The 52111-nt window shown below is 67.3% G+C and carries 36 protein-coding genes; 21 read left to right on the top strand and 15 right to left on the bottom strand.

Annotation, left to right across the window (positions count from 1 at the left end):
• The 3 genes from hutG to hutI form a co-directional block, all read right to left on the bottom strand.
• Nucleotides 1-767: N-formylglutamate deformylase (gene hutG, locus AAHM44_RS14850; RefSeq protein WP_342250469.1), on the bottom strand; the 767-nt coding region annotated here is incomplete at its 3' end.
• A complete protein-coding gene (gene hutH, locus AAHM44_RS14845) occupies nt 764-2293 on the bottom strand; it encodes a histidine ammonia-lyase (protein WP_342250468.1) in 1530 nt (509 codons plus the stop codon). The genes hutH and hutG, both read right to left, overlap by 4 nt.
• Nucleotides 2290-3483, bottom strand: a complete 1194-nt coding sequence (gene hutI / locus AAHM44_RS14840) for an imidazolonepropionase (protein WP_342250467.1) — start codon at nt 3481-3483, stop codon at nt 2290-2292. The genes hutH and hutI overlap by 4 nt, the downstream gene beginning before the upstream one ends.
• A gap of 59 nt (nt 3484-3542) precedes the next feature.
• On the opposite strand from hutI, the gene AAHM44_RS14835 reads away from it, so the two are divergent.
• From AAHM44_RS14835 to AAHM44_RS14805, 7 genes are all read left to right on the top strand, one after another.
• Entirely contained in the window at nt 3543-4883 is a 1341-nt protein-coding gene (locus AAHM44_RS14835; RefSeq protein ID WP_342250466.1) for a formimidoylglutamate deiminase, read from the top strand.
• Complete coding sequence (locus tag AAHM44_RS14830; RefSeq protein ID WP_269576199.1) at nt 4880-5572, top strand: UTRA domain-containing protein; 693 nt, start codon at nt 4880-4882, stop codon at nt 5570-5572. Before AAHM44_RS14835 ends, AAHM44_RS14830 begins: the two co-directional genes overlap by 4 nt.
• A gap of 70 nt (nt 5573-5642) precedes the next feature.
• The gene (locus AAHM44_RS14825) at nt 5643-6524 is read left to right on the top strand and encodes a LysR family transcriptional regulator (protein WP_269576198.1); all 882 of its coding nucleotides are present in this window, start codon (nt 5643-5645) and stop codon (nt 6522-6524) included.
• 94 nt (nt 6525-6618) lie between these two features.
• Nucleotides 6619-7653: an N-acetyltransferase DgcN gene (dgcN, locus tag AAHM44_RS14820; protein WP_342250465.1), complete on the top strand. Its 1035-nt coding sequence runs from the start codon at nt 6619-6621 to the stop codon at nt 7651-7653.
• A complete protein-coding gene (gene dgcA / locus AAHM44_RS14815; protein WP_342250464.1) occupies nt 7611-8600 on the top strand; it encodes an N-acetyl-D-Glu racemase DgcA in 990 nt (329 codons plus the stop codon). Before dgcN ends, dgcA begins: the two co-directional genes overlap by 43 nt.
• On the top strand, nt 8597-10162 hold the full coding sequence (locus AAHM44_RS14810; protein ID WP_342250463.1) for an N-acyl-D-amino-acid deacylase family protein: 1566 nt from the start codon (nt 8597-8599) through the stop codon (nt 10160-10162). The genes dgcA and AAHM44_RS14810 overlap by 4 nt, the downstream gene beginning before the upstream one ends.
• Complete coding sequence (locus tag AAHM44_RS14805) at nt 10162-11403, top strand: dicarboxylate/amino acid:cation symporter (protein ID WP_342250462.1); 1242 nt, start codon at nt 10162-10164, stop codon at nt 11401-11403. Before AAHM44_RS14810 ends, AAHM44_RS14805 begins: the two co-directional genes overlap by 1 nt.
• Nucleotides 11404-11690: 287 nt before the next feature.
• Here the strand turns inward: AAHM44_RS14805 and AAHM44_RS14800 are convergent, their stop codons facing one another.
• Nucleotides 11691-12968, bottom strand: coding sequence for an amidohydrolase family protein (locus AAHM44_RS14800; protein WP_342250461.1), 1278 nt, complete (start codon nt 12966-12968; stop codon nt 11691-11693).
• Complete coding sequence (locus tag AAHM44_RS14795; protein ID WP_342250460.1) at nt 12965-14980, bottom strand: S9 family peptidase; 2016 nt, start codon at nt 14978-14980, stop codon at nt 12965-12967. Before AAHM44_RS14795 ends, AAHM44_RS14800 begins: the two co-directional genes overlap by 4 nt.
• Nucleotides 14981-15102: 122 nt before the next feature.
• Between AAHM44_RS14795 and dacB the strand changes: the two genes are divergently transcribed.
• Nucleotides 15103-16554 (top strand): D-alanyl-D-alanine carboxypeptidase/D-alanyl-D-alanine endopeptidase, encoded by a 1452-nt coding sequence (gene dacB / locus AAHM44_RS14790; RefSeq protein WP_342250459.1) that lies wholly within the window; start codon nt 15103-15105, stop codon nt 16552-16554.
• A 42-nt stretch (nt 16555-16596) separates the two neighbouring features.
• Here dacB and AAHM44_RS14785 read toward each other — a convergent pair whose 3' ends face one another.
• Genes AAHM44_RS14785 through AAHM44_RS14775 form a run of 3 tightly spaced genes read right to left on the bottom strand, consistent with a single transcriptional unit; the run spans nt 16597 to nt 20332 of the window.
• Complete coding sequence (locus tag AAHM44_RS14785; RefSeq protein ID WP_269576191.1) at nt 16597-17784, bottom strand: dipeptidase; 1188 nt, start codon at nt 17782-17784, stop codon at nt 16597-16599.
• Nucleotides 17781-18785, bottom strand: a complete 1005-nt coding sequence (locus AAHM44_RS14780) for a serine hydrolase domain-containing protein (RefSeq protein WP_269576190.1) — start codon at nt 18783-18785, stop codon at nt 17781-17783. Before AAHM44_RS14780 ends, AAHM44_RS14785 begins: the two co-directional genes overlap by 4 nt.
• Entirely contained in the window at nt 18782-20332 is a 1551-nt protein-coding gene (locus tag AAHM44_RS14775) for a permease (RefSeq protein ID WP_342250458.1), read from the bottom strand. The genes AAHM44_RS14780 and AAHM44_RS14775 overlap by 4 nt, the downstream gene beginning before the upstream one ends.
• A 314-nt stretch (nt 20333-20646) precedes the next feature.
• Between AAHM44_RS14775 and AAHM44_RS14770 the strand changes: the two genes are divergently transcribed.
• The 4 genes from AAHM44_RS14770 to AAHM44_RS14755 all read left to right on the top strand — a co-directional run bounded on the left by AAHM44_RS14770 (nt 20647) and on the right by AAHM44_RS14755 (nt 29342).
• Nucleotides 20647-23655, top strand: a complete 3009-nt coding sequence (locus AAHM44_RS14770) for a TonB-dependent receptor domain-containing protein (RefSeq protein WP_269576188.1) — start codon at nt 20647-20649, stop codon at nt 23653-23655.
• Nucleotides 23656-23886: 231 nt separating this feature from the next.
• On the top strand, nt 23887-26892 hold the full coding sequence (locus tag AAHM44_RS14765) for a TonB-dependent receptor plug domain-containing protein (RefSeq protein ID WP_269576187.1): 3006 nt from the start codon (nt 23887-23889) through the stop codon (nt 26890-26892).
• A 37-nt stretch (nt 26893-26929) separates the two neighbouring features.
• Nucleotides 26930-28096, top strand: a complete 1167-nt coding sequence (locus AAHM44_RS14760) for a serine hydrolase domain-containing protein (protein ID WP_342250457.1) — start codon at nt 26930-26932, stop codon at nt 28094-28096.
• A gap of 4 nt (nt 28097-28100) precedes the next feature.
• Entirely contained in the window at nt 28101-29342 is a 1242-nt protein-coding gene (locus AAHM44_RS14755) for a threonine synthase (protein ID WP_342250456.1), read from the top strand.
• Between the two features lie 43 nt (nt 29343-29385).
• Here AAHM44_RS14755 and AAHM44_RS14750 read toward each other — a convergent pair whose 3' ends face one another.
• Entirely contained in the window at nt 29386-29964 is a 579-nt protein-coding gene (locus AAHM44_RS14750) for an alpha-ketoglutarate-dependent dioxygenase AlkB (RefSeq protein ID WP_342250455.1), read from the bottom strand.
• Between the two features lie 129 nt (nt 29965-30093).
• On the opposite strand from AAHM44_RS14750, the gene AAHM44_RS14745 reads away from it, so the two are divergent.
• Entirely contained in the window at nt 30094-30420 is a 327-nt protein-coding gene (locus AAHM44_RS14745; protein WP_269576184.1) for an ArsR/SmtB family transcription factor, read from the top strand.
• Here AAHM44_RS14745 and AAHM44_RS14740 read toward each other — a convergent pair.
• The 4 genes from AAHM44_RS14740 to manD all read right to left on the bottom strand — a co-directional run bounded on the left by AAHM44_RS14740 (nt 30393) and on the right by manD (nt 34768).
• A complete protein-coding gene (locus AAHM44_RS14740; RefSeq protein ID WP_342250454.1) occupies nt 30393-31322 on the bottom strand; it encodes a 1-phosphofructokinase family hexose kinase in 930 nt (309 codons plus the stop codon). The two genes, AAHM44_RS14745 and AAHM44_RS14740, sit on opposite strands and share 28 nt — an antisense overlap.
• A gap of 3 nt (nt 31323-31325) precedes the next feature.
• On the bottom strand, nt 31326-32327 hold the full coding sequence (locus tag AAHM44_RS14735) for an AAA family ATPase (protein WP_269576182.1): 1002 nt from the start codon (nt 32325-32327) through the stop codon (nt 31326-31328).
• Nucleotides 32328-32399: 72 nt separating this feature from the next.
• Nucleotides 32400-33539, bottom strand: coding sequence for an endo-1,4-beta-xylanase (locus AAHM44_RS14730; protein WP_342250453.1), 1140 nt, complete (start codon nt 33537-33539; stop codon nt 32400-32402).
• Between the two features lie 17 nt (nt 33540-33556).
• Nucleotides 33557-34768 carry a D-mannonate dehydratase ManD gene (gene manD, locus AAHM44_RS14725; protein ID WP_342250470.1) on the bottom strand — a complete coding sequence of 404 codons (1212 nt, stop codon included), beginning with the start codon at nt 34766-34768 and terminating at the stop codon, nt 33557-33559.
• Nucleotides 34769-34900: 132 nt separating this feature from the next.
• Here manD and AAHM44_RS14720 point away from each other — a divergent pair, with 132 nt between their 5' ends.
• Nucleotides 34901-37051: an alpha-glucuronidase family glycosyl hydrolase gene (locus AAHM44_RS14720; RefSeq protein WP_342250452.1), complete on the top strand. Its 2151-nt coding sequence runs from the start codon at nt 34901-34903 to the stop codon at nt 37049-37051.
• Between the two features lie 48 nt (nt 37052-37099).
• Here AAHM44_RS14720 and AAHM44_RS14715 read toward each other — a convergent pair whose 3' ends face one another.
• Nucleotides 37100-38107 (bottom strand): cupin-like domain-containing protein, encoded by a 1008-nt coding sequence (locus AAHM44_RS14715; RefSeq protein ID WP_342250451.1) that lies wholly within the window; start codon nt 38105-38107, stop codon nt 37100-37102.
• 39 nt (nt 38108-38146) lie between these two features.
• Here AAHM44_RS14715 and AAHM44_RS14710 point away from each other — a divergent pair, with 39 nt between their 5' ends.
• Nucleotides 38147-38875 (top strand): DUF6445 family protein, encoded by a 729-nt coding sequence (locus tag AAHM44_RS14710; RefSeq protein WP_342250450.1) that lies wholly within the window; start codon nt 38147-38149, stop codon nt 38873-38875.
• Between the two features lie 58 nt (nt 38876-38933).
• On the opposite strand, the gene AAHM44_RS14705 is transcribed toward AAHM44_RS14710, so the two are convergent.
• Nucleotides 38934-42260, bottom strand: a complete 3327-nt coding sequence (locus tag AAHM44_RS14705; RefSeq protein ID WP_342250449.1) for a TonB-dependent receptor — start codon at nt 42258-42260, stop codon at nt 38934-38936.
• Nucleotides 42261-42533: 273 nt separating this feature from the next.
• On the opposite strand from AAHM44_RS14705, the gene AAHM44_RS14700 reads away from it, so the two are divergent.
• The 6 genes from AAHM44_RS14700 to AAHM44_RS14675 all read left to right on the top strand — a co-directional run bounded on the left by AAHM44_RS14700 (nt 42534) and on the right by AAHM44_RS14675 (nt 51993).
• On the top strand, nt 42534-43985 hold the full coding sequence (locus AAHM44_RS14700) for a tryptophan halogenase family protein (protein ID WP_342250448.1): 1452 nt from the start codon (nt 42534-42536) through the stop codon (nt 43983-43985).
• Nucleotides 43982-45382: a tryptophan halogenase family protein gene (locus AAHM44_RS14695; RefSeq protein WP_342250447.1), complete on the top strand. Its 1401-nt coding sequence runs from the start codon at nt 43982-43984 to the stop codon at nt 45380-45382. The genes AAHM44_RS14700 and AAHM44_RS14695 overlap by 4 nt, the downstream gene beginning before the upstream one ends.
• Complete coding sequence (locus AAHM44_RS14690) at nt 45379-46896, top strand: tryptophan halogenase family protein (RefSeq protein WP_342250446.1); 1518 nt, start codon at nt 45379-45381, stop codon at nt 46894-46896. The genes AAHM44_RS14695 and AAHM44_RS14690 overlap by 4 nt, the downstream gene beginning before the upstream one ends.
• Nucleotides 46893-48410 carry a tryptophan halogenase family protein gene (locus tag AAHM44_RS14685; RefSeq protein WP_342250445.1) on the top strand — a complete coding sequence of 506 codons (1518 nt, stop codon included), beginning with the start codon at nt 46893-46895 and terminating at the stop codon, nt 48408-48410. Before AAHM44_RS14690 ends, AAHM44_RS14685 begins: the two co-directional genes overlap by 4 nt.
• Nucleotides 48407-50071 (top strand): glycoside hydrolase family 43 protein, encoded by a 1665-nt coding sequence (locus AAHM44_RS14680; RefSeq protein ID WP_342250444.1) that lies wholly within the window; start codon nt 48407-48409, stop codon nt 50069-50071. The genes AAHM44_RS14685 and AAHM44_RS14680 overlap by 4 nt, the downstream gene beginning before the upstream one ends.
• Nucleotides 50072-50154: 83 nt before the next feature.
• Nucleotides 50155-51993, top strand: coding sequence for a glycoside hydrolase family 9 protein (locus AAHM44_RS14675; RefSeq protein WP_342250443.1), 1839 nt, complete (start codon nt 50155-50157; stop codon nt 51991-51993).
• Nucleotides 51994-52111 lie beyond the last annotated feature (118 nt).

Below are 52111 nucleotides of genomic sequence, written 5' to 3'. Positions count from 1 at the left end.
GCCCGCCGCCCCCCCCCCCCCGCCCCCCCCCGGGACTGGTCATAGGGCGTCGGCCAGTGCGATTCGTCGAAGCGGGCGGGCTCGTCGATATAGCCGCGGCAGGCCAGCTCCATCTGGATCGCGTGGACCCCCTGTTCGGGCCGGCCATAGTGGCGGGTGGTCCAGCCCCCGCGGAAGCGGCCGTCGGTCACCTGGCTCCACGGTGTTGCTGCGCACGCGGCTTCAACGGCTTCGCGCAGAGCCGGCGCGCAGGTGGTGCCGCCATTGGTGCCGATGTTGAACTGGGGCAGCTCGCCGTCGAACAGGCGCGGGACATGGCTGCGGATCGAATGGGCGTCGTAGAGGACGATCCCGGGGTGGGTTGCGCGTAGGCGAGCGATCTCCGCTTCGATCGCGGCATGATAGGGATCGAAATACGCAGCGCGGCGCCGGGCAATCTCGTCCGTACCGGGATTGCCGTCCCGATAGAGCGGTTCGTTGTCGAAGGTCGTGGTGGGGCAAAGCTCGGTCGTCGCCATGCCCGGATAGAGCGAGGCGCCCGAGGGATCACGGTTCACGTCGATCACGCTGCGGGAGAGCGTGGTGCGGATTGTCGTCGCACCCAGTCCGGCGGCGAAGTCATAGAGCTGGTCGATCCACCAATCCGCGTCCTTGCGCGCCAGCCAGGGCGAGACGAACTGCGCCTCGACATCGGCAAGGTCGGTGCCGGTGTGCGGAAAGGCGACGATCAGCGGCGCCTCGCCGCGACGGACTTGCAGCCAACTCATGCGACCCCCGGCAGCGCGATCGCCGCTGCCTTGGCGACCGCGCCGGCGCGGACCAGTGCGGTGGCGGCTTCGATGTCGGGGTGGAAATGCCGGTCATGGTCGAGCGTTGGCACCTCGCTGCGCAGCCGGGCGCGGACGCGTTCCAGCGCTTCCGAGGAGGTGAGGCCGGCATGGAAGTCGCAGCCCTGCGCGGCAGCGAGCAGCTCGATGCCGATCACCCCGGCACAGTTCGCCGCCATGTCGAGCAGGCGCCGGGCACCGTGCGCGGCCATCGAGACATGGTCTTCCTGATTGGCCGAGGTCGGGATCGAATCGACGCTCGCCGGCGTGGCGCGCTGCTTGTTCTCGGAGACGAGAGCGGCAGCGGTCACCTGGGGGATCATGAAGCCCGAGTTGAGCCCGGGCTGGGGAGTCAGGAAGGCGGGCAGGTTGGAGAGCGCGGGGTCGACCAGCATCGCGATGCGGCGCTCGGCGATCGAGCCGATCTCGCAGATCGCCAGCGCGATCATGTCCGCGGCGAAGGCGACGGGCTCGGCGTGGAAATTGCCGCCGGACAGCGCTTCGTCGGTCTCGGGGAAGATCAGCGGATTGTCGCTGACGCCGTTCGCCTCGGTCTCGAGCGTGGTGCCGGCTTGGCGGAGCAGGTCGAGCACCGCGCCCATCACCTGCGGCTGGCAGCGCAGGCAATAGGGATCCTGCACGCGCGGATCGTCGTCGCGGTGCGAGGCGCGGATCGCGGAGCCGGCCATCAGCGTGCGCAGCGTCTCGCCCACGGCGATCTGGCCGGGATGGCGGCGCAGCTGGTGGATGCGTGGATCGAAGGGCGCATCGGTGCCCTTGGCCGCCTCAGTCGAGAGCGCGCCGGTGACCAGCGCCGCCTGGAACAGCGTCTCGGTCTCGAACAGGCCGGCAAGCGCATTGGCGGTGGAGAATTGGGTGCCGTTGAGAAGGGCCAGGCCCTCCTTGGGGCCGAGCGTCACCGGGGCGAGGCCTGCTTCGGCCAGCGCCTGCTCGGCGGTGAGCACGCGGCCATCGATTTCGATCGAGCCGACGCCGATCATCGTCGCGGCCATGTGCGAAAGCGGGGCGAGGTCGCCGCTGGCGCCGACCGATCCCTGGCTCGGCACCACAGGGGTGAGGCCCTTGGCGAGCATCGCCTCGAGCAGCGCGACGGTGGGGGGCTGCACGCCCGAGGCACCCTGGGCGAGGCTGGCGAGCTTGAGTGCCATCATCAGCCGCACGATCGGGGCGGGGGAGGGCGCGCCGATGCCGGCGGCGTGGCTCAGCACGATATTGCGCTGGAGCGTGGCGAGGTCCTCGGCTTCGATCTTGACGCTGGCGAGCTTTCCGAAGCCGGTGTTGATCCCATAGACCGGCGCGCCATGCGCGAGGATGCGGGCGACCGCGGCCGCGCTCTCGGCGATGCGCGGCGCGCTGGCGGGGTCGAGCCTCGGCACCGCGCCGCGCCAGATCGCGCGCCACTCGGCCAGCTGCACGTCGCCGGGGATCAGCAGGATTTCGGTCATACACCCTTCCAGATACCTTTGAAGACTCGGGCATGGAGCGGGTTCAGCCCCATGCGATAGACAAGCTCGGCCGGCCGCTCGATGTCCCAGATCGCGAGGTCACAGAACTTGCCGGGTTCGATCGTGCCGATTTCGGTTTGCAGCCCCAGCGCCCGTGCCGCCTCGCGGGTGACACCGGCCAGGCATTCCTCGACAGTGAGGCGGAACAGCGTCGCGCCCATGTTCATGACGAGCAGCAGGCTGGTGAGCGGCGAGGTGCCCGGATTGCAGTCGGTCGCCAGTGCAATCGTCACGCCGGCGTCGCGCAGCGCCTGGATCGGCGGCAGCTTTGTCTCGCGGACGAAGTAATAGGCGCCGGGAAGCAATGTCGCGACCGTGCCGGACTTCGCCATCGCCGCGATACCGGCCTCATCGAGATATTCGAGATGATCGGCCGAAAGCGCGCTGTATGAAGCCGCCAGCGCCGCGCCATGCTGGTTGGAGAGCTGCTCGGCGTGGAGCTTCACGCGCAGGCCGTGCGCCTTTGCGGTCTCGAACACGCGCCGGGTTTCGTCGGGGGTGAAGCCGATCCCCTCGCAGAACGCGTCCACCGCATCGGCCAGACTGCCCAGTGCCGGGATCATCTCTTCGCAGATGAGATCGATATAGCCGGCGCGGTCGTCGGCATATTCGGGCGGCAGGGCATGCGCGCCGAGGAAGGTCGTCGCGATCCGCACCGGGCGTTCGCGACCCAGTGCCTGGGCAGCGCGCAGCATCTTCAGCTCGTCGTCCAGCGACAGGCCATAGCCCGACTTCACCTCGACCGTGGTTGCGCCCTCGGCGATCAGCGCGTCGAGCCGTGGCAGGGCGCTGGCGACGAGTTCGGCCTCGCCGGCTTTGCGGGTGGCGCGCATCGTCGAGACGATCCCGCCGCCGGCGCGGGCGATCTCCTCATAGCTGGCGCCCTGCAGGCGCAGTTCGAACTCGTGCGCGCGGTCGCCGCCATGGATGAGGTGGGTGTGGCAATCGACCAGGCCCGGGGTGATCCAGCGGCCCTCGCAGTCGATCGTCTCGGCCGCGGCCGGCGCCTCGCCCACGGGGCCGACCCAGGCGATCCGCCCGCCCCGGGCCGCGACCGCGCCATGCTCGATCATGCCGAGGCCAGGCCCCGCCATCGTCGCGATCCGTGCGTTGGTCCAGAGTCGATCCATGCGCGCATCCTTGCCTGTGGCTTGAGTTATGTCTAGACATAATGCGCAGGAGGCCCTGGATGAATCTCTGGTTCGAAACCGCGTTGCTCCCCACCGGCTGGGCCGAGCGGGTCACGCTGCGCATCGCCGAAGGGCGGATCGCCGACGTCCTTGCCGGCAGCGATCCCGCGCCCGATGCCGAGCGCCACCGCGTCGCGATTCCCGGCCTCGGCAATGTCCACAGCCACGGCTTCCAGCGCGGTATGGCCGGGCTGAGCGAGCGTCGCGGCCGGCCCGACGATGATTTCTGGAGCTGGCGGGAGATCATGTACCGGTTCCTCGACCGGCTCACGCCCGACGACATCGCCGCGATCACGGCCCAGGCCTATGTCGAGATGCTCGAGACCGGCTATACTCGTGTCGGCGAGTTCCATTATCTCCACAACGACGTGGACGGTGGCCGCTATGCCGACCCGGCCGAGACGGCAGCGGCAATCATTAGCGCCGCCGAGCAGACCGGCATCGGCCTGACCCTGCTTCCCGTCTTCTACGCGCACAGCGATTTCGGCGGCCGCCTGCCCAAGCCCGGCCAGCGCCGCTTCCTCTCGGATATCGACAGCTTCGCCCGGCTGGTCGAGGCGAGCCGCGCAAAGCTCCCCGCCGATGCCGTGCTCGGCGTCGCACCGCATTCGCTGCGCGCGGTCACGCCCGAGGAACTGGCCGCGGTCACCGCGCTGACCGACGGCCCGATCCACATCCACGCCGCCGAGCAGGTCAAGGAAGTCGAGGCGTGCGAGCAGTGGAGCGGCGCGCGCCCCGTCGAGTGGCTGCTCCACAATGCCGGGGTCGATTCGCGCTGGACGCTGATCCACGCCACGCACCTCAATGACTCCGAGACCGATCGCCTCGCCGGCTCCGGCGCGGTCGCCGGCCTGTGCCCGGTCACCGAAGCCAACCTCGGCGACGGCATCTTCCCGGCCGAGCGCTATCTGGCCGCCGGCGGGCGCATCGCCACCGGCACCGATTCCAACATCCAGATCGACGCCGCGTACGAACTCCGCTCAATCGAATATTCGCAGCGCCTTTCACTGCGCCGCCGCGCGATCCTCTCGCCCGAAGGCGCTTCGGTCGGCGAAACCCTGTTCAACGCGGCGCTTACCGGCGCCGGCCAGGCGCTGGGCGTCGCAACCGGGATTGCGCACGGCGCGCCTGCCGATATCCTGAGCCTGAACATGGACCATCCGAGCTTCGCCGGCGCCACCGCCAGCACCTTCCTCGATCGCTGGATCTTCGCCGGCCGCGCCGGCGCGATCGACTGCGTCTGGCGTGCCGGCCAGCTGCAAGTCGTTCGCGGCAGGCATCGCGCGAGCGAGGTTATTGCTAATCATTATTATAAAACCCTGGAGCGCCTGCTCGGGTGACGCTCCAGGAACGCATCCGCTCGGACATCGAGGATCGCATCCGCTCGGGCGAGCTGCGTCCCGGCGATCGCATCCCGTTCGAGCATGAACTGGTCGCCCATTATGGCTGTGCCCGCGCCACGGTGAGCAAGGCGCTGGAGCGGCTCGCCCATGCCGGGCTGATCGAGCGCCGCCGCAAGGTCGGCTCGTTCGTCGCCCAGCCCAAGGTCCATGCCGCGGTGCTCGAGGTGCCCGATCTCGCCCAGCTGATCGAAGCGCGCGGCGAAGCCTATGGCTGGGAGCTTGACACCTGCCGTGTGGTCAATCGCGATCCCGACATCGAAGTCTCCGGCATCCCGGCGCCGGCCCTGCTGATCGAGGGCGTGCATTTCGCCGGTGGCCAGCCCTTCGCGCTCGAACGCCGGCTGATCGCGCTCGACACGGTGCCGGTGCCGCGCGCCGATACCTTCGAAACCGAGGCGCCGGGCTCCTGGCTGCTCCACCACGTACCCTGGACCGACGCGCGCCACCGCATCCGCGCCGTCTCCGCGGGCGGCGCGCTGGCAAAGCGGCTCAAGCTCGATACGCATAGCGCCTGCCTGCAGGTGGAGCGCTGGACCTGGCGCACGGGCAGAGCGGTGACCTTCGTTCGCCAGACCTTCCCGGGCGATCGCTACGACCTGGTCGCGGAGTTCACGCCGGGGGGCTGAAATTCACCCTTCCAGGGAGGGGAGGCAGCGGGGCCTTTCCCTTTTCCCAAACCACTATAGTTTGCGCGCAATGAACTTGCGCCACATCGAGATCTTTCACGCGGTATATGTCAACGGCTCGGTGAGCGGGGCGGCGCGCGCGCTCAACGTCTCGCAGCCTTCGGTGTCGAAGATGCTGCGGCATGCCGAGAGTCTGCTCGGCTTCCAGCTCTTCCACCGCACCAATGGCCGGCTCGTCCCCACCGAGGACGCGCACACGCTGTTCACCGAAGTCTCGGAGATCCAGGACCGCGTCTATGCGCTGCGTGAAGCGGGGCGGAACCTGAAGCGTGGTGCGGGCGGCATGCTCAAGGTCTCGGCGCTGCCCAGCCTGGCGCTCAACGCGCTGCCCACCGCGGTGTCGCGCTTCATGCGCAACCATGAGGGCGTGCGCTTCGACCTGCAGACCGTCCATCACGACGACCTTCTCCGCAAGCTCTACGAGCGCGAGACCGATGTCGCGATCGCGTATGAAGTGCCGCACGCCGCGCCGATCGGCCATCGCTGGCTGGGCGAGGGTGAACTGGTGGTGCTCTACCGCGAGGAGGACATGCCCGACGCGCCGCCGCGCATCGAGCTGGAGCGGCTCCGTGGCCGCCCGTTCATCAGCCTCGCCAATTCGGGCCCGATCGGCCAGCTGTTCAGCCAGGAATGCGCGCGGCTCGAGCTTGATCTCGACGAGGTGATCTCGGCGCGAACCTTCTACATCGCCACCGCGCTGGTCGCGCAGGGTGTGGGCATGACGGTGGTCGACAGCTTCACCGCCCAGGCCTCGCTCGTCCCCGGCCTGTCGATGCGGCCGCTCAAGCCCCAGCTCACTTTCGACGTCCATGCGATGTTCCTGCTCAACCGCCCGCCGACGGCGCTGGCCACCGATTTCCTCAAGACGCTGGCCAAGGTGATCGACGCCTAAGGGCAAGCCCTTAGGCTGCCATAACGGCTGGCTATGCCGAGGCGCCGACTCGCTATGCGCGGTGCCGGATGCGGAGCGATAGCGTTATCACCCAATGATACCGGCACCTTACCTCCTTTACCTCGGTCACAGCACCGACTTCGTAGGCATCAAGACCTCGCGCGGCCTCGCCGAATTCCGGCGGCCGGATTGCGTGGGTGAGTTCCGCCACGACGATTCCACCCTCACGCTCGGCCTGCCGCGCATGACCATCGAAGAAGGCGCTGCGGCGGGGGCGAAGACGCTCGTGCTCGGCATCGCCAATTCGGGCGGCGTCATGGGCGGTGACCTGGTCGGTGATGCGATGGCCGCGCTCAATGCGGGCATGAACATCGCCGCCGGTCTCCACCAGCGGCTGCGCGACGTGTCCGAGCTGGCCGCGCTGGCCCGGGAGAAGAACCTGCAGCTGTTCGACGTGCGCGATCCGCCGGCGGATATGAAGGTGGGCAATGGCTATGCCCGCGCCGGCCGCCGCATCCTCACCGTCGGCACCGATTGCTCGGTCGGCAAGATGTACACCACGATCGCCATCGCCGATGCGCTCAAGGCGCGGGGCGAGAAGGCCGATTTCCGCGCGACGGGCCAGACCGGCATCCTGATTGCCGGCTCGGGCGTGCCGATCGACGCTGTCGTCGCCGATTTCATCTCGGGCGGGATCGAGGCGCTGGCGCCCGAGCGCACCGATGGCGGCTGGGACGTGATCGAGGGCCAGGGCTCGCTGTTCCACCCGAGCTTCGCCGGCGTCTCGACCGGCCTGCTCCACGGCGCCCAGCCCGAGGCGCTGATCCTCTGCCACGATCCGAGCCGCAGCCATATGCGCGGCATTCCGGGCCGTGCGCTGCCGGGGCTGAAGGAGTGCCTGGAGGCCAACCTCCAGACTGCGCGCCTGACCAGCCCGAACGTTCGCGCCGTCGGCGTCTGCCTCAACACTTCCCGCATGGAGAAGGTCGAGGCCGAGGCTTTGTGCCGGCGGATCGAGGCCGAGCTTGGACTTCCCTGCACCGATCCGATCGCCTTCGGGGTCGAGGCGATCATCGACGAGTTGCTATGCACCGAAGTCTCGCGGCCCGTCACGACCGCTTCCTCCTGACCAGGCCTTTCCGCATCTCGCGCGGGGTGAAGACCGAGGCCGATATGGTCACGGTCACGATCCGCGCGGGGGCGCTGGAAGGGCGGGGCGAGGGCGTGCCCTATGCCCGATATGGCGAGAGCGTCGAGAGCGCTCTGGAGGCGATCGAGGGCATCCGCCCGGCGATCGAGGCCGGCGCGGGGCGCGAGGAGCTGCTGTCGCTGCTGCCGGCCGGCGCCGCCCGCAATGCAGTGGACTGCGCGCTGTGGGATCTTGAGGCGCGGGAGGCGGGCAGGAGCGTTGCCGAGCTGATCGGTGCGCCCGAGCCGGGGCCGCTGGCCAGCGCGCTCACCATCGTGATCGACACGCCGATGATGATGGGCGTCGCCGCGCGCCGTGCCGCTGCCGCGCCTTTGCTCAAGGTAAAGGTCGATGGGCGCCTGCCCGATGCGCAGATTCGCGCGGTCCGCAACGCCGCGCCCGATTCGAAGCTGATCGTCGACCCCAATGAGAGCTGGGACGCCCGGCTGGTCGAGGCGATGCAGCCGGTGCTGGCGGAGCTGCGGGTTGATCTGCTCGAGCAGCCCGTCTCCGCCGAGATCGATGCCTGCCTCGAGACGTTCCAGCACCGCGTGCCGATCGCTGCGGATGAATCGATCCACACCAGCACGGAGCTGGACCTGGTCGCGCGCCGCTATGAGGTGGTGAACGTCAAGCTCGACAAGTCGGGCGGCCTCACCGAGGGGCTGCGCCTCGCCCAGGCTGCCCGTGCGCGGGGGCTGGGGCTGATGACCGGCTGCATGGTCAGCTCGTCGCTGTCGATCGCCGCGGCGCTGCACATCGCCCGCATGTCCGATTTCGCCGACCTTGACGGTCCCCTCTGGCTCGCCAAGGATCATCCGGGCGGCGTCGAGGATCGGGACGGCACGCTCTATCCGCCCGTCAAAGGATTTTGGGGAACGCCATGAAGGTCGCGCTGCTGCTGGGTATTGCCGCTGTCTCATTGGGAGCCGCCGCCGCGCCGCTCCCGCCGCAGAAGGTCGACCTGCTGATCCGGGGCGGCACGATCTACACCGGCTCGGATGCGCCGTTCGTCGGGGACGTGGCGATCCGGGGCGATGCGATCGTCTCGGTGAGCAAGCACGCGAACGTCATCGCCACGCGGATCATCGATGCCAAGGGCATGATCGTTGCGCCCGGCTTCATCGATCCGCACACCCATATGGGCGGCGATCTCGCCTCGGACGACCAGGCCAAGCGGCTGGTCCCGGCCTTTCTGATGCAGGGCGTCACCACCGCCTTCATCGGCAATGACGGCGGGGGCGATCCCGATGTCGCCAGGGTGTTGGGCAGCGCCAAGGCCAGGCCGGTGGGCATCAACTATGCCGCCTGGGTCGGCTTCGGTGCGATCCGCGAGAAGGTGGTGGGCGAGGACAATCGCGCACCGACGCCGGAAGAGCTGGCCAGGATGAAGGGGCTGGTCGCCTCGGCGATGTGCCAGGGCGCGCTTGGTCTCTCGACTGGTCTGTTCTACGCGCCGCAGAGCTTCGCCAAGACCGAGGAAGTCATCGAGCTGGCCAAGGAAGCCGGCAAGCGCGGCGGCAGCTATGACAGCCATATCCGCGACGAGAGCAGCTACACTGTTGGCCTGGTCGCGGCGATCGACGAAGCGATCCGCATCGGCCGCGAGGGCGGGCTGCCCGCGCATATCAGCCATATCAAGGCGCTCGGCGTCGACGTGCAGGGCGACGCGCCGAAGATCATCGCGACGATCAACGCGGCGCGTGCCCGCGGCGAGAAGGTGACGGCGAACCAGTATCCCTGGTCGGCATCGGGCACGAGCCTGGTCGCTTCGCTGGTGCCGCTCTGGGCGCAGGATGGCGGCCGTCCGGCGTTGCTCAAGCGCTTCGACGATCCGTCGCTTGCCGAGAAGATGCATGCCGGCATGGTCGAGAACCTCCGCAAGCGCGGCGGGGCGGACAAGCTGCTGATCGTCGAGGGCAAGTACAAGAACCGCTATCTCGATGCAGTCGCCAAGGAAATGAACCTGGCGCCGGTCGATGCCGCGATCGCGGTGATCCGCATCGGTGATCCCGGCACCGTCTCGTTCAACCAGAGCGAGGCCGATATCGCCGCCTTCATGCAGCAGCCCTGGGTGATGACCGGGTCGGATGCCTCGGGCGGCCATCCGCGCGTCTATGGCTCGTTCGCCCGCAAGTACGACAAGTACGTCAAGACCGACCATGTCATCACGCTGCGCCAGTTCATCGAGCGCAGCTCGTCGCTGACCGCCGACACCTTCGGGCTCACCGGGCGCGGGCATCTGCGCGGCGGCGCCTATGCCGATGTCGTGGTGTTCGATCCCAGGACCTATGCATCGCGCGCCACTTATGAGCAGCCGGCGCTGCTCGCGGCCGGTGTGCGGACCGTGGTGGTCAACGGCGTGGTCGCGGTCGACAAGGGGGCGATGACCGGCAAGGCGGCCGGACGTTCCATTGCCCACAAGCCGAGCGCGGGGAGCTGCAACTGATGGCCTGGTGGTTCGGCACGGCGCTGTGGAAGCGCGTCCTCGCCTTTCTCGTCCTCGGCGTGGTCTTCGCGCTGGTGCTGCCGCAGGGGGCTCCCTATCTCCAGTTCATCGGCGACCTGTTCGTCCGGGCGATCCGCATGCTGGTCGCGCCGATCGTGCTGGTCACCATCGCCTCGGGCATCACCTCGCTCGCCGATCCGAAGCGGCTGGGGAGCCTGGGCGGGCGGACGGTGGGCATGTTCGCACTGACCACCTTCATCGCCGTCTCGGTCGGCATGCTGGTCGCCGCGATCGTCCAGCCGGGCGTGGGCGCGCCGCTCGGTACGGCCGAGGCACATGTACTCGGCAAGCCGGTTACGCCCTATGAGCAGCTGATCAACATCATCCCCACCAACATCTTCGACGCGTTGGCCAAGGGCGATATGCTGGCGCTGATCTTCACTTCGATCCTGATCGGCTGCGGCACCGTGGTGGCCGGCGAGCCCGGCAAGCCCTTCGCCAATCTGCTGCAATCGACGTCCGCAGTGCTGCTCCGCGTCGTCGGTATCGTCATGGAAGCGACGCCCTTCGGCGTGTTCGCGCTGATCGCCAATGCGGTGGCCGCCAATGGCGCGGCGGTGTTCGTCCATGTCGGCTGGCTGGCGCTGGCGGTGGTGCTCGGCTCGCTGATCCAGATGCTGGTGGTGCACAGCCTGCTGCTGCGCTTCGTCGCGAAACTGCCGCTACTGCCCTTCTTCCGCGGCATCGTGGATGCGCTGGCGGTGGCCTTCTCGACGGCGTCCAGCGGCGCGACGTTGCCGGTGGCGATGCGCGTCTCCGAGCAGAATCTCGGCATCGGCCGCCCGGTCTTCTCGACCGTGCTGCCGCTTGGCGCGAGCATCGGCAAGGACGGCACGGCGATGTATGTCGGCCTGCTGAGCATGTTCGCGCTCCAGGCATTCGGCGTTCACCTGACCCCGACCGTCTATGCCACCGTGCTGCTGACCGGCGCGCTGGCGGCGTTCGGCACCGCGCCGGTGCCCTCGGCCTCGCTGTTCATGCTGGCGGCGGTGCTGAGCGCGGTGGGCGTCTCGCCGGAACAGACTGCGCTCGTGGTCGGCTTCGTGCTGCCGTTCGACCGGCTGCTCGACATGACCCGCACCGTGCCGAGCGCCTCGGCGAACCTGACCGTCGCGACGCTGGTCGCGCGCTGGGAAGGGGAGCTGGACGAAGAGGTCTATCGCGCGCCCGATATGGCCTGAGCCTTTTATCGTCATTCCCGCGCGGGCGGGGAGGACGGCGGTCCTACACGGGATGCGGGTGCGACCCGTCAAAGTACACGAAGGACAGGCCAAGAGCGGGTTTTCCGGCCCGAAATTTTCCCTGTTTCCTCGGGTATGCGCCGCATCTCGCAACATTGTTGCGTGCGCGTGATCCTATTTTTCCTGCGGGGTCAAAGAGCGGCTGGAGGTAACCCCGGCTGTGGGAGCCGAGCAGGCGAAATCCTACATTGCAAGTTCAGCCCTCTCCCGCAGGCGGGAGAGGGAGATCAGTCCGCCAGCGAAACCTCACGCCCGCCAACCCAGACCCGCTTGACCGCGTACAGGTCCCGGAACGTCACATCCGGCGCGCCGGCGACCAAGACGAGGTCGGCGCGGGCGCCCTTGCGGATCACGCCTTCGTCCTTGCGGCCCATGATCTCGGCGCTGACCTTGGTGCCTGCCTCGATCGCCTCGGCGGGGGTGAAGCCCAGTTCGGTGAGGATGCGCATCTCGCGCAGTGCGCCGAAGCCGGGATAGACGCCCTCGATGCCGGTATCGGTGCCCACACCGATGCGGATCCGGGCGACCTGGAGCCGGCGGATATTCTCGCGCATGATCTCCCAGCGCTTGCTGTCATAGGGAGCGATTGCCTCGCCCTTGGCCAGCCGGGCGGTCTCGCGTGCCTGCTGCTCGGGCGTGAGCAGGGCCAGTTCCTCGGGCGCCAGCACGCGCGCCTCGAGCGGCTCATAGGTCGCGAGCGTCGCGACATAGGCCATGTGGTGCTTCTTCATCAGGCCGATCAGCTCATTGTCGACCAGCGCATCGCCGACGCCGTGGGCCAGCGAGTCCACGCCCGCGCGCGCTGCGATCTTGGCGCCTTCGAGCGTGACGGTGTGGGTCATCACCTTGATGCCCGCCTTGTGCGCATCCGCGACGATCGCCGCCAGGGTCGGCTCGTCGATGCTCGGCTTGTCGGGGCGGGCGGGATCGCCATAGCGCCAGCCATCGGCGAACACCTTCACCATGTCCGGCTTGTAGGGCAGCGCCCTGGCCATTGCCGCATGCGCCTCCTCCGGACTGGTGACCTGGAGCGTGATCGCATTGGTGAACTGGCTCTCGGTGCCATGCCCGTCAGGCACGCCCAATCGCACCGCCAGCGTCAGGCGCGGCGTATCGGCGCGGAGCGCGCGGATGCCGGCCATCATCTCGCCCGAGACAGAGAATTCGTTGATGCTGGTCACGCCCGCGCGCAGGTACGGCGCGTAGAAACGGTGCAGCGACGCGGCGTCGGTAAAGGCCTCGCGCCTTGTGTGGATGTGGAGGTCGTGCAGACCGGGGATCAGCGTCAGCCCGGTCGCGTCGATCACCTCGGTGCCTTCGGGCACGCGCAGCTTCCTGCCGACGCGCACGATCCGGTCACCCTCGATCAGCACGTCGCTCAGCTTCGCCTTGCCGCCGGTGCCGTCGAACACCCGGGCGCCGTGGATCAGCGTCGCGCGCTCCTGCGTCTGTGCCTGGGCAGTGCCCGCTCCGACCAGTGCCGCCGCTGCCATGATCACCCTCATTTCAGATGCGCGTCGAAGAAGGAGATGGTGCGGCCATAGGCGGCGAGCCAGTCTGCATTGCGGAAGAATTCGTGGCGTTCATTGGGGAATACGAGCTCCTCATGCGGGATGCCGCGCGCCGCCAGCTCGCGGGCGAGCAGCAGCGACTGGGCGAAATCGACATTGCGGTCATCGTCGCCGTGCACGAGCAGCACCGGCGAGCGCCAGGTCGCGATCGAACCCATGGGCGAGCTCTCCCATTGCTTCTGGCGCGCCGCGACCTGCGCATCGGGCGAGAGATTGCCATCGACATTGCGCAGCAGGGTGTGGACGCCATGGAAGTCGGCGCCCGCCTTGAACAGGTCACTGTTGCGGGCGAGGGCGAGGGCGGTGAGATAGCCGCCCCAGCTGCCACCCCAGATGCCGATCCTGTCGGCCTCGACATCCTTCTGCGCCGCGAGCCAGCGCCCGCCGGCGAGCACGTCGCGATATTCGGTGGCGCCGTCGCGGGCGATGCCGGGGGCTTCGCGGAACGCCTGGCCATAGCCGGTGCCGCTGCGATAATTGACCGACAGCACGGTATAGCCCTTCGCCGCCAGCACCTGGTTCATCACATAGGCGTTCGAATAATATTGGCCGTGATGGAAGCCGAGCAGCATCTGGCGGCGCGGGCCGCCATGGACGAAGATCAGCGCGGGATGCCTGCCCTTGCCCTGGCCGCGGAACAGCTGGGCATGGACGGTCACGCCGTCCTCGGCCGTGTAGGTCACCGCCTCGGGCGTGATTGCGCCCTTCAGCTCGGCGACCTCGCCCAGCGGCGTTAGCCCCCTTGCGAGGACCGGATGCGCCGTGTGGCTGGCATCGGCCGCGATGCCGGCAAGCTGGCCGCCGCCGAACAGGGGCAAGCTCTCGCTGCCCTTGCCCTGGGTAACCCGCTTCGCCGCGCCACCGCTGGCCGGCACCTGCCAGAAATGGCGGCGATCGGCCTCATCGGCATTGGCGGCGAAGGTGACGACACCGTCGGCGCCGAGGAGGAAGGTCTCGACCTCGAACTTGCCCGGAGTCAGCTCCCTGGGTTCGCCGCCCCTGGCGGCGTCGATCGCATAGACATGGAGGAAGCCGGTGCGCTCCCACGGGAAGAGCAGCTGGCCGGCCTTGCTCCAGTAGAGATTGTGCTGGCGGGTGCCGTAATAGCGGCCGCCCATGCCCTTCGGCGCGCTCCAGACCGTGCGGGCCTTGCCGGTGGCGGCGTCGGCAACGCGGATTGACCAATAGGGGCCGCCGTCCGCTGCGGCGCCGGCGGGAGGATCGAGATACTGGATATAGGCGACCTGGCTGCCGTCCGGCGACAGCGCCGGCTCGGCCGAATAGCCGAGCGCCGGGTCCATGTATGTCAGCTTGCCTGCATCGACGTCGAGCAGCGCGACGAAGCCGTGCCCGTCGCGATTGTCGACGAAAAGCAGCTTCCTGCCGTCGGGCGTCCATTTCAGGTCGCTGACCCCACCGCCGACCGCGCCGATCCGCGCCGCCTTGCCGCCGACCCAGACCCAGATCTCGCCGCGCCTGGTAAAGGCGATGCGCTGCCCGTCGGGCGAGAAGGCGGGCATATGGCCTTCGCCAATCGCGACCGGGGATTGGCCGTCCTCGGCGAGGAAGAGCTGCTGGTTTGGCGTGAAGGGCAGCGAGGCGGTGTTGGGGATCTTGCCGTCGGGGAACTCGTCATCGCCGCCGCGCACGAACGCGATGCGCTTGCCGTCCGGGCTGAGCGCCACGTCGTAGAGCATCATGCCGTCATCCTCGGCATAGCCCGTCACCTGGCGCGCCTGCTGGCCGGCATCGGCCACCCAGAGGTTGCGTGCGCCGGCCCGGTTCTCGACCCAGGCGAAGCGCGGCACGTCGCGGGCGCCGGCCATCTGGCTCGCAGTCGGCAAGGCGAGCGCGGCGGCCAGGTCGTTGGTCTGGGCAAGCGCGGGAGCGGCACTTGCGAGCATCGTCGCGCAGGACAGGTTGAGGGTGATCCGGATCATCTTCATTACGCGAACGTGCCGGTGCCATGTTGCCGGTACAATGCTGGCATGCGCGGTGGTTATGCCGGGGCCATGCCTCTGAATGATCGCGGGTTTGCACGCCGCACGGGCGCGGTTACGCTTGCGGCATGAAGCACATCGCACTTGGTCCTGTCGCGCTCGGCATCGCCCTGACGCTCGCCACCCCCGCGCTCGCGCAGCAGACGCTGGAGCAGCGGGTCGCCGCCAAGCTGGCCGAGGCGCCGCAGGGCACCCGCTTCGGGCTGGTGGTGGTGGACGACAGCGGCAAGGAGATCATCGCGATCAACCCGGACGGCCGCTTCATCCCCGCGTCGAATACGAAGGTCTATACGACGGCGGCTGCCTTCGCGAACCTGGCCGACATCAACGCGCCCGATGCGGCGGCCGGTACCGCAGTGCGGTTGCAGGGGCAGGATGTCGTGCTGGAAGGGCGGGGCGACGCGCGGCTGTCGAGCGCAGACGATTGCACCGTCGATTGCCTCGCCACGCTGGCCGATGCGATCGCGGCGAAGACCAAGCATGTCCGCAACATCATCGGCGACGACACGCTATTCCCGGACCAGCGCTGGAGCCCGGGGATGAGCTGGAACAATATCCCGAGCTCGTCGGGCACCGGCATCTCGGCGCTGACGCTCGACGATAACGAGCTGAAGCTCACCGTTGCGCCCGCCAAGGCCGGAGAAGCCGCGAAGGTCGAGCTCTGGCCCTATTTCACGATCGACAACCAGGCGAAGACGGTGCCGGGCGACAAGACCGAGCTGGGCTGGGACCGTGATCCCAACAGCAAGCTGCTCCACATCACCGGCACCATCGGCGCGGACGCCAAGCCGCGGGTGTGGAAGCTGGGGATCGACGATCCGGCTGAGTACGCGGCGTGGCGGCTCAAGGTGCTGCTCGAGGCACGCGGGGTGAAGGTGAAGGGGGCGATTCAATCGCTGCATCGGCGACTGACCCCGCAGGATGATCGTGCGAACCGCACCTTCCCGCCGGTGGAGGTCACGGTGCCCGGCATCCCCGCGCTCGCGCGGCTGACCCCGGCGCCGTTCGCCGAGGACCTCAAGCATATCAACAAGGTCAGCCAGAACCTTCATGCCGAGCTGACCTTGCGTCGGGTCGGCCTGCTCGACGGCGGCAGCGGTTCGATCGCGGACGGGGTCGCGAAGGTCGAGCAGGTGCTGGTCGCCGCAGGCGTGCCGCGTACCGCCTGGGACTTTTCCGACGGATCGGGCATGTCGAGCTATAACCGGGTGAGCCCGCGCGGTTCGGTGCTGCTGCTGCGCTGGGTGGCCGCACAGCCCTGGGGCGCGCAGTTCCGCGACACGCTGCCGATCGCCGGCGTGGACGGCACGCTGTCCCGCCGCTTCAAGGGCACGCCGCTGGAGGGCAGGCTGTTCGCCAAGACCGGAACGCTCAACCAGACCAACGCGCTGGCCGGCTATTTCACCGGGGCGAGCGGGAAGAACTACACCTTCGCCTTCTACGCCAACGACGTGCCGCAGGATGCGAGCGGTACGAAGTATATGGACGACGCGCTGAACCTGGTGGCTTCCGCCAACTGAAAGCCGTCATCCCCGCGAAGGCGGGGATGACGTTTCCTAAGGTTACTTGTTCTTCGCTGCCCAGTCCTCGGCCTGCTTGAGCACGCGGAGCACATTGCCGCTCCAGATCTTCTCGATGTCGGTATCCGAGAAGCCTTCCTTCTTCAGCCGCGCGGTGATCTTCGGCAGCGCGGTGATGTCCTCCATTCCGCGCACGCCGCCGCCGCCGTCCCAGTCGGCGCCGATGCCGACATGGTCGACGCCCATCACGGCGATGCAGTGGAGCAGGCTCTTCATGAACAGCTCGAAATCGGCGCCCTGATAGGGGTTGGTCGCGTCCGCCTTCGCCTTGTCGGCGATCAGCTTCTTCTGCTCGGCATCCGACAGCGCGTGCCAGTCGTCCTGGCGGTTCGAGATCTTGTTGCGGGCATCGTCATGGTCGCCATCGACCAGATAGACGCTGTTGACTTGGAGCACGCCGCCCGCCTTGGCGAGCTTGCGCATGCGATCGTCGTCGAGGTTGCGCGGGTGGTTGTAGATCGCCTTGGGGCCCGAGTGCGAGGCGATGATCGGGGTCTTGGACAGCGCCATCGCCTGGTCGAACACGTCGTCCGACGAGTGGCTGACGTCGATCACCATGCCCAGCCGGTTCATCTCGGCGACCCATTGCTTGCCGAGCGGGCTGAGGCCGTTCCACTGCTTGACCTTGTCGGTGGCGCTGTCGCCGAACTGGTTGTTGCGGAAGTGGATCGGGCCGGCCATGCGCACGCCCTGGTCGTAATACCACTTCAGCAGCGTGAGGTCGGTGCCGAGCGGGTAGCTGTTCTCGATCGACTGGAAGACGACGCGCTTGCCGGCCTTGGCGATGCGATAGGCATCCTCGGGCGTGGTCGCGAATTCCATCTTGTCGCTGTTCGCGGCCACGACGCGCTGGATCCACATCTCGCGGGTGAGCGCGGCGTCGCGGGCCTTGGCATAGCCTTCGGGGGTGAGCGGGCCCTGGCCGGTGTAGATCACGAAGAAGCCGCCATCGAGGCCGCCCTGCTCCATGCGCGGCAGGTCGATCTGGCTCTTGTCGAAGTCGCGGTCGTGCCACTCGTCGAACTTCCAGCCGGGATGCTCGAACAGCTCGGGCGTGTCGAGATGGGTGTCGAGCACCAGCATCTGCTGATGCGCCAGCCGGTCGGCGGGGGTGGGCGTGTCGCTATCGGGCCCGGACAGGGCGATGGCGAGAGCGAGGAGCGAGATCATAGGGCCTCCCAGGCAGTGATGACGGCATCCCCCGTCGCGGGGCGCAGCACGAAGATGCCGCTGTCGAAATGGCGCGTCGGGTGGACGCGGTTGGTGAGCAGGGTCCAGGCGAGGCCGCGGTCGAAGTCGATCCACAGGCCGGTGCCGGTGAAGCCGGTGTGGCCGATGGTCTCGTCCGAGCAGGCCTGGCCGCCCGACCAGCCGGCGAACTTGCGTTCCCAGCCGCAGGTACGGTGGCTGTATTGTGGGGTGCGGATCGCCGCGAGCATCGCGCCCGAGAAGCTGCCGGACAGCACCCCTTGCGCGAAGTCGAGCACGCCGGCGACGGTGCCGAACAGCCCGGCATGGCCGGTCTGCCCGCCCATCGCCGCGCAATTCTCGTCATGGACCTCGCCCTTGAGCACGCGGTTGCGCCACATGCAGCGCTCGGTCGCGACGGCGGGGCCGGGGGGCGGGCCGTAGCTGAGGCCGGGGCCGAGCGGCCATTCGCCCAGGGGTTTGCCGGTCACCCGCTCGATCGCGATGCCGAGCAGCAGGAAGTTGATGTCCGAATAGACCGGCTCGGCGATATGCTTCCACTCGCGCTGGAGCACGAAGGCGCGGAGGCGGTCCGGATCGTCGCCATAGGTGTAGATCGGCTCGACGGCGGGGAAGAGCGTGCGGTGCGCCAGGCAGTCGCGGAACGTCAGCGTGCGCTCATAGGCGCCGGCGACGTCGTACTGGCGGAGGTCCGGGATCACGCTGGTCAGCGGGGCGTCGAGATCGATCCGGCCCTCGTCGGCGAGGCGGAGGATCATCGTCGTGGTCGCCACCACCTTGGAGACCGAGGCGAGGTCGAACCAGTGGTCGAGCGTCAGCGGCTCGGGCTCGGGGACGAGGGCTGCCATGCCGGTATGCGTCACCCAGCGCCGCCCGTCCGCCGCGACCACGCCGAGCGTCGCGCCCGGGATGCGGCCCGAGGCGACGGCCTCGGCGGCGGGTGCGAAAGCGCGCTCGATCATGCCGCGGCGCCTGCGGGCGTGTCGTCCGGGCGCGGCTTCGCCTTCACGATGAAGGGCAGGAACACGAGCGCGCCGAGGCTCATCGCGCCGGCCATGATGAAGAAGCCATCATAGCCGATCGCCTTCTGGAACACGCCCGACAAGCCCGCGAGCAGCCTGGGGATCAGGAAGGCGAGGCCGGAGAACAGCGCGTACTGCGCGCTGGGGAAGCGCGGGTTCACCAGCAGCGAGAGATAGACGACGAACACCGCGCCTTCGAAGCCGTGGCCGAACTGGTCGATCGCCATGGCGAGATACAGGTCGAAATCGCCGGCGGTCACCTGCACGCCGAACAGCGAGAACCACACCGGCCCGCCCGGCGACTGATAGGCCAGCCAGGCGAAGATCCAGTTGGACAGCGCCGACATCACCGCACCGATCACCAGTGCCCAGCCCATCGGCGCCTTGGCGGCGAGGATGCCGCCCATCGTCACGCCGAGCATGCCCGCGATCAGCGCGACGAAGCCGTCGGCGACGCTGATCTGCTCGAGCCCGTAGCCGAGATGGTTGAACATCGGATGGGAGAGCGCGTTCGCCATCACGTCACCGGTGCGATAGACCGAGATGAACAGCAGGATCGGGATCACGACGAGCCCATAGCGCCATGCCACATCGACATAGGGACCGACCGCGGCCGAGCGGCGCAGCGGCGCGTCCCAAGGCAGTTTCTTCAGCCAGGGCACCGAGGCGCCGAGGATCATGAAGGGCAGCAGGCAGACCGCGAACACCCAATAGCTCACCACACCCGGGTTGCTGATTCCGACCGAACCGATCGCCGAGAGCAGCGCCCAGCCGACCAGTCCGACCGCGACGATGCTCGCCACCATCGCCACCGCGCTGGCGACGATGCCCGTGACCAGCGCGACCGAGCGCCCGCCGCCGCCTTCGGCCTCGGGCCGCATCGCGGCGAGGATCGGGAAGGGCACGAAGGCCAGCACCGCGACCGACAGATAGGCGATCGTCCAGTCGAACTTCGCCGCCATGAAGATCGCGCCGCCGCTGGCGATCACCATCGAGGCGCGATAGCCCCATTGGTTGGCGGCGACGAGCGGGCCCTGTTCCTCGGCATTGGGTGCCAGCTCGACGCGCCAGCCATCGGCGGCGATCTCGAGCGTGCTGGTCCAGAAGGCGAGCAGCACCGCAAACAGCGCGGTCATCGGCAGATTGGTGTCCGAGGCAGTGAACGCCATGCCGATCGTCGAGGCGAAGATCGCGAGCTGAGACAGCATGATCCAGCCGCGACGCTTGCCGAAGAAGCGGCCGAAGCCGGGGACGTCATATTTCTCAAGCAGCGGCGCCCAGGCGAACTTGATCGTCGACATCAGCGAGACCCAGGCGAAGAAGCCGATGATCACGATGTCGACGCCGTGCCGCGCGAGGCGCAGCGAAAGCGTGGCGCTGAACAGATAGAAGGGCAGGCCGGCGGCAAAGCCGAGCAGCAGGTACAGGCCCATGCGCCCCCAGCCGGGGCGGACCGCTGCCGCAGCGGGACTCGGCGCCTCAGTCACGCGGCACCGGGCAATAAAAACGCTTCATGCAGGCTCCCTCGCCCTGGTTTCCCTAAAGCTCGGACGGGGCGGCGGCGCAGTCAATGGCGACGCTAGCACGCTTGTGTTGCAGTCGTGTCACGCTTTCCCGCAGAAACGTCTCATTTGATGCCACTGGGTTATGCCCCGGTGCACAGAAACTATGGCGCGGCGCAGCATTCTTGATACCTAATGCCCTCTCACCGCGCGGGAAACGCGGTTTCAGGGGGTAAGACAACATGATCGAAGCGAGGACTCTCAGGAGGATTCTTGTCTCGGGCGTTGCGTTCGCCGCCATGGCGAGCGCCATGCCGGCCTGGGCGCAGAGCACCGACACCACGACGCAGGAAGCCGCAACGCCAACGGGCGCGGTTCCCACCACGGATTCCGACGAGAGCGGCAAGCCGAGCAAGGGTAACGAGATCATCGTCACCGGCTCGCGCATCAAGCAGGACCCGAACAATTCGGCGCTGCCGCTGCAGATCATCACCCAGCAGGAAATCACCCGCAACGGCATCAGCAGCCCCGAGCAGCTGATGATGTTCCTGACGACCAGCGGCAGCGGCGCGGACAATCTCGCTTCGAACTCCGACGTGGTCACCGGCGCGCAGCGCGGCACCAACGGCCTGTCGGCGGCGAACCTGCGCGGCCAGGGCGCCGGCGGCACGCTCGTGCTGCTCAACGGCCGCCGCGTCGCCGCGCACGGTCTTTCGGGCTCCGCGGTCGACGTCAACCAGATCCCGTTCGCGGCGATCGAGCGCGTCGAAGTCCTCAAGGACGGCGCCTCGGCGATCTACGGCACCGACGCGGTCGGCGGCGTGATCAACTTCATCACCAAGAAGGACTTCCAGGGCCTCAGCCTCAACGGCTTCACCGACACCACCGAGCAGGGTGGCGGCAACATCTATCGCATCGGCGGCGTCGCGGGCTTTGGTGACCTCGACGAGGACGGCTTCAACGTGATGGGCGCCGTCGCCTATAGCTGGAACAAGATGCTGCGCGGTTCGGAGCGCAGCTTCGTCAACGGCAGCCAGCCCAATCGCGGCCTTTCGGTCGATACGCGCGGCACCCCGGTGGCGACGGCATTCAATATCGGCGCGAACACCCAGCCGGGCAGCATCACTGCCGGCGGCACGCTGCTCACCGGCCTGACGCTGACGCTGCCGAACGGCGCGAACGGCGCGTCGGGCGGCATCAACATCCTCGACCTGCCGGGCGGCGCGGGCTGTGACTCGATCGACGGCGGCATGGCCTATGACGAGCAGCTGTGGAACACGCCCAGCGCGCAATATGCCTGTTCGTGGGATACGGGCCGCGCCGCGGTGATCCAGCAGCCGATCCAGACGCTGACCTATTACACCAAGGCGACCTGGCGCATCTCGGGCGACCATATCGTCGCCTTCGAAGTGACCGGATCGGACGCGGACTCGGCGAAGAGCTTCTCGAACGCGCAGCTCACCGCGAACACCACCAACCTGCCGATCGCTTATCCGCGCAATGCGGCGACGCAGGCGCAGTATGACTCGGTGTTCAACGCGATCCGTTCGGCGTTCGACGTCCCAACCAACCCGAACCGCACCGCGCAGATCGCGGCGCTCAACGCGCGCTTCGGCCAGCCGATCTCCTATCGCTGGCGCTGCATCCCCTGCGGTCCGCGCGAGTACAAGACCAACACCAGCACCTTCCGCGCCGCGCTCGGCTTCGAAGGCCCGCTCTGGACCGGCTGGGACTATCGCGCGGGCGCATCCTATGCGCGCAGCGAAAGCTCGTCGGTGCTCGGCAGCGGCTATTATTATCGCGGCACCAACGCCAACGGCAGCTATGACGTCAACGCACCCGCGGTTGCCGGCGCCGGCCTGATCAACGGCCAGCAGGCGCGCGGCCTGGTCGGCGTGATGAACTCCGGCCTCATCAATCCGTTCAGCCTCACCCAGACCGCAGCCGGCCTTGCCGCGCTGGAATCGGTCTCGGCCTATGGCGCGACGCTCTATGGCGGCCGCTATGAAGTGAAGCAGGCCGATGCCTCGATCTCGGGCCCGCTCTTCCCGATCTGGGGTGGCGACGTCCAGCTCGCCGCGGGCGTCGATTATCGTCGCGAGACCTATGAGTTCAACGGCTCGGCGGCGGCTGCCGCGGCGGCGCCGGTGATCTTCCTGGCCGCGTTCGACAACGTCAACGCGCTCACCCCGAAGAAGCGCGACGTGAAGGCGGCCTATGCCGAATTGCTCGTGCCGCTGTTCAAGGGCTTCGAGCTGACGCTGGCCGGTCGCATCGACGATTACACCGGCTTCGGCAGCACCAAGAACCCGAAGATCGCGTTCAAGTACCGTCCGATCAACGAGCTGATGTTCCGCGGTTCGTACAACACCAGCTTCCGCGTCCCGACCTTCAACCAGATCTACAACGGCATCACCGAATCCCCCTATGCGGGTTCGGACATCGCCGATCCGGTGAAGTGCCCGGGCGGCGTGCCGACCAGCAACTTCGGCAGCGGCCTGCCCTGCGCGCAGATCCGCCCGAACATCTGGACGGGCGGCACGGCGGACCTGCGTCCGGAAACGGCCAAGCAGTTCAGCGCCGGCGTGGTCTTCCAGCCGATGAAGGACATGAGCCTGTCGGTCGACTTCTGGTCGATCGCGGTGGACAACACGATCCAGCTGCTGACGCTGCGCCAGCTGATCGACAATGCCGCACTGTTCTCCGATCGCTTCGTCCGCGACGCGAGCGGCACGGTGCAGGTGATCGACGACCGCTGGATCAACGCGGGTTCGCGCCGCACCCAGGGCCTGGAATTCACCTATCGCAGCGGCTTCGAGGCGCTGGGTGGCAAGTTCTCGACCGGCCTGGACGGCACGCTGCTGCTCAAGAAGCGCGAGAAGCTCACGCCCAGCTCGGCCTATGGCCCCAGCCTGATCGGCGTGTTCAGCTATGCCGGCGACCTGGGCATCAAGTGGAAGCACAACGCGTTCGTCAGCTGGTCGAACGACCAGTGGTCGATCTCGCTCAGCCAGATCTTCCGCCAGGGCTTCAAGAACGGCGCCCTTCCGGGCATCGCGGCGGGCACGGTCACGCGTCCGGACTATAATGTCCGCACCGACGACTACATCATCTACAACGCCTCGATCAGCTTCAACGGCCTGGCACCGGGCTATCGCCTGAGCCTGGGTGTGAAGAACATCTTCAACACCGATCCGCCCTTCACCATCACCTATGACGGCAACAGCGGCGCCGGCAGCTCGTGGGATCCGCGCGTCGCCGATCCGCGCGGCCGCGCCTACACCGTCTCGGCGCAGGTGCAGTTCTGATCCTCGATTGACCGAGGCACGCAGGGAAGGCCGGGGCAGTGATGCTCCGGCCTTTTCCTTTCCGGCCGGGTGGTGCAGGGACCGTCGGGTCGCCGGAATCAGGCCCGGCTCGTCCCGTCGGATGCCATCGGGTTATGGCGCCGGGAACAGAAATTATGGCGCTGCGCAACATTCTTGGTACCTAATGTTCCCTCACCGCACGGGAGTTGCGGGTATCAGGGAATTGGCGACATGATCGAAGTAAAGGCGTTTAAGAAGCTACTTGCGGGCAGCTCGGCGATCGCGGCGATTGCAACTGCGATGCCGGCCTGGGCACAGACCGCGGCTCCGGAACCGCAGGCGACCACGGCGCAGACGGCACCTGCCGAAGAGGGCGAGATCCTCGTTACCGGCTCGCGCATCCGCCGCGACGGGTTCCAGGCTCCGACGCCGCTGACCGTGCTGACCCAGCAGGACATCCAGAACACCTCGCCGACCAACAACATCGCCGACTTCGTCAACCAGCTGCCGCAGCTCGCCGGCTCGACCAAGCCGGCCAATTCGCGCCTGAACCTGTCGAACGGCTCGGCGGGCATCAACGCGCTCAACATGCGCAACCTCGGCGAAGGCCGCGTCCTCGTCCTGCTCGATGGCCGCCGCTCGGTCGGTTCGACCATCTATGGCTGGGTCGACATCAACACGATCCCGCAGGCGCTGGTCGATCGCGTCGAGGTCGTCACCGGCGGCGCCTCCTCGGCCTATGGCTCGGATGCGGTCTCGGGCGTGGTCAACTTCGTCCTCAACAAGAAGCTCGAGGGGCTGAAGATCGAGGCCGATACCGGCATCACCACCTATGGCGACGGCGGCAATTACTCGGCGAGCATCGCGGGCGGCAAGTCGTTCGCCGGTGGCCGCGGCCACATCCTGCTCAGCGCCAATATCGATCATCAGGACGGCATCTTCGAGGTCGGTGACGATCGCGAATGGAACCACACCGGCTATGTCCGCGTGGAGAACCCCGCCTGGGTTTCGGGCAGCAGCACCTTCAACCGCTACTTCACCACCAAGCGCCAGGTCGGCGCGTCGAACTCGACCCCGGGCGGCCTGATCACCGGCTCGGCCGGCACCACCGCCAACGCGCTGCGCGGCCTGTATTTCGGCTATGGCGGCGCGGTGAACACCTTCGACTATGGCACGTTCACCTTCCCGGCCTTCACCCGCGCGGCCGGCTCCTCGGCGCCCAGCGTCACCCAGGGCGGGTCGTGGCAGGTCAATGATTCCGGCACGCGCATCGGCCTGATGCCGAAGGACGATCGCTGGGGCGTGTTCGGCCGGCTGAGCTACGAAGTGGCCGACGGCATCGAGCTGTTCGCCGAGGGCTCGTACAACAAGCAGAAGGTCTTCTTCAACGCGGGCCCGAACCTGTCGACCGGCATCACCTACAACACCACCGGCTGCACCACCGTGCCGGTTCCGGTGACCTGCAACGCCTTCGCGCTCCAGGCGCTCGGCGCGTCGCGGCTTGCCGGCGTCACCAGCGTGACGGTGGCGACCACCGCGGCCGACCTGCCGTTCCGCGCGATCGACAATGAGCGCAAGGTGCAGCGCTATGTCGTCGGCGCCAATGGCGACTTCGAAGCGTTCGGCAAGGCCGCGCACTGGGAAGTCTATGCCCAGTACGGCCGCTCCGACGTGCGCGAGCAGCTGCGCAACATCATGCACAATACGCGCATGGCCAATGCGACCGCCGCTGCCTTCGCGCCCGCAGGCAATGCCCGCGGCTACGCGACCGGCTCGATCCAGTGCCTGATCAACGTCGATACGAGCACCACCAACGACGATCCGAACTGCGTGCCGCTGAACCGCCTCGGCGTCGGCGTCGCTGATCCGGCGGCGATCAACTATGTGCTCGGCAACCCGTATCGCGACCAGGTGCTCGAGCAATATGTCGCCGGCACCAACTGGTCGGTCACGCCGTTCGCCACCTGGGCCGGGGACGTCAGCGTCTCGGTCGGCGGCGAAGTCCGCAAGGAGAAGATCCGCGGCAGCGTGCCGAAGGAATATCAGCCGGTCATCACCACCACCGGCACCACCAATGCGTGGTCGGTGGGCAACTACCTGCCCTTCACCGGCGAATACAGCGTGAAGGAAGCCTATCTCGAGACGGTGGTGCCGCTCGGCCTGGGGCTGGAGTTCAACGGCGCGGTCCGCGCGACCGACTATTCCAACGCCGGCTATGTCACCACCTGGAAGCTGGGTGCGACCTGGGCGCCGATCCCGGACATCCGCTTCCGCGTGACCCGCTCGCGTGACATCCGCGCGCCCAACCTCAACGAGCTTTACCAGGCCGGCACCGCCAACAGCGATTCCGTCCGCAATCCGAAGTACACGGCGGACGGCCTGAACGGCCCGCAGACCTTCGGCTATTCGGGCCTGGTCACCGGCAATCCGAACCTGCGTCCGGAAATCGCCAATTCGTGGAATATCGGCGCGGTCGTCTCGCCGCGCTTCCTGCCGGGCTTCACCGCCTCGGCGGACTATTTCCGCATCGATCTCGAAGGGGCGATCGACTCGATCAGCGCCCAGGAGATCATGAACCGCTGCGCCGAGGGCCTTGCCGACTATTGCGCCGCGATCAGCGACGATCCGGTCCGCTCGACGCCGACGGCGCCGTACAAGCTGATCCGCAGCCAGCCGTTCAACTTCGTGCGCAAGCTGGTGCGCGGCATCGATTTCGACATGGCCTATCGCATCCCGGTCGGCTCGGACGCCTTCACCCTCAAGGGTGTCGCGACGCGCTATATCGAGAACCTGTCCGACACCGGAATCGCCGGCCAGGTGGCGGTGAACACCGTCGGCGCGAATGGCGGCCAGGCGAGCACGCCGACCTGGATCTTCCGCGGCAGCGCGACCTATGAGACCGAGACCTTCTCGGCCACCGTCACCGGCCGCGGCGTCAGCGCCGGCAAATACTCGGCCACCGGCATCGAGTGCACCACCAGCTGCCCGGTCACGACGACGACCTCGACCTACCAGACCTATGACAACAACCAGGTCTCGGGCCTGTTCTACGTCGACCTCAACCTGAGCCAGACGGTGAACTTCGGGGACAACAAGGCCCAGTTCTTCATCAACGTGACCAACCTGTTCAACCGCTGGCCGCTGCTGGTGCCGGAAACCGGCCTCGCCGCGAACAGCACCTATTCGGACATGCTCGGGCGCCAGTTCCGCGCGGGCATCCGCATCAGCCTGAAGTAACGCCCATGCCGGCTCCCTCTCTCGTGAAGGAGCCGGCATGATCGCCGCAGCGCTCCTGCTGGCGGCATCGGACCCGGTCGCCGCGGTCCGGATCACTTTCGACACGCATGGGGAAACTTCGGTCAGCCTGAAAGGGCTGGCCGACCTTTCCACGTCGCGGCCCGTCACCGCCGATGAACCGGTGCGGATCGCCTCCATCTCCAAGCTTGTGGTCGCCATCGGTGTGATGCGGCTGGTCGAGCAGGGCAGGCTCGATCTCGACGCCGACGTCTCGCGCTGGCTCGGCTGGAAGCTGCGCAACCCGGCCTTCCCGGACAAGCCGATCACGCTCCGCCTGCTGCTCTCGCACCGCTCCAGCCTGACCGACCGGGTGGACTATGTCCTGCCGCTCGATGCCGATATGCGCGCGGTGCTGCAGGACCCCAGGGCCTGGGACGACAAGCACGCCCCCGGCAGCTGGTGGGCCTATACCAACTTCAACTTCCCGGTCGTCGCCGCGGTGATGGAGCGCGCTACCGGCGAGCGTTTCGATCGGCTGATGGATCGCCTCGTCCTCCGCCCGATGAAGCTCGATGCCTGTTACAACTGGGCGAGTTGCAAGCCGGAGACGGCTGCCCGGGCGATAGTCCAGTATCGCGCGCGCAAGCCGACCAAGGACGACAACCAGGGTGCCGCGCCCGCCTGTCCGGTCACCCCGGCAAGGGATGGCAGCTGCGACCTCGCCGTCTGGCGCCCCGGTGCGAACGGTGCGGTCTTCGCGCCGCAGGGTGGGCTGCGCATCTCGGCGCGCGGGCTCGCCCGGATCGGCCGCATGTTCCTGAACAACGGCACGCTCGACGGCACCCGCATCCTGCACGCGCGCTCGGTCCGCACGCTGGAGACGCCGCTCTGGACCTATGACGGCCACAACGGCGACGTCGGCGGCGACATCTCCGTCGCGGTGCCGACCGGCGGGGCGACCTGCGCCTACGGCCTGGCGGTGATGTTCACGGCGACCAACGCTCCGGGCTGCCGCGATGACCCGGTCGGCGATGGCGCCAAGCGCTTCGGCCATTCGGGCGATGCCTATGGCCTCAAGTCCGGGCTGTGGGTCGATCGCGCGGCGGGCAAGGGCGTGGTTTATTTCGCCACCGATGTTCCGGATGTGCCGGGGAAACGATCGGCCTATACGCCGACGGAGGAATCGCTCGCCCGCCCGGAGTAGCAACTTGCGCCACGACGCCAATCTCACCGCCGACCGCCCCACCTTCGTCACCCATCTCGAATGCTCGATGACCGGCGAGCGCTATGAGGCCGACCAGCTTCACGGCCTGTCGCGTGTCGGCCGGCCGCTGCTGGTGCGCTATGACCTGGAAGGCGCGAAGGCGGCGCTGCCGCGCGACGAACTCGCCCGCCGCCCGGCGGACCTGTGGAAATATCGCGAGCTGCTGCCGGTTCGCGCTACCCGGAACATCGTCAGCCTGGGCGAGATCGCCACGCCGATCATTCCGCTCGACAAGCTCGCCGCCGAAGCCGGGGCGAAGCACCTCTGGGTCAAGGACGAGGGGCGGCTGCCCACCGGCTCGTTCAAGGCGCGCGGCCTGGTCATGGCGATCGCCATGGCCAAGGAACTGGGCGTGAAGACGATCGCGATGCCGACCAACGGCAATGCCGGCGCCGCCGCCGCTGCCTATGCCAGCCGGGTGGGGATCGAATCCGTGATCTTCTGCCCGGCCGACACCCCCGAAGTGAATGTCCGCGAGATCGCGGCGCAGGGCGCGCGGGTGTACCGCGTGAATGGCTATATCGACGATTGCGGCAAGCTGGTCGGGCAGGGGGCGAAGGAGCGCGGCTGGTTCGACCTGTCGACGCTCAAGGAGCCGTACCGGATCGAAGGCAAGAAGACGATGGGCCTCGAGCTTGCCGAGCAGCTCGACTGGGAGCTGCCCGATGTGATCTTCTATCCCACCGGCGGCGGCACCGGCCTGATCGGCATGTGGAAGGCGTTCGCCGAGATGGAGGCGCTCGGCTGGATCGGCAGCAAGCGCCCGCGGATGATCGCGGTCCAGGCCGAGGGTTGTGCCCCGATGGTCCGCGCCTTCGAGGCCGGCGAGCGCCATGCGACGCGCTGGCAGGACGCGCACACGATCGCGATGGGCATCCGCGTGCCACAGGCGGTTGGCGACTTCCTGATCCTCGACGCGGTGCGCGAGAGCAGCGGCGTGGCGATGGCGGTTAGCGACGAAGCCATTGCCCAGGCGGTGGAGGATGCCGCGCGCAAGGACGGGCTGCTGCTCTGCCCCGAAGGCGGCGCGACGCTGGCGGCGTGGCGCAAGGCACTGGCGGAGGGGCTGGTGTCGGCTGACGAGAAGGTGGTGCTGTTCAACTGCGCCACGGGGCTGAAATACCCGCTCGCCGACCAGTCGAAGACGCTCGACAAGGATGGGGCGATCGACTTTGCGGCGCTCTAACCTTTAACCGTCATCCCCGCCTTCGCGGGGATGACGGATAGAATTAGCGAGCGTGGGTAGCCAAGCTCCGGAACGTCACAGACCACCGGCTGGCGTCCATCGGCGCGATGCTGTGTTCCCAGCCGTGCCGGGCTTCGCCGAACAGATGATAGCCGCCGCGCGGTTCCAGCGGGATCTCCGCGCGGTCGAACCTGCCGTCGGCCCGTCGCCGACGCAGCCGGAGTACCGCAGGCGCGCCCAGCGATATCCCGACGACATGCTCGAACACCGGCCGGTCGCGATGCCAGCCGATCCCGGCGCCGGGATCGTAGCGCGTCACCAGCGCCTGGACGAGCGTATCCGCCGCAAGCCCGGCAGCTTCGGCCGCCCTTGCGCGTGCCGGCAGCAGCCAGTCGGGCAGGAGCTCCGCCTCTGAAAGACTTGCGTCGGTGAAGTCGTAGCGCCAGCCGAAACTGTGCGTCAGTCGCTTGCCCAGCCATTGCCGAAATCGGAACGGCTCCAGTGCCGAGCCATTGATCCGACGAATCAGATCAGCTTCTTCCTCGGCGCTGACGATATTCTTCGCCTGTTCGATTCCCGGTGGCAGCGGATTCCTGAAAAGCTCGGGAAACAGTGTGGACACCTCCCGGATATGGGAAGTGCGACTAGCAACTTCCAGACATGAAGATCTTCACATTTATATGGAATTCCTATGTCTTTCCCGCGAGATAGCGGTTGCAACCTGGGGCTAGCCTCCCTAGCTGTCCGCACCGTGAAAAACGAAATGATCGCAGTTGTTGATCGCGCCTCCTCGTTCTTGAAGGCGCTATCGGGTCGAAGCCGTTTTCTGCTGCTCTGCCATCTCCTGGATGGCGAGAAGTCGGTAGGTGAGCTCGCACGTCTTACCGAGGCGCGCGATACCGCCGTATCGCAGCAGCTGGCACTCCTGCGACGCGAGGGCATGGTTGCCGCGCGTCGTGACGGGCAGATGATCTTCTATTCGCTGGCCAGCGACGAAGTCCGCCAGATGTTCGAGGCGATGTACGGCCTGTTCTACCGCACCGAAGCGGATCAGCCGCGCGAAGCCGTTCCGGCATAAAGCCGTTCGACATCCTCCCTGCGGGCCAGCTCGGTCGCGGGAGTCATCAGCGTCGCGGCTCCGGCGGCGATGCCATAGTGTAAAGCGTCCTCGATCCCCTTGCCCTGCGATGCGGCAAGGGTGATCGCCGCCACCATCGAGTCCCCGGCACCCACCGTGCCCTTGGCCTCGACCGGGATGGCCGGCACCCGCAATTCCACGCCTTCGCCGGCCAGCAGCGCCCCGCGTTCGGCGAGCGACACCACCACGACTTCAGCAAAGCCGCGCTTCCGCAGTTCGCGTGCCGCCGCCATCTCGTCTTCCTCGCCGTGGATCTCGCGGCCAAGCAGGTCGGCGACTTCGCGCAGGCTCGGCTTGATCAGCCAGGCACCGGCGCCTTCACAGGCGGCAAGGGCAGGACCGGAGGTATCGATCACCAGCTTCACGCCGGCCTCTGCGCAGCGCGAACCGATCCGCGCGAGGATCGCAGGATCGCAGCCTGGCGGCAGGCTGCCGCTCACCACGATATGGCTGACGTCCTTCACCCCGAACAACGCGTCGAGCAGCGCCGCCTGTTCGTCGGCGCTCAGCTCGGGGCCCGGCAGCACGAAGCGATACTGGTCGCCCGGCCGGCCTTCATCGACGGTGAAGCTCTCCCGGGTCGCGCCCTTGATGGGCACGGGCAGGATCGGGACCCGCTGTTCCTCGAGCAACTGGACGATCGTCGCGCCCGCCGGTCCGCCGCTCGGGAACACCGCGACCCCATCGCCGCCCAGATGCGTGATGACCCGCGCGACATTGATCCCGCCACCGCCCGGATCGAAGCGGGGCGGGGAGCAGCGCAGCTTGTGGCCGGGGCGGACTTTCTCGGTACAGGTGGTGACGTCGAGCGCCGGGTTGAGCGTCAGCGTCGCAATGGTCACGGATCAGTGGGTCCGGTCCAGCGCGGCGCGCGCGGCGGCGACGATCGTCTCCTGCGGACGGTTCACCCGGATGCGGTGCCAGTGGATCTCGCCCACCGAGCGGCGCGATTGTTCGCGCACCACCATCTCGGTCGCATCCGAAGCGTCGTTTTCGCGCGCATTCACCCGGGCGATCCGGTCGCGCTCTGGCGCTTCCAGCCAGATGCCGGTGAAGGCAGCGCGGTAGCGATCGGCCAGCGCCTCCACCACGTCGCGCTCGCTGCGCGCCATGAACACCGCGTCGAGGATCACGCTGTTGCCGCAGGCAAGGTGATCGTCGGCGGATTCGAACAGCGCCTCATAGGTCTCGTCGTCATTATGCCGGGTATAATGCCTGGGCGGCAGCCGGGTTTCCGGGCTCACGCCCGCGAGGCGCTTGCGGAACACGTCCGACCGCAGCACCCGCGCGCCGGGCAGGCGGCCGATCCGGCTGCCGAGCAGCCGCGCCAGCGTCGACTTGCCGGTGCCCGAAAGCCCGCCGATCACCACCAGCCGCGGCCTGGCCGGGGCGAGCAGGCTGTCGGCCAGCTCGGCATCACCGTCCAGGCTGGCGCGCAACGAGAGATAGAGCGGCAGCAGCGCCCAGCCGGTCGCGCCCTGCGGCGCGACGTCGAGATAGCGGTTGGCCAGCGTGTTCGCCTCGCCGGCCATGCCCGCGCGCATCACGTCGAGCACGGGGCGGGCAAGGTCGTGGAGCACGTCCAGCGGCTCGCCCATCACCGCGCGGATGCGGCCGGCGGCGATGCGGCGGCCGATCGAGTCGGTCTGGGCGGCAAGCTCGGTACGCTGGGCGTCGGTGGTCGCGCTCAGCGCCAGCGTCTTGCGGAAGGCGGCGCCGTCGCCCTTGGGCGCGGCGAGGTGCGCTGCGGCGATCCGGTCGGCAAGGGCGTGCAGCTGGGCCGTGTCGAGTTCGCCGCCCAGCAGCGCCTCGAAATCCGGGTCCTGGCTCACTGCCAGCGCCGCCATATCCCACCCCTTTCTCGTCCGTCTAATCAGCCCCTAGCACGAGTTTCCTGAACGATCTTGGACAAGATCGACCTATCGCGCCGCGGCACCCGCAAAGGCATCCCGGATCACCCCATGGAGTGCCTTTGGCTGGTACTGGTCATTATAGGGCGTGGCGCGCTGCAATGTCTTGTCCTTGCGCGGCTTGAACCCGTTGAGCCAGGTGAAGCGATCGCACATGCCCCAGGCGAGCACGTCGCGGAGCTGCGGGTAGGAGAACATGATCTCCAGATACGCTGCGGCATAGTTGGCGACGATCCCGTCGCGCAGCTTGGCGTCGGTCGGCAGCAGGTGGTCGTCCACGTCGAACTCGGTGACGGCCAGCTTGTAGCCCATCTGGGTGGCGCTATCGAGGAAGGTGCGCCACGGCTTCTCCTGCCGGCTCACCAGCGCGCCCACCGTGCCGTCGCCGGTCAGGCCGATATGCGATTGCACGCCCAGCGTGTCGCAGGGGATCCCCCTCTTCCGGAAGCCTTCCAGCAGCTTGAGCACGCCGTAGCGGTGCCCCTCATTGCCCGGCTCCCAGCTCATGTAATCATTGTAGACCAGCTCGACGCCCGGGGCGTGCTCGCGGGCGGTGTGATAGGCGAAGTCGAGCATCGCCTCGGTCCCGCCGAACGCCTTGGAGAGCGACGAGGTGCGCAGCGCGCCGGTGCCTTCCTCCACCGTCTCGTTGACCACGTCGAAGCTGACGATGCGGTTGCCGTAGAGCTTGCACAAGGTGCGGATGTGCTGGCCGAGGATCTTCTCGGCTTCCTTCACCGGCGACGCGCCGAAGTCATGCTCGTTCAGCCATTTCGGGAAGTACTGCGTCTTGTGCCACAGCAGCGTGTGGCCGCGCATCGCCATGCCGTTGGCCTCGGCATAGTCGAGCATGTCGGAGAAATGGTCGAGGTTGAAGGTCTTGGCGTCGGGCCGGATCGCCTGCCACTTGAACTCGTTCTCGGGCACCAGGATGCCGCAGTCGCGCTTGAGCAGCTCGGCATATTTCGGATTGGCGTAGGATCCGCGATCCGCCCCCGAAGGTCCCCAGGCGAAGCAGGAGCCGAAGCGCATGCCCTTGGTCTTCGCCACCGCATGGATCCCCTCCACCGCCTGCGCGAGGGCAGGGAAGGGCAGGATGGCGAGCGCCGCCCCGGCGCCCAGCAGTCCACGACGCGTAATGTCAGTCATCAGCAAGCCTCTCCCGCTCACCAGTTGAACAAGGTTCCGTCCTCGAGCCGTGCGACGGGGAGATAGGCGCGCTTATATTCGTATTTCGCAGCCAGTTCCTCGTCGATCTCGACACCCAGCCCCGGCGCATCGCCCGGGTGCATCATTCCGTCCTTGAACGAATAGGCATGCGGGAACACCGCATCGGTCTTCGCCGTGTGCGGCATCAGCTCCTGGATGCCGAAATTGGGCACCGACAGGCCGAAGTGGAGCGCCGCCGCCATGCAGACCGGGGACAGGTCGGTCGCGCCGTGGCAGCCCGTGCGCACCTGATAGAGGTCCGCGAACGACGCGATCCGGCGCATGTGCGTGATCCCGCCCGCATGCACCATCGTCGCGCGGACATAGTCGATCAGCTGCTCTTCGATCAGCTGCTTGCAGTCCCAGATCGTGTTGAAGATCTCGCCCACCGCCAGCGGGGTGGTGGTGTGCTGGCGGATCAGGCGGAAGCCGGCCTGGTTCTCGGCCGGGGTCGCATCCTCGAGCCAGAGCAGCCGGTACGGTTCCAGTTCCTTGCCCAGCCGCCCCGCCTCGATCGGGGTCAGCCGGTGATGGACGTCGTGGAGCAGGTGTACATCCCAGCCCAGCACCTCGCGCGCCTTCTCGAACAGCGGCGCCACCGAGCGCAGGTACTTCTCGGTCGACCACAGGCTTTCGGTCGGCAGCGCGCCGTCGGCCGGCTCGTAGCGCTGGCCCGGCTTGGCGACGCCATAAGTGGATTTCAGCCCCGGCACGCCCGCCTGCAGCCGGACGGCCTTGTAGCCCTCTTCCACATGGCGGACGGCTTCCTCGATCGTCTCCTCGATCGTCGCGCCGTTTGCGTGTCCGTAGACCATGCAGCCCTCGCGGCTCGCGCCGCCGAGCAGCTGGTAGAGCGGCATCCCGGCGAGCTTGGCCTTGATGTCCCACAGCGCCATGTCGACCGCGGCGATCGCGCACATCGTCACCGGGCCGCGCCGCCAGTATGCGCCCTTGTAGAGATACTGCCAGATGTCCTCGATCCGGTGCGCGTCGCGCCCGATCAGGCAGGGGATGACATGATCCTGGAGATAGGCGACCACCGCCATCTCGCGGCCGTTGAGCGTCGCGTCGCCGATGCCGGTCGTGCCGTCGGCCGTCTCGATCTTGAGCGTCACGAAATTGCGGTCGGGGCAAGTGACGATCACGCGCGCGGATACGATCTCGGCCATGACGTTCCCTGCTTCCCCTTCCTGGTCCGGCGCGTCGTCGCCGCGCGCCCCTATGCTTGGTAGCGCTACCATTGTTGCGCTGATACAAGCTTGTCAACGGCGGCGTATGACCGCGTAGAGACGGGAAGAGCGATGCTTCGGAAATTGCTGGCTATTTTGTCTGCGTTTTTGTGTTTCGGCCTTGCGAATCAAGGCCATGCCGAAGACGGATATGACCTTTGGCTGCGCTATCAGCCGCTCGAATCCAGTGCGAAGACGCGTTACGAGCCGCTGGTCACGCATCTGGTGGCGCCCAATGCGCGCCCAACGATCCGGGCTGCCACCGACGAGTTGCAGCGCGGCTTCAAGGCGATGTTCGGTTATGACCTCGTCCAGCGCGAGACACTGATGGGCAACGGCGCGGTGCTGGTCACGCGTGCCGATTCCCCGAACCTCAAGGGGCTTGATCTGCCGTTCGCGAAGCTGGGCGAGGAAGGCTATCTGATCCGCACCGCGGTGATCGCCGGCAACCGTACGACGATCATCGCCGGAAACAGCGATGTCGGTACGCTCTACGGCGTGTTCCGCTTCCTGAAGCTGCTCCAGACCGGCCAGCCGATCGACAATCTCGACATCACGGACGCGCCGAAGCTCAAGGTCCGCGTGCTCAACCATTGGGACAATCTCGATCGCCATGTCGAGCGCGGCTATGCGGGGCAATCGCTCTGGGACTGGCAGAAGCTGCCGCTCCACAAGGACCCGCGCTACACTGATTATGCCCGTGCCAATGCCTCGATCGGCATCAATGGAACGGTGCTGACCAACGTGAACGCCAATGCCGACATCCTGCGCCCCGATTACCTGCAGAAGGTGAAGGCGCTGGCGGAAGTGTTCCGTCCATACGGCATCAAGGTCTACCTCACCGCGCGTTTCTCCGCGCCGATCGAGCTCGGCAAGCTCAAGACCGCCGATCCGCTCGATCCGCAGGTCCAGGCCTGGTGGAAGGCCAAGATCGACGAGATTTACAGCGTCATCCCCGACTTCGGCGGCCTGCTGGTCAAGGCGAACTCGGAAGGCCAGCCAGGCCCGTCCGACTATAAGCGTACCCATGCCGAGGGCGCGAACATGCTTGCTGATGCGCTCGCTCCGCATCACGGCATCCTCATGTGGCGCGCCTTCGTCTATGCCGCCGAGAATGCCGAGGACCGGCACAAGCAGGCCTATACCGAGTTCCAGCCCCTCGACGGCAAGTTCCGCGACAATGTCCTGGTCCAGGTCAAGAACGGCGCGATCGACTTCCAGCCGCGCGAGCCCTTCCATCCGCTGTTCGGCGCGATGCCGCGCACGCCGCTGATGATGGAATTCCAGATCACCAAGGAATATCTCGGCTTCGCCACGCACCTCGCCTATCTCGGCACGATGTGGGAGGAGGTGCTCGAGGCCGATACCTTCCGCCCGCGCAAGGGCAGCACCGTCGCCAAGGTGATCGAGACGCCGATCGATGCCGGCGCCGCCACCGGCATGGCCGGGGTCGCCAATATCGGCAGCGACCGCAACTGGTCGGGCTCGCAGTTCGACCAGGCTAACTGGTATGCCTTCGGCCGCTTCGCCTGGGATCCCGATGCGAAGGCCGAAGCGATCGCGCGCGACTGGGCGGCGATGACCTGGGGCAGGGAAGCCGCCGACCCTGTGGTCCGCATGATGATGGGTTCGCGCGAGGCGGTGGTCGATTACATGACCCCGCTCGGCCTCGCGCACCTGATGGCGACGGGCCACCATTACGGCCCCGGCCCCTGGGTGTCCGACCTGGCCCGCCCCGAATGGAACCCGGTCTATTATCACAAGGCGGACGCGGCCGGCATTGGGTTCGATCGGACGGCCAAGGGCAGCGACGCGCTTTCGCAATATGCGCCCGAGGTCGTGAAGGCCTGGGGCAGCCCGAAGACCATTCCGGAGAATTTGCTGCTCTGGTTTCACCATTTGCCCTGGGACTATCGCACCAAGTCCGGCCGCACCCTGTGGGACGAACTGGTCACCCGCTATGACGCGGGGGTGGATGCCGTCGGGAAGATGCAGGCCGACTGGACCGCCCTGCACGGCAAGGTCGACGAGGCTCGCTGGGCCGAGGTCCGTGACTTCCTCGCGATCCAGCACGAGGAAGCTCTATGGTGGCGCGACGCCTCGATCGCTTATTTCCAGTCGATCTCGAAGCGCCCGCTGCCGGCGGGGCACAAGCCACCCGCGCATGACCTCGACTGGTACAAGGCGATCACCAATCCCTATGCGCCGGGACAGGGGAAATAGCCTTTCCCGAATTCCCTCTCCCGCTCGCGCGGGAGAGGGATAGAGTGCCTAGCCCCTCTGCAATCCGCGCATCAGATATTGCCGGATATATCCCCGGAGCTGCGGGGTCGGTTCGCCCAGCACGCCGCGCATGTCGTCGGGCATGTGCCCGGCGGGGTCGCCATGTTCGCGGAACACGAAGGTGTCGAAGAAGGCTGACCAGGCCGCGCGGCGATCGGCCGGCAAATGGCCGATCGCCAGCACCGCATGCATCATCGCATCGAAGCGCATGTCCTGTTCGGGGGCGTCCGCCCACCAGAAATTGACCAGCACGTTGAACGGCGACAGCGCCTCCACCTGGTGCCACCAGAGCGCGGGGATGAAGATCGCGTCGCCCGGCTCCAGCTCGGCGACCAGTGCCGCGTCCAGCGCCGCCCGGAAGCGGGGGAAACGGTCGAAGTCAGGGGCATTGGCATCGACCATGCTGGTCGGCTGCCCCGCCACCGTATGGTCGAGCGGGCCGACATAGAGGTTGGGCGTCTGCTCGGGCGGGAACAGGGTGAAGCGCCGCCGCCCCGCCGCGACGCAGGCGATATTGTCCGAGGCATCGAAATGGGTGCTGATCCGCGAGGCATTGCCGATCCAGATCCGCGGCTCGGCATCGAGCCCCGCCAGCAGCGGCATCGGATTGGCCTCGGTCAGACCCGGCAGTGTCCTCCCGGTCTCCACCGCGCCGGCATAGACGGCCGGTGCATTGTCGCGTCCCTGCAGTGCCAGCAGGTAGCGCAGCAGGTCGGCGAAGCTGCCCTTGCGCCGCTCGAAGTTGAAGCCGCGCAGGTCCGGCGCATAGAAGAACCGCCCTTCGATCGCCGGTTGCCCGACAAAGGCTTCCGCTGCCGCACCGCCGTCAAAGCCCAGCAGATAGTCGCAGGCGCCCTGTGGCGAGGTGCCGGCGGCCACCAGCGGCCAGTCCTTCACCAGCCCGCGCAGCACCACCGGCGCATAGCCGGCGACCAGCGCGCGGAAGGCTTCGGCATCGGGCGTGCCCTGGATTTCGCGGATCGGTTGCATCGGCATCGCTTTTCAATATCCCGGAAATGCGCCGGCCACATCCCGGTGGTTCGTTTCCGGGGCATGTCGGTGAACTCGCTCGATCTTTCGCTCAATCCACGCCCTGCGGCGCAGCTCTCGCATATCGGCAGGGAAGGGGAGCCCCTGCTTCGGCTCGACGGGTTGATGCGCGATGCCGGGCAACTCGTCGACTATGCCGCGCGGCAGGGCGGGTTCGAGCCGGTCCATGGCCCGGCCGGCGGCTATCCCGGCATCCGGGCGCCCGCGCCGCTCGATTATGTCGGGGCGGTGGTCCGCGCGCTCGATCCGGTGCTGCGCGAAGCCTTCGGGCTGCACGGCGTCCGCCTCGGCCGGGCCGAGTGCAATTTCTCGATCGTCACGCTGGGGGGCGGGGATCTCGCGCCGTCGCAGCGCGTGCCGCACATCGACACCACCGATCCGCTGCAATTCGCCTTCCTCCACTATCTCTGCGGCCCGGAGCAGGGCGGCACCGCCTTCTACCGTCACCGCGCGACCGGGTTCGAGGCAATCACCCCCGAACGTCAGCCGCATTATGAAGCGGTGCGCGCCACCGAGCCCGAGCCGGCGCCCGGCTATATCGCCGGCGACACCGCCGAATTCGAACAGGTTGCCGCCGCCGATGCCGTGTTCGACCGGCTGCTTGTCTATCGCAGCCGTCAGCTCCATTCCGGCCTGGTGACCGGTGCGGGCACGAGCGATCCGCGCACCGGCCGGCTCACCGCCAACATCTTCGTCAGCTACCGCGCCGTCTGAACAAAAAATAGGCGCCGCCGGTTGGAAACCGGCAGCGCCAGGCAGGGTGTATCTCGGATCAGAAGTTGAAGCGTGCGATCGCGGCGAAGCGGCGGTCGTTCATGTACCAGCCGCGCGGCACTTCGATGATGCCGCCCCCGATCTTCGAGATCACCGCGTTGGTGCGGGTAACCTCGTTGGTCAGGTTCGAGCCCTGCACGCCGATCTTGATCTGCGGGGTCACCGCGAAGAAGATCGATGCGTCGAGCTGGCCGGTCGCCTTGTTGATGATCGGGTCGTTCGGCGTGATCACGTCACGCACCGTGAGCAGGAAGTCCGAACGCCACGAATAGCTGGCGCGCAGTGAGAGCGGGCCATAATCGAAGAACGGGGTGATGTTCACCTGGTGCTTCGACAGCCCCTGCAGCGGCAGCAGCGAGGTGTTGACCGTGGTCACGCGGCCGGCGGCCACGTCCGGATCGGTCTCGGACAGGGTCGACTGGGGCACGCCCGAGCTGTCGACATAGGTGTAGTTCGCCTGCAGGCCCAGGCCCTTGAGCGGCCCCGGCAGGAAGTCGAAGGTCTGCTGGTAGCTGACTTCGACGCCCTTGATCTTGCCCTTCTCGGTGGCGTTGATCGGGGTGGTGATGACCACCGGATAGGTCTGGCCGTTGTTGGTCAGGTCGACGCGGCGGGTGTCGTTGGTCACCACGCCCGACAGCACCTTGTAGAAGGCCGAGACGGTCAGCGAGCCGACCCGCGAGAAATACCACTCGGCGGTCAGGTCGAAATTGTCGGCTTCCACCGGCTTCAGATACGGGTTGCCCGCGGTGGTCACGCCCTGGAAGCGGAAGCTGCCTGGGACGAGATTGCCGTTGGCATCCACATTCTGCACCACCGACAGGTTCGCCTGCAGATAGTTGCGGATCAGGCCGGTCTGGGGCGGCGAGACGCCCTTGAAATAGGCGGCGCGGAACTGGAGGCCGCCGCCCGCCTCGAGCTTCAGGTTCACGCTCGGCAGCCAGTAGGTATAGTCGAGCGAGACGTGCGACGGGGTCAGCGCGCCGTTGACGAAGGCGCGAGCCGCGTTGCGATCCGCGATGCTGTACGAGCAGAAGGGCGATGGCGTCGCCGGCGGCGTCACCGGCGCGGCGCAGCTGGCGTCGGTCGGGAAGGCCGTGGTGTTGGTGAACGAGACATAGCCGTCGGTGTCGCGCTTGGTCTTGGTGTAGCGCACGCCGACGTTACCGGTCAGGTGCAACCCACCCAGATGCGTGTCGATCTTCGCCATCAGATAGGCGGCGTAGTTGCGCTCGCGGATCGGGTTGATCTCGTCCGGCAGGAACGGCGTGCCCTGGATCACGCCGCAGCGATTGGCCAGCGCGTTCCAGCCGCCATTGACGACGCGGCCATCGGCGCAGGTGCCGGTCGCCTGCCATTCGCGCGAGATCGCGTTGGCATAGTCGATCATCGCGGCATAGTCGGACGCGGTGTTGCCCGAATAGTAGAGCCGCCCGTCCCCGCCCAGCGGATTGCTGACCTGTCCGCGGAAGAAGTTGTTGAAATAATAGGCGGAATTGGACGTATTCGCCGTGCCGTCGGTGTGGTTGGCGTTGTTGCCGTTCACCGGCATGCTCAGCCAGACCGGGCCGTTATTGCCCCACTGCTCCGAAAGCACGCCCCAGTTGTAGCGCGAATAGCGCGAGACCTGGTCGCGATCGGCATAGCGGATGCCGCCCTGGATCGACTTGAGGAAGCCGTTCTCGGGCAGGGCATAGTCGAGGTCGAGGCGGAACGCGTCGGAATTGCCGCTGCTCTGCTCGATATGGTCCATCGCCGCGCGCGGGAAGCTGTTGTACGGATCGACGAAGCTGGTGTGGCCCGCGCCGAAATAGGTCGGGTTCGCCGAGCCGCCCAGCGCCTGGGCGCTGTTGCAGTCGAAACCGGTGCCCGGCGGGTTCTGCGAATTCGCGGCGGGGCCGTTGCAGACCTGCGGCGCGACGAACGCCACCGTCGGGAAGTCCGACCCGTTCAGCTTGATCGACGCGTTCTGGTAGGTCGAGTTCCACAGCGTGTTGTCGAGCACGTTGGTGGTCGACTTCACATGCTGATAGTCGAAGATCACGCCGAGCCGGTCAGTTGCGTTCCATTTCAGGTTGAAGCCGTAATCGTCGGTGACGAGCTTCTCCTGGTGGTCGCGGCGGATGTTGTTCGACTGCAGGCCCAGCATCGGCACGCGTGCCGCACCGGTGTTCTGGTCGCCGCGCCAGCCGGTCGGGCCGGTGATCGTGCCGCTGACGAACATGCCGTCGCTGTCGAAGTCGAGCGTGGTGCCCGGCACTCGGCGCGAGTCGCCATTGGCCGAGACGTTGTCGGTCGCGATCTCGATCGTGCGCTCGCTCCAGGCCTGGCGCGCGTCGGAGCGCAGGAACTGGGCGACGGCCTCCACCGAGCCGTCATTGCTGCGATACTGGATCGCCCCTGCATAGCCGTAGCGCTCGCGGTTGAACTCCTGGCGGCCCATCACCGCGCCGCGCGGGAAATAGACCTGCTTGCTGATCGTCGTGCCGCCATTGTCGACGACGTCGCCGTCCGAATAGAGGTTGCGGATACGGAAGCTCGAGACCTGGAAGCGGTCCGACTGGCTCTTGAGCTGCGAATAGGAGAAGTTGGCGAGCACGCCGAACTCGCCGATCCCCGTGTCCCAGCGGTTGCTGACCATGATCGAGCCGGTCGGCGTCCACTTCTTCTCGAAGTCGCCGTAATTGCCCTCGAGCGAACCGGCGACGATCAGGCCCTTCTTGTTGTCGAAGGGCTTGCGCGTGCGCAGGTTGACCACGCCGGCGATGCCGCCTTCGATGCGGTCGGCCGAGGGCGACTTGAACACGTCGACGCCGCCCATCATTTCCGAAGGCACGTCGGCGAAGCTCAGCGAGCGGCCGTTATTGGCGGTGAACGCCTCGCGGCCGTTGAACTCGGAACGGACATAGGTGAGGCCGCGCACGACCACGCCCGAACCCTCGACCGAGAAGTGGTCGGGATCGACGCCGGCGGCGAAGCGGTTGATCGAGACGCCCGGGATACGCTGCAGCGTTTCGGTGACCGAGCGGTCGGGCAGGGCGCCGATGTCCTCGGCCGTCACCGAGTCGACGATCACGTCCGAATCCTTCTTGAGGCTCTGCGCGCTCTGCAGCGACTGGCGATAGCCCTGGACGACGATCGTGTCTTCCTGGGTGGTCTCGCTGGTCGTCGGCGCGGGCGTGCCCGCGGCCTGGCTGTCCTGTGCCCAGGCAGGTGCCGCTACCGAAAGGCAGGCAAGCGCCGCGGCCGACACGCCGGCGCGCAATGCGCCGGTGCGGAACCTGGCGGTCCTGTCGATGTGATGAATAGAATCGTGCTTGCGCATCGAGCTGTCTCCCCTCCCTGTTAGCGCTATCATTTCCGAGCGCGTTTCTTGTTTGTGTCCAAACTAATGTAGGAGTTATGGAAAGATCAAGCCGTCTTGTTACGCTTTCATGTAAACCTCGGATTTGTGGTGTTTTCGCAACGGTTTCGCTGCGTTGCGGCACGAATTTCGCACCTGCGAAGGGGGCAGGAAGGCTTCGAATCGGCCGCTGGAACGATTGACGGTTTCGCGACGGGAGCGCTAACATTCGGGCTGGAGAGGGGCATCGCAAGAATGCTGATTGGGCGCATACTCGTGGTCGGCGGGGGCACTGCGGGGTGGATGGCCGCCGCCGCACTCGCGCATAAATTCGCGGGCACGGGCATGGCGATCACGCTGGTCGAATCGGCCGAGATCGGCACGGTCGGCGTCGGCGAGGCGACGATCCCGCACATCCGCCATTTTAACGCCACGCTCGGCATCGACGAGGCGGAGTTCCTCGCGGCGACGAAGGGCACCTACAAGCTCGGCATCGAGTTCGTCGACTGGGGCCGCAAGGGCGACAGCTATATCCATCCCTTCGCCGAGTTCGGCGCCCCGATCGATGGCGTGCCCTTCCACCACCAATGGCTGGCAAGCCAAGCGGCAGGGGCGTTCGAGGAGTTTTCACTCCCGATCCAGGCCGCCCGCCAGGGCCGCTTCCGCCGGCCGGACGGCGATCCCTACAACTATGCCTATCAGTTCGACGCCGGCCTCTACGCGAAGTTCCTCCGCGGCTATTCCGAAGCGCGCGGCGTTGTCCGGCGCGAGGGCAAGGTCACCGATGTCGCGCTCGACGGTGAAACCGGCTTCGTCCGCTCGGTCACGCTCGAAAGCGGCGAGGTGCTGGAAGCGGACCTGTTCGTCGATTGCTCGGGCTTTCGCGGCCTGCTGATCGAGCAGGCGCTGCATGCCGGCTATGAAGAATGGACGCACTGGCTGCCCTGCGACCGCGCCATCGCGCTGCCCTGTCCCAATACCGGCCCGCTGCCGCCGCTCACCCGCGCCACCGCGCAGGAAAGCGGCTGGATCTGGCGCATTCCGCTCCAGCACCGCACCGGCAATGGCCATGTCTATTCGAGCGGCTTCACCAGCGACGATGCCGCGCTGGAGACCCTGCTCGCCCAGCTTTCCGCCGATCCGCTTGCGGAGCCCAACCGCCTCCGCTTCGTCACCGGCAAGCGCAAGCGCCAATGGGTGGGGAACACGATCGCGATCGGCCTCGCCTCGGGCTTTCTCGAACCGCTCGAATCCACGTCGATCCACCTGATCCAGGTCGCGATCGGCCGGCTGCTCGATCTGTTCCCCACCCAGGCATGGGACCCGCTCGACGCGCAGGAATTCAACCGGCTGATGGCGCTCGACTATGAGCGCGTCCGCGATTTCCTGATCCTCCATTATCACTGCCAGCAGCGCGAAGATTCCGAGTTCTGGCGCCACTGCCGGGCGATGACCGTGCCGGACTCGCTCGCCCACAAGCTCGAGCTGTTCCGCGAGCGCGGCGTCGTGGTCCAGTATCGCGAAGGCACCTTTCTCGAGCCGAGCTGGCTCGCCGTCTATCTCGGCCAGCACGTCACCCCGCGTCACACCGACCCGCGCGCCGGCGGGCCGCAGGTGGCCGCTGCCATGGCCGCGATGCGTGCCGAAATCCTCGCGACAGCCGAGGCGATGCCCAGCCACGAAGCCGCGCTGGGAATGGCGGCATGATCGCGCGCATCGGCATTGTCGGCACCGGCGTCGCCGGCTGGATGGCCGCATTGGCGCTCACCCGCGCGCTGCCCGGCACCGCGATCATCGTCATCGCGACCGAGGGCCCGGACCACAGCCTCGGCCCCTTCGGCTCGGCCGAGACGAGCCTGCCGGACTTCCCTTATTGGCTGGCCGATCACGGCGTGGACGAAGGGGGACTTCTTCGGGCAGCCCAGGGCAGCTTCTCGCTCGGCACTGCCTTTTCAGGCTGGGCAGGGGAGGCGGACTGGTTCCTGCCCTTCGGCACGATCGGCGCCCCGCTCGCCACTACCGCCTTCCACCAGCTGGCGGCACGCCTGCGTGAGGCCGGCCAGCCCGTACGCCTCGCCGATTTCTCGCTTGCCGCCATCGCCGCCGCCTCGGGGCGCTTCATCCGGCCGAGCGAGGATCCGCGTTCGATCCTGTCGAGCTATGGATATGGCCTCCATCTCCACCGCGCCCGCCTTGCCGAAACCCTGCGCACCGCCACCGGCTTGCAGCCGGTCGGCAGCTTCCGCGCCTTTGCCGACGATGAAGTCGAGCTGCAGGACGGTACCCGCCTGGCCGCCGATCTCTGGCTCGATTGCTCCGGCCCGGCCGCGCTGCTCGCCGGCGACAGCGGCTGGGAAAGCTGGGCCGAATGGCTGCCCTGCAACCGTGTGGTCGAGAGCTGGAACCCGGCCGAGGGCATCCCGCCGCCCTATGGCCATGCCGGCGCCTTCGAGGCCGGCTGGCAGCGCACTGTGCCGCTGGTCGGCGGGCAAAGCGGGGCGCTGTTCTACAGCGCGGCACATCTCCCCGAGCAGCCCGGCGCGATCCCGATCGTCCAGGGTCGCCGCACCCAGGCCTGGGCCGGCAACGTCATCGCGCTGGGCGCCGCCGCCACGCTGGTCGAGCCGCTCCACGGCTGGAACCTCGCCCTCCTCCAGAACACGCTCGCCCGACTGATCGGCCTGCTTCCCGCCGCCCCGAATGGCCCCGAGCCCGCCGAATATAACCGCCTGACCGCCGAGGAAGCAGACCGCGTCCGCGACTTCGCCATCCTCCACTACAAGACAAATGGCCGCACCGGCGAACCGCTCTGGGACCATGCCCGCACCGCGCCGGTCCCCGAGACGCTCCAGCACAAGCTCGACCTGTACGCGAGCCGGGGTCGCGTGCCGCTCTATGACGGTGAGCTGTTCGAAGCCGAGGACTGGATCGCGGTGCTCGACGGCCAGGGCATCTGTCCGCGCCGCCACGATGCGCTCGCCGATGTCATTCCGGAGGAAGCGCTCGCGCAGCATTTCGGCCGCATCCGTTCGCTGATCCTCGACGCGGTCCGCGCGATGCCGCACCATGGCGCCACGCTTCGTGCCGAAGGACTGATCGCATGACCGCCCCCGCGCCGATCCGCCAAATCGTCATCGTCGGCGGCGGCACCGCTGGCTGGATGGCTGCCGCGGCGCTCTCGCGGCTGGTCCCCACCGGGGTGTCGGTCACGTTGGTCGAGTCCGAGCAGATCGGCACGGTCGGCGTCGGTGAGGCGACGATCCCGCCGATCCGCAACTTCAACGCACTGCTCGGCCTCGACGAGAGCGACTTCCTCGCCAGGACCCAGGGCACGATCAAGCTCGGCATCGAGTTCCTGAACTGGACGCGCGAGGGACATCGCTATGTCCACCCGTTCGGCGAGTTCGGCTTCGATATCGAGGGCGTGAAGTTCCACCAGATCTGGCGCAAGCTCCATGAAGAGGGGCGCGCGCGAGAGATCGACGATTACAATGTCTGCGCGCTGGCGATGACCGCCGGGCGCTACCAGCCGCCGGTGCAGGACCCGGGCTCGATCCTGTCGCGCATGGCCTATGCCTATCAGTTCGATGCGTCGCTCTATGCCAGGTACCTGCGCACCTATGCCGAACAACGCGGCGTCGTCCGCGTCGAGGGCAAGGTCGCCCATCTCCCGCTGCGTGCCACCGACGGTTTCATCGAGGCGGTGGTCCTCGAAGGCGATCGCCGGATCGAAGGCGAGCTGTTCATCGATTGCACCGGCTTCCGCGCGCTGCTGATCGAGCAGGCGCTCCACACCGGCTGGGAAAGCTGGGCGCACTGGCTGCAATGCGACCGCGCCGTCGCGGTGCCCAGCGCCAGCCCGGGGCCGGCGATCACCCCCTTCACCCGCAGCACCGCCCACCGCGCCGGTTGGCAATGGCGCATCCCGCTCCAGCACCGCGTCGGCAACGGTCATGTCTATTGCAGCGCCGACATCTCGGACGACGAGGCCAGCGAGACGCTGCTCGCCAATCTCGACGGCGCCCCCTTGCGCGATCCCTTCCTCCTCAAGTTCGAGGCCGGCCGCCGCAAGCGTGCCTGGGAGAAGAACTGCATCGCGCTCGGGCTCTCCTCCGGCTTCCTCGAGCCGCTGGAATCGACCAGCATCCACATGATCCAGTCGGGCATCCACAAGCTGATGGCGCTGCTGCCCGACACCGGCTTCTCGCCCGTGGAGCGCGACGAATTCAATCGCCTGACCGACACCCAGATGGAGCAGGTCCGCGACTTCATCATCCTCCACTACCACGCCAATGAACGCCAGGACGGCGACCTCTGGCGCCGCGTCCGCGAGATGACGATCCCCGAGAGCCTCACTCGCAAGCTCGCCCTGTTCCGCAACCGCGGCCGCTTCTTCCGCTACGAGGACGAGCTGTTCGCCGAATCGAGCTGGATCGCGGTGCTGCTGGGGCAGGGGGTGATCCCCGCCGGCTGGGATCCGCTGGTCGACGGGCTCGACGAGGACAAGCTCGCCACCAGCCTGTCGCGCATCCACGAAATGTTCGCCCGCGCCGCCCAGGCGATGCCCCGCCACGAGGAATGGCTCGCCCGCAACGCGCCCGCAAGGAACGACGCATGACCGACAAAGACCCAACGGATCGCAATATCCGCTCCATCCTGATCGTAGGCGGTGGCACCGCCGGCTGGATGACCGCCGCCACGCTCTCGCGCATCCTCGGCCCCGATTATGCGAAGATCACGCTGGTCGAGAGCGACGAGATCGGCATCATCGGCGTCGGCGAGGCGACCATCCCCCAGATGGCCACCTTCAACCGCATGCTCGGCCTCGACGAGGACCAGTTCATCCGCGAGACCAAGGGCAGCTTCAAGCTCGGCATCCAGTTCGTGAACTGGGGGCGGATCGGCCACCGCTATTTCCATCCCTTCGGCCGCTACGGGCTCGACATGAAGGGCGTGTCCTTCCACGCCTATTATCTCCGCATGCGCCAGCTCGGCGAGGCACCGGACGTCGATGAATGGTCGCTCCAGGCGATGGCGGCGCGCGACGACAAGTTCATGCGCGGCATCGATGCCGGCAATTCGCCGCTCTCCGACATCGCCTATGCCTATCATTTCGATGCCGGCCTCTATGCCAAGTTCCTCCGCAGCTATGCCGAGGATCTCGGGGTGGTCCGCCGCGAGGGCAAGATCGTCGACGTGCAGCTGCGCGGGGAGGACGGCTTCGTCCAGTCGGTGAAGATGGAGGACGGCAGCGAACTGGCGGCCGACCTGTTCATCGATTGCTCGGGTTTCCGCGGCCTGATCATCGAGCAGGCATTGAAGGCCGGCTATACCGACTGGTCGCAATGGCTGCCCTGCAACCGCGCCATCGCCGTGCCCTGCGAGAGCGTCGATGCCTGGACGCCCTATACCCGCTCCACCGCACATACGGCGGGCTGGCAATGGCGCATCCCGCTCCAGCACCGGATCGGCAACGGCCATGTCTTCTCGTCCGACTATATGTCCGATGACGAGGCTACCGCGATCCTGCTGGCGAACCTCGACGGCGCTCCGCTCGCCGATCCTCGCACCGTCCCGTTCAAGACCGGCCACCGCAACCGCATGTGGGTCAAGAACTGCGTCGCCATGGGCCTGTCCGGCGGTTTCCTCGAGCCGCTGGAATCGACCTCGATCTGGCTGATCCAGTCCGGCCTGTCGCGCTTCCTGACGATGTTCCCGGACCGCGACTTCAACCAGGCGGACATCGATCGCTACAACCGCATCATGCAGACCGATTACGAGGAGATCCGCGACTTCCTCGTCCTGCACTACCACGCGACCGAGCGCACTGATTCCCCCTTCTGGAATTACTGCCGCACGATGGAGATCCCCGAGCGGCTCGCCGAGAAGATGCGCGTCTTTCGCAGCCATGGCCGCGCCTTCCGCGAGAATGAGGAGCTGTTCAACGACACCAGCTGGTTCGCGGTGATGCTCGGCCAGCTGATGGAGCCGGCCGGCCATGACCCGGTCGCCGATGTCATGCCCCTGGAAGAGACCCGCTCGCGTCTCGCCCATATCCGCGAGGCGGTCGCGAACAGCGCCGCCTACATGCCCAGGCACCGCGACTTCATCCGGGACAATTGCGCAGCATGAACCGATTCCTGACCACCGCCGCCGCGCTGCTCCTCGCCGTGCCCGCCACCGCCCAGCCGGTCGCGACCTTTTCCAGCTTCACCTATAGCGGCAGGGACGCGTCCGACGCGCTCACCGCCGGGCCGAACGACTATCGCAACCCGATTCTCAAGGGCTTCTACCCCGACCCGAGCGTCACCCGGGTCGGCGAAGACTTCTACCTCGTCACCTCCACCTTCGGCTGGTACCCCGGCATCCCGGTCTTCCACAGCCGCGACCTGATCCACTGGACCCAGATCGGCAACGCGATCGACCGGCCGGGCCAGCTCGACTTCAAGCAGCTCGGCCTGTCGCGCGGCGTCTTCGCGCCGTCGATCCAGGCGAAGGACGGCATTTTCTACCTGCTCAACACCTGCGTCGATTGCGGCGGCAATTTCCTGCTGACCGCGAAGAACCCCGCCGGCCCGTGGAGCGACCCGGTCTGGCTGCCCGATCTCGAGGGTGGCGTCGATCCCTCGATGTTCTTCGATGACGACGGGCGCACCTGGGTGGTCAATAACGGCCCGACCAAGGGCAAGCCGCTCTACCAGGGGCACCGCGCCATCTGGGTCCAGGAGTTCGATCGCAAGACCAGCAAAACCTTCGGTCCGCGCACGCTGCTGGTCGACGGCGGCATCGACATCTCGAAGAAGCCCGTCTGGATCGAGGGACCGCACATCTTCAAGAAGGACGGCTGGTATTATCTCAGCTGCGCCGAGGGCGGCACCGCCGAGGGCCATAGCCAGGTGATCCTGCGCTCCAAATCCGTCACCGGCCCTTACGAGGCGTGGAGCGGCAACCCGATCCTCACCCAGCGTGATCTGCCGCGCGACCGCCCGATGCCGATCACTTCGGCCGGCCACGCCCAGCTCGTCACCACCCCGGACGGCAAATGGTGGGCCACCTTCCTCGCCGTGCGCCCGTACGAGGGCGATTTCTACTCCACCGGCCGCGAGACCTTCCTGCTGCCGGTCGAGTGGAAAGACGGCTGGCCGGTCATCCTGCCCGCCGCCACCCCGATCCCCTGGACGCACGCCAAGCCGGCGCTGCCCCAAAGCAAGGCGCCGATCCCCACGTCTGGCGCCTTCACCATCCGCGACGATTTCCGCGGCAAGCTCCCGGCTTATTGGATGATGCTCCGCAACCCGCGCGAGGACTGGTACCGCACCGGCGCCGCCGGCCTGATGCTCAAGGCGCGCGCCGCCGGCCTCGGCGACAACGCCAATCCGAGCTTCCTCGCCCGGCGCCAGCAGCATACCAATGCCGTTGCCGAAACCGTGGTGAAGTTCGCGCCCGAAAAGGACGGCGACCGCGCCGGGCTCGCGGTGCTGCAGAACGACGACTATTGGTTCTTCGTCGGGGTGAAGCGGGTAGGGGGCAAGGCCGTCCTCACCCTGGACCAGCGCGAAGGGCCGGATAGCCCGAAGCTCGGCAAGACCCTGGCCACCGTGCCCGCGCCCGCCGGCCCGGTGCGGCTGCGCATCGCCGTGCAGGGCCGCAGCTACGCCTTCAGCTATGCCGCGCCCGGCGCGAAGCCCGCCTGGAAGCATCTCGGCAAGGTCGAGACCGACAGCCTCACGACCAAGGTCGCCGGCGGTTTCGTCGGCTCGGTGTTCGGCGTGTTCGCGGGGCGAGGGGAGTGAAGCTCGCCGACAAACTCCCCTCCCTGCAAGGGAGGGGCTGGGGGTGGGTCGATGCACGCGATACGGCGCGGTCGCGCGATCGGATGCAGTATCGCCAGGCCACCACCCACCCCTCGATCCCCTCCCTTGCAGGGAGGGGAGCCGCGCTCCTCCTCGCCGCACCCTTGCTCCTCGGTGCGAGCCCGCCCGCGACGCCGATCAACCTCAACCAGCTCGGCTTCCAGCCCGGCGATCCCAAGATCGCGACGCTCGACGACGAAGGGGCGGCGTTGCCCTGGGAGTTGCAGGACGCTTCCGGACGCACCGTTGCGCGCGGCACCGCGAGCGTGTTCGGCAAGGACCCGGCCTCTGGCGAGATCGTCCAGCGCATCGATTTCAGCAGCTTCCGCACGCCCGGCAGCGGCTATCGGCTGGTCGCCGGCAACCATGCCAGCGTCCCCTTCGACATCCGCCCGAACCTCTACCGTCCGCTCGCCCGCGATGCGCTCGCCTTCTTCTACCACCAGCGTGCCGGCGTCCCCATCGAAGCGCGCATCGTCGGCGCGAAATGGGCGCGCCCTGCCGGCCACCCGCATGAAGTCGCGAAATGCTTCACGGGCAAGGACGAGCGCGAGATGCTGTGGCTCGGCGGCTGTCCCTACAGCCTCGACGTCACCGGCGGCTGGTACGACGCCGGCGACCACGGCAAATATGTCGTCAATGGCGGCATCGCGCTGTGGACCCTGCTCAATGCCCATGAGCGCAACCCCAAGGCGCTCCCGGCGGGTCCGAACGGCGCGCCGAGCCTGCTCGACGAAGCCCGCTACGAGATGGACTTCCTGCTGCGCATGCAGGTGCCGCAGGGCACGCGCATGGCGCTTCCCTCGGGGCCGTCCAAGCCCCTGGCGAACAGCCCCGGCTGGCGCTCGGTCCCGGCGGATCTGGCCGATCTCGATGTCTCGGGCATGGCGCACCAGAAGGTCGCTGATCGCTGGTGGACCGCCTTGCCCACGCCACCGCAGAACGACACCCAGGAACGACTGCTCTATCCGCCGACCACCGCCGCGACGCTCAACCTCGCCGCCACCGCCGCCCAGTGCGCGCGGATATGGAAGACGCTCGACCCGGCCTTCGCCGCCCGCTGTCTGGCCGCCGCCGAGCGGGCCTTCGCCGCGGCCCGGCGCAACCCGCAAGTCTATGCCACGAACAGCTTTACCGGCTCGGGCGGCTATGGCGACGAGCAGCTCTCCGACGAATTCTACTGGGCGGCTGCCGAGCTGTTCGTCACCACCGGCAAGGCGAAATACCAGCAGGCGCTGGCCGCCTCGCCGCATTTCTGGAACCCGGCGGGCGAGCCTGGCTGGCCGCAAGTCGCGACGCTCGGCACGATCACGCTGGCGACCCGGCCCTCGGCGCTGGCCGCGCCTGACGTGAAGCGCCTCCGGGGCCGGCTCACGGCGCTGGCCGATCATTTCCTCGGCGATGAGGCCGGCAACGGCTATCGCATCCCCTATCTGGCCAAGGACTATCCTTGGGGCTCGAACGGCGCGCTGCTCAACCGCGCGATTGTGCTGGGCGTCGCCTCGGACCTCACGCACGACCCGAAATACCGGGCAGGGGTGATCGACGCGATCGACTATATCCTCGGCCGCAACCCGAACCACGTCTCCTATGTCAGCGGCTATGGCACGGCCTCGATGCAGCACCCGCACCACCGCTTCTGGGCGCCCTCGCTGGATCCGACACTGCCCGGCCCGCCGCCCGGCGTGCTCTCGGGCGGCCCCAATTCCACCTCGATGGTCGATCCGGTGGCGCTGCAGATGAAGGGGAAATGCGCGCCCCAGACCTGCTGGTCCGACGACGTCCGCGCCTATGCGCTCAACGAAGTCGCGATCAACTGGAACGCCCCGCTGGTATGGGTGGGGGCGTGGCTGGCTGAGTAGCGAAATGAGAAGCCCCTCCCTGGAAGGGAGGGGTTTGGGGTGGGTATTTGCCCGCGATACGGTGAAGCAGGGTGGGTGTTGGCCGTATCGCCCGGCCTAGGGCCCCCCCCCCCACCCC

Origin of the sequence: Sphingomonas sp. OTU376, assembly GCF_038440415.1 — a bacterium.
Lineage (GTDB): Bacteria > Pseudomonadota > Alphaproteobacteria > Sphingomonadales > Sphingomonadaceae > Sphingomonas > Sphingomonas kyeonggiensis_A.
The sequence above is the reverse complement of the archived record's forward strand: the minus strand, read 5'-3'. Positions and strand labels throughout refer to the sequence as shown.

What these genes read in the sequence shown, in the direction of transcription:
- AAHM44_RS14770 (WP_269576188.1), top strand. Translation starts at nt 20,647, where the DNA reads ATGGCGAGCGCCATGCCGGCCTGGGCGCAGAGCACCGACACCACGACG.
- AAHM44_RS14680 (WP_342250444.1), top strand. Translation starts at nt 48,407, where the DNA reads ATGAACCGATTCCTGACCACCGCCGCCGCGCTGCTCCTCGCCGTGCCC.
- AAHM44_RS14730 (WP_342250453.1), bottom strand. Translation starts at nt 33,539, where the DNA reads ATGACTGACATTACGCGTCGTGGACTGCTGGGCGCCGGGGCGGCGCTC.
- AAHM44_RS14695 (WP_342250447.1), top strand. Translation starts at nt 43,982, where the DNA reads ATGATCGCGCGCATCGGCATTGTCGGCACCGGCGTCGCCGGCTGGATG.
- AAHM44_RS14765 (WP_269576187.1), top strand. Translation starts at nt 23,887, where the DNA reads ATGATCGAAGTAAAGGCGTTTAAGAAGCTACTTGCGGGCAGCTCGGCG.
- AAHM44_RS14835 (WP_342250466.1), top strand. Translation starts at nt 3,543, where the DNA reads ATGAATCTCTGGTTCGAAACCGCGTTGCTCCCCACCGGCTGGGCCGAG.
- AAHM44_RS14785 (WP_269576191.1), bottom strand. Translation starts at nt 17,784, where the DNA reads ATGATCTCGCTCCTCGCTCTCGCCATCGCCCTGTCCGGGCCCGATAGC.
- AAHM44_RS14700 (WP_342250448.1), top strand. Translation starts at nt 42,534, where the DNA reads ATGCTGATTGGGCGCATACTCGTGGTCGGCGGGGGCACTGCGGGGTGG.
- dgcN (WP_342250465.1), top strand. Translation starts at nt 6,619, where the DNA reads ATGATACCGGCACCTTACCTCCTTTACCTCGGTCACAGCACCGACTTC.
- dacB (WP_342250459.1), top strand. Translation starts at nt 15,103, where the DNA reads ATGAAGCACATCGCACTTGGTCCTGTCGCGCTCGGCATCGCCCTGACG.
- AAHM44_RS14780 (WP_269576190.1), bottom strand. Translation starts at nt 18,785, where the DNA reads ATGATCGAGCGCGCTTTCGCACCCGCCGCCGAGGCCGTCGCCTCGGGC.
- AAHM44_RS14805 (WP_342250462.1), top strand. Translation starts at nt 10,162, where the DNA reads ATGGCCTGGTGGTTCGGCACGGCGCTGTGGAAGCGCGTCCTCGCCTTT.
- AAHM44_RS14705 (WP_342250449.1), bottom strand. Translation starts at nt 42,260, where the DNA reads ATGCGCAAGCACGATTCTATTCATCACATCGACAGGACCGCCAGGTTC.
- AAHM44_RS14715 (WP_342250451.1), bottom strand. Translation starts at nt 38,107, where the DNA reads ATGCCGATGCAACCGATCCGCGAAATCCAGGGCACGCCCGATGCCGAA.
- AAHM44_RS14795 (WP_342250460.1), bottom strand. Translation starts at nt 14,980, where the DNA reads ATGAAGATGATCCGGATCACCCTCAACCTGTCCTGCGCGACGATGCTC.
- AAHM44_RS14810 (WP_342250463.1), top strand. Translation starts at nt 8,597, where the DNA reads ATGAAGGTCGCGCTGCTGCTGGGTATTGCCGCTGTCTCATTGGGAGCC.
- AAHM44_RS14825 (WP_269576198.1), top strand. Translation starts at nt 5,643, where the DNA reads ATGAACTTGCGCCACATCGAGATCTTTCACGCGGTATATGTCAACGGC.
- AAHM44_RS14690 (WP_342250446.1), top strand. Translation starts at nt 45,379, where the DNA reads ATGACCGCCCCCGCGCCGATCCGCCAAATCGTCATCGTCGGCGGCGGC.
- AAHM44_RS14735 (WP_269576182.1), bottom strand. Translation starts at nt 32,327, where the DNA reads ATGGCGGCGCTGGCAGTGAGCCAGGACCCGGATTTCGAGGCGCTGCTG.
- AAHM44_RS14760 (WP_342250457.1), top strand. Translation starts at nt 26,930, where the DNA reads ATGATCGCCGCAGCGCTCCTGCTGGCGGCATCGGACCCGGTCGCCGCG.
- manD (WP_342250470.1), bottom strand. Translation starts at nt 34,768, where the DNA reads ATGGCCGAGATCGTATCCGCGCGCGTGATCGTCACTTGCCCCGACCGC.
- dgcA (WP_342250464.1), top strand. Translation starts at nt 7,611, where the DNA reads ATGCACCGAAGTCTCGCGGCCCGTCACGACCGCTTCCTCCTGACCAGG.
- hutH (WP_342250468.1), bottom strand. Translation starts at nt 2,293, where the DNA reads ATGACCGAAATCCTGCTGATCCCCGGCGACGTGCAGCTGGCCGAGTGG.
- AAHM44_RS14800 (WP_342250461.1), bottom strand. Translation starts at nt 12,968, where the DNA reads ATGAGGGTGATCATGGCAGCGGCGGCACTGGTCGGAGCGGGCACTGCC.
- hutI (WP_342250467.1), bottom strand. Translation starts at nt 3,483, where the DNA reads ATGGATCGACTCTGGACCAACGCACGGATCGCGACGATGGCGGGGCCT.
- AAHM44_RS14675 (WP_342250443.1), top strand. Translation starts at nt 50,155, where the DNA reads ATGCAGTATCGCCAGGCCACCACCCACCCCTCGATCCCCTCCCTTGCA.
- AAHM44_RS14720 (WP_342250452.1), top strand. Translation starts at nt 34,901, where the DNA reads ATGCTTCGGAAATTGCTGGCTATTTTGTCTGCGTTTTTGTGTTTCGGC.
- AAHM44_RS14685 (WP_342250445.1), top strand. Translation starts at nt 46,893, where the DNA reads ATGACCGACAAAGACCCAACGGATCGCAATATCCGCTCCATCCTGATC.